This window comes from Acinetobacter sp. Root1280, assembly GCF_001425285.1.
Taxonomy (GTDB): Bacteria; Pseudomonadota; Gammaproteobacteria; order Pseudomonadales; family Moraxellaceae; genus Acinetobacter; species Acinetobacter guillouiae.
On the sequence record NZ_LMED01000014.1, the window covers coordinates 1 to 57,671 of the forward strand.

General features: G+C 38.0%; 53 protein-coding genes (1 of these 53 running past the window's edge). 24 read left to right on the plus strand and 29 right to left on the minus strand.

What is annotated here, in order from left to right:
* Positions 1 to 282: 282 nt before the first annotated feature.
* The 6 genes from ASC84_RS13240 to tauA all read right to left on the minus strand — a co-directional run bounded on the left by ASC84_RS13240 (position 283) and on the right by tauA (position 8,781).
* Positions 283 to 2,406 carry an AAA family ATPase gene (locus ASC84_RS13240; RefSeq protein ID WP_056515450.1) on the minus strand — a complete coding sequence of 708 codons (2,124 nt, stop codon included), beginning with the start codon at positions 2,404 to 2,406 and terminating at the stop codon, positions 283 to 285.
* Between the two features lie 535 nt (positions 2,407 to 2,941).
* A complete protein-coding gene (locus ASC84_RS13245; RefSeq protein WP_056515453.1) occupies positions 2,942 to 4,843 on the minus strand; it encodes a 5'-nucleotidase C-terminal domain-containing protein in 1,902 nt (633 codons plus the stop codon).
* Positions 4,844 to 5,141: 298 nt separating this feature from the next.
* The gene (tauD, locus tag ASC84_RS13250; protein ID WP_056515455.1) at positions 5,142 to 6,005 is read right to left on the minus strand and encodes a taurine dioxygenase; all 864 of its coding nucleotides are present in this window, start codon (positions 6,003 to 6,005) and stop codon (positions 5,142 to 5,144) included.
* A gap of 101 nt (positions 6,006 to 6,106) precedes the next feature.
* Positions 6,107 to 6,949, minus strand: a complete 843-nt coding sequence (tauC, locus tag ASC84_RS13255) for a taurine ABC transporter permease TauC (protein WP_056515459.1) — start codon at positions 6,947 to 6,949, stop codon at positions 6,107 to 6,109.
* Positions 6,949 to 7,773: a taurine ABC transporter ATP-binding subunit gene (gene tauB, locus ASC84_RS13260; RefSeq protein WP_056515461.1), complete on the minus strand. Its 825-nt coding sequence runs from the start codon at positions 7,771 to 7,773 to the stop codon at positions 6,949 to 6,951. Before tauB ends, tauC begins: the two co-directional genes overlap by 1 nt.
* Before the next feature lie 18 nt (positions 7,774 to 7,791).
* Positions 7,792 to 8,781: a taurine ABC transporter substrate-binding protein gene (tauA, locus tag ASC84_RS13265; RefSeq protein ID WP_056515465.1), complete on the minus strand. Its 990-nt coding sequence runs from the start codon at positions 8,779 to 8,781 to the stop codon at positions 7,792 to 7,794.
* 367 nt (positions 8,782 to 9,148) lie between these two features.
* Here tauA and ASC84_RS13270 point away from each other — a divergent pair, with 367 nt between their 5' ends.
* The gene (locus ASC84_RS13270; RefSeq protein ID WP_004719019.1) at positions 9,149 to 10,156 is read left to right on the plus strand and encodes a putative solute-binding protein; all 1,008 of its coding nucleotides are present in this window, start codon (positions 9,149 to 9,151) and stop codon (positions 10,154 to 10,156) included.
* Between the two features lie 76 nt (positions 10,157 to 10,232).
* Here the strand turns inward: ASC84_RS13270 and ASC84_RS13275 are convergent, their stop codons facing one another.
* Positions 10,233 to 10,499: a hypothetical protein gene (locus ASC84_RS13275; protein WP_004719017.1), complete on the minus strand. Its 267-nt coding sequence runs from the start codon at positions 10,497 to 10,499 to the stop codon at positions 10,233 to 10,235.
* Positions 10,500 to 11,324: 825 nt separating this feature from the next.
* On the opposite strand from ASC84_RS13275, the gene grpE reads away from it, so the two are divergent.
* From grpE to ASC84_RS13305, 6 genes are all read left to right on the plus strand, one after another.
* Positions 11,325 to 11,864 carry a nucleotide exchange factor GrpE gene (gene grpE, locus ASC84_RS13280; RefSeq protein ID WP_004719014.1) on the plus strand — a complete coding sequence of 180 codons (540 nt, stop codon included), beginning with the start codon at positions 11,325 to 11,327 and terminating at the stop codon, positions 11,862 to 11,864.
* 166 nt (positions 11,865 to 12,030) lie between these two features.
* Positions 12,031 to 13,974 carry a molecular chaperone DnaK gene (dnaK, locus tag ASC84_RS13285; protein ID WP_004719012.1) on the plus strand — a complete coding sequence of 648 codons (1,944 nt, stop codon included), beginning with the start codon at positions 12,031 to 12,033 and terminating at the stop codon, positions 13,972 to 13,974.
* 89 nt (positions 13,975 to 14,063) lie between these two features.
* Complete coding sequence (locus ASC84_RS13290) at positions 14,064 to 14,426, plus strand: MerR family transcriptional regulator (RefSeq protein ID WP_056515467.1); 363 nt, start codon at positions 14,064 to 14,066, stop codon at positions 14,424 to 14,426.
* A 49-nt stretch (positions 14,427 to 14,475) separates the two neighbouring features.
* Positions 14,476 to 14,772 carry a putative quinol monooxygenase gene (locus tag ASC84_RS13295; RefSeq protein WP_056515471.1) on the plus strand — a complete coding sequence of 99 codons (297 nt, stop codon included), beginning with the start codon at positions 14,476 to 14,478 and terminating at the stop codon, positions 14,770 to 14,772.
* 108 nt (positions 14,773 to 14,880) lie between these two features.
* Positions 14,881 to 15,297, plus strand: a complete 417-nt coding sequence (locus ASC84_RS13300; protein ID WP_004719005.1) for a hypothetical protein — start codon at positions 14,881 to 14,883, stop codon at positions 15,295 to 15,297.
* 2 nt (positions 15,298 to 15,299) lie between these two features.
* Positions 15,300 to 15,815 (plus strand): hypothetical protein, encoded by a 516-nt coding sequence (locus ASC84_RS13305; protein ID WP_056515474.1) that lies wholly within the window; start codon positions 15,300 to 15,302, stop codon positions 15,813 to 15,815.
* Between the two features lie 9 nt (positions 15,816 to 15,824).
* Here ASC84_RS13305 and ASC84_RS13310 read toward each other — a convergent pair whose 3' ends face one another.
* Positions 15,825 to 16,424 (minus strand): hypothetical protein, encoded by a 600-nt coding sequence (locus ASC84_RS13310; RefSeq protein WP_056515478.1) that lies wholly within the window; start codon positions 16,422 to 16,424, stop codon positions 15,825 to 15,827.
* A 152-nt stretch (positions 16,425 to 16,576) separates the two neighbouring features.
* On the opposite strand from ASC84_RS13310, the gene ASC84_RS13315 reads away from it, so the two are divergent.
* Positions 16,577 to 17,497, plus strand: coding sequence for a matrixin family metalloprotease (locus ASC84_RS13315; RefSeq protein ID WP_056515481.1), 921 nt, complete (start codon positions 16,577 to 16,579; stop codon positions 17,495 to 17,497).
* A 111-nt stretch (positions 17,498 to 17,608) separates the two neighbouring features.
* Complete coding sequence (locus ASC84_RS13320; RefSeq protein ID WP_154130490.1) at positions 17,609 to 17,992, plus strand: hypothetical protein; 384 nt, start codon at positions 17,609 to 17,611, stop codon at positions 17,990 to 17,992.
* Positions 17,993 to 18,100: 108 nt separating this feature from the next.
* On the opposite strand, the gene ASC84_RS13325 is transcribed toward ASC84_RS13320, so the two are convergent.
* From ASC84_RS13325 to ASC84_RS13355, 6 genes are all read right to left on the minus strand, one after another.
* Positions 18,101 to 20,179: a TerD family protein gene (locus ASC84_RS13325; RefSeq protein ID WP_056515484.1), complete on the minus strand. Its 2,079-nt coding sequence runs from the start codon at positions 20,177 to 20,179 to the stop codon at positions 18,101 to 18,103.
* A gap of 93 nt (positions 20,180 to 20,272) precedes the next feature.
* Positions 20,273 to 21,562, minus strand: coding sequence for a lytic murein transglycosylase (locus tag ASC84_RS13330; protein WP_056515487.1), 1,290 nt, complete (start codon positions 21,560 to 21,562; stop codon positions 20,273 to 20,275).
* Between the two features lie 695 nt (positions 21,563 to 22,257).
* Entirely contained in the window at positions 22,258 to 23,379 is a 1,122-nt protein-coding gene (locus ASC84_RS13340) for a 5-(carboxyamino)imidazole ribonucleotide synthase (protein WP_056515497.1), read from the minus strand.
* Positions 23,380 to 23,395: 16 nt separating this feature from the next.
* The gene (gene purE, locus ASC84_RS13345) at positions 23,396 to 23,908 is read right to left on the minus strand and encodes a 5-(carboxyamino)imidazole ribonucleotide mutase (RefSeq protein WP_004718991.1); all 513 of its coding nucleotides are present in this window, start codon (positions 23,906 to 23,908) and stop codon (positions 23,396 to 23,398) included.
* Positions 23,909 to 24,190: 282 nt separating this feature from the next.
* Complete coding sequence (locus tag ASC84_RS13350) at positions 24,191 to 24,535, minus strand: DMT family protein (protein ID WP_034613299.1); 345 nt, start codon at positions 24,533 to 24,535, stop codon at positions 24,191 to 24,193.
* Positions 24,536 to 24,589: 54 nt separating this feature from the next.
* Positions 24,590 to 24,976 (minus strand): hypothetical protein, encoded by a 387-nt coding sequence (locus ASC84_RS13355; RefSeq protein ID WP_056515500.1) that lies wholly within the window; start codon positions 24,974 to 24,976, stop codon positions 24,590 to 24,592.
* Between the two features lie 224 nt (positions 24,977 to 25,200).
* Here ASC84_RS13355 and mpl point away from each other — a divergent pair, with 224 nt between their 5' ends.
* A complete protein-coding gene (gene mpl, locus ASC84_RS13360) occupies positions 25,201 to 26,568 on the plus strand; it encodes a UDP-N-acetylmuramate:L-alanyl-gamma-D-glutamyl-meso-diaminopimelate ligase (RefSeq protein WP_056515502.1) in 1,368 nt (455 codons plus the stop codon).
* Between the two features lie 43 nt (positions 26,569 to 26,611).
* Here mpl and ASC84_RS13365 read toward each other — a convergent pair whose 3' ends face one another.
* Genes ASC84_RS13365 through ASC84_RS13375 form a run of 3 tightly spaced genes read right to left on the minus strand, consistent with a single transcriptional unit; the run spans position 26,612 to position 27,671 of the window.
* Positions 26,612 to 26,989 (minus strand): hypothetical protein, encoded by a 378-nt coding sequence (locus ASC84_RS13365; RefSeq protein ID WP_056515505.1) that lies wholly within the window; start codon positions 26,987 to 26,989, stop codon positions 26,612 to 26,614.
* Positions 26,990 to 27,045: 56 nt separating this feature from the next.
* Complete coding sequence (locus ASC84_RS13370; protein WP_004718976.1) at positions 27,046 to 27,330, minus strand: GNAT family N-acetyltransferase; 285 nt, start codon at positions 27,328 to 27,330, stop codon at positions 27,046 to 27,048.
* Between the two features lie 53 nt (positions 27,331 to 27,383).
* Positions 27,384 to 27,671 (minus strand): GNAT family N-acetyltransferase, encoded by a 288-nt coding sequence (locus ASC84_RS13375; RefSeq protein ID WP_004718974.1) that lies wholly within the window; start codon positions 27,669 to 27,671, stop codon positions 27,384 to 27,386.
* A 172-nt stretch (positions 27,672 to 27,843) separates the two neighbouring features.
* Between ASC84_RS13375 and ASC84_RS13380 the strand changes: the two genes are divergently transcribed.
* The 3 genes from ASC84_RS13380 (at position 27,844) to ASC84_RS13390 (ending at position 31,410) form a co-directional block, all read left to right on the plus strand.
* Positions 27,844 to 29,061, plus strand: coding sequence for a sugar transporter (locus ASC84_RS13380; protein ID WP_056515506.1), 1,218 nt, complete (start codon positions 27,844 to 27,846; stop codon positions 29,059 to 29,061).
* 552 nt (positions 29,062 to 29,613) lie between these two features.
* Positions 29,614 to 30,153, plus strand: a complete 540-nt coding sequence (locus tag ASC84_RS13385) for a cysteine hydrolase family protein (protein WP_056515512.1) — start codon at positions 29,614 to 29,616, stop codon at positions 30,151 to 30,153.
* 291 nt (positions 30,154 to 30,444) lie between these two features.
* Entirely contained in the window at positions 30,445 to 31,410 is a 966-nt protein-coding gene (locus tag ASC84_RS13390; RefSeq protein ID WP_004718969.1) for a TerC family protein, read from the plus strand.
* Positions 31,411 to 31,591: 181 nt separating this feature from the next.
* Here ASC84_RS13390 and ASC84_RS13395 read toward each other — a convergent pair whose 3' ends face one another.
* On the minus strand, positions 31,592 to 32,158 hold the full coding sequence (locus tag ASC84_RS13395) for a nucleotidyltransferase family protein (protein ID WP_056515515.1): 567 nt from the start codon (positions 32,156 to 32,158) through the stop codon (positions 31,592 to 31,594).
* A 243-nt stretch (positions 32,159 to 32,401) separates the two neighbouring features.
* On the opposite strand from ASC84_RS13395, the gene guaD reads away from it, so the two are divergent.
* The 3 genes from guaD (at position 32,402) to ASC84_RS13410 (ending at position 34,943) form a co-directional block, all read left to right on the plus strand.
* Positions 32,402 to 33,733 (plus strand): guanine deaminase, encoded by a 1,332-nt coding sequence (gene guaD / locus ASC84_RS13400; RefSeq protein ID WP_056515518.1) that lies wholly within the window; start codon positions 32,402 to 32,404, stop codon positions 33,731 to 33,733.
* A 232-nt stretch (positions 33,734 to 33,965) separates the two neighbouring features.
* Positions 33,966 to 34,493 (plus strand): hypoxanthine phosphoribosyltransferase, encoded by a 528-nt coding sequence (gene hpt / locus ASC84_RS13405; protein WP_004718958.1) that lies wholly within the window; start codon positions 33,966 to 33,968, stop codon positions 34,491 to 34,493.
* Positions 34,494 to 34,691: 198 nt separating this feature from the next.
* Positions 34,692 to 34,943 (plus strand): GlsB/YeaQ/YmgE family stress response membrane protein, encoded by a 252-nt coding sequence (locus ASC84_RS13410; protein ID WP_004718955.1) that lies wholly within the window; start codon positions 34,692 to 34,694, stop codon positions 34,941 to 34,943.
* A gap of 68 nt (positions 34,944 to 35,011) precedes the next feature.
* Here the strand turns inward: ASC84_RS13410 and ASC84_RS13415 are convergent, their stop codons facing one another.
* Together ASC84_RS13415 and dmeF are read right to left on the minus strand one after the other, a co-directional pair.
* The gene (locus ASC84_RS13415) at positions 35,012 to 35,713 is read right to left on the minus strand and encodes a DsbC family protein (protein ID WP_056515522.1); all 702 of its coding nucleotides are present in this window, start codon (positions 35,711 to 35,713) and stop codon (positions 35,012 to 35,014) included.
* Positions 35,714 to 35,869: 156 nt separating this feature from the next.
* Positions 35,870 to 36,844: a CDF family Co(II)/Ni(II) efflux transporter DmeF gene (dmeF, locus tag ASC84_RS13420; RefSeq protein ID WP_056515525.1), complete on the minus strand. Its 975-nt coding sequence runs from the start codon at positions 36,842 to 36,844 to the stop codon at positions 35,870 to 35,872.
* Positions 36,845 to 36,931: 87 nt separating this feature from the next.
* On the opposite strand from dmeF, the gene ASC84_RS13425 reads away from it, so the two are divergent.
* Both ASC84_RS13425 and ASC84_RS13430 read left to right on the plus strand, forming a co-directional pair.
* Complete coding sequence (locus ASC84_RS13425; RefSeq protein ID WP_004718949.1) at positions 36,932 to 37,198, plus strand: metal/formaldehyde-sensitive transcriptional repressor; 267 nt, start codon at positions 36,932 to 36,934, stop codon at positions 37,196 to 37,198.
* A gap of 161 nt (positions 37,199 to 37,359) precedes the next feature.
* Positions 37,360 to 38,541, plus strand: a complete 1,182-nt coding sequence (locus tag ASC84_RS13430) for an MFS transporter (protein WP_056515528.1) — start codon at positions 37,360 to 37,362, stop codon at positions 38,539 to 38,541.
* A 32-nt stretch (positions 38,542 to 38,573) separates the two neighbouring features.
* Here ASC84_RS13430 and ASC84_RS13435 read toward each other — a convergent pair whose 3' ends face one another.
* The 6 genes from ASC84_RS13435 to rpmH all read right to left on the minus strand — a co-directional run bounded on the left by ASC84_RS13435 (position 38,574) and on the right by rpmH (position 43,165).
* A complete protein-coding gene (locus tag ASC84_RS13435; protein WP_004818181.1) occupies positions 38,574 to 38,936 on the minus strand; it encodes a NirD/YgiW/YdeI family stress tolerance protein in 363 nt (120 codons plus the stop codon).
* A gap of 139 nt (positions 38,937 to 39,075) precedes the next feature.
* Positions 39,076 to 40,440, minus strand: coding sequence for a tRNA uridine-5-carboxymethylaminomethyl(34) synthesis GTPase MnmE (gene mnmE, locus ASC84_RS13440; protein ID WP_056515531.1), 1,365 nt, complete (start codon positions 40,438 to 40,440; stop codon positions 39,076 to 39,078).
* Positions 40,441 to 40,529: 89 nt separating this feature from the next.
* Complete coding sequence (gene yidC / locus ASC84_RS13445) at positions 40,530 to 42,269, minus strand: membrane protein insertase YidC (RefSeq protein ID WP_004718941.1); 1,740 nt, start codon at positions 42,267 to 42,269, stop codon at positions 40,530 to 40,532.
* Between the two features lie 5 nt (positions 42,270 to 42,274).
* Entirely contained in the window at positions 42,275 to 42,595 is a 321-nt protein-coding gene (yidD, locus tag ASC84_RS13450) for a membrane protein insertion efficiency factor YidD (RefSeq protein WP_004718939.1), read from the minus strand.
* Positions 42,596 to 42,604: 9 nt separating this feature from the next.
* Positions 42,605 to 42,997, minus strand: coding sequence for a ribonuclease P protein component (gene rnpA, locus ASC84_RS13455; protein WP_004718937.1), 393 nt, complete (start codon positions 42,995 to 42,997; stop codon positions 42,605 to 42,607).
* 33 nt (positions 42,998 to 43,030) lie between these two features.
* The gene (gene rpmH / locus ASC84_RS13460; protein ID WP_000831329.1) at positions 43,031 to 43,165 is read right to left on the minus strand and encodes a 50S ribosomal protein L34; all 135 of its coding nucleotides are present in this window, start codon (positions 43,163 to 43,165) and stop codon (positions 43,031 to 43,033) included.
* A 692-nt stretch (positions 43,166 to 43,857) separates the two neighbouring features.
* Here rpmH and dnaA point away from each other — a divergent pair.
* The 4 genes from dnaA to gyrB all read left to right on the plus strand — a co-directional run bounded on the left by dnaA (position 43,858) and on the right by gyrB (position 50,136).
* Positions 43,858 to 45,249: a chromosomal replication initiator protein DnaA gene (dnaA, locus tag ASC84_RS13465; RefSeq protein WP_004818188.1), complete on the plus strand. Its 1,392-nt coding sequence runs from the start codon at positions 43,858 to 43,860 to the stop codon at positions 45,247 to 45,249.
* A gap of 110 nt (positions 45,250 to 45,359) precedes the next feature.
* Positions 45,360 to 46,508, plus strand: a complete 1,149-nt coding sequence (gene dnaN, locus ASC84_RS13470; RefSeq protein WP_004718933.1) for a DNA polymerase III subunit beta — start codon at positions 45,360 to 45,362, stop codon at positions 46,506 to 46,508.
* 24 nt (positions 46,509 to 46,532) lie between these two features.
* Positions 46,533 to 47,615, plus strand: coding sequence for a DNA replication/repair protein RecF (gene recF, locus ASC84_RS13475; RefSeq protein WP_004718931.1), 1,083 nt, complete (start codon positions 46,533 to 46,535; stop codon positions 47,613 to 47,615).
* A 52-nt stretch (positions 47,616 to 47,667) separates the two neighbouring features.
* Positions 47,668 to 50,136: a DNA topoisomerase (ATP-hydrolyzing) subunit B gene (gyrB, locus tag ASC84_RS13480; RefSeq protein WP_056515533.1), complete on the plus strand. Its 2,469-nt coding sequence runs from the start codon at positions 47,668 to 47,670 to the stop codon at positions 50,134 to 50,136.
* 163 nt (positions 50,137 to 50,299) lie between these two features.
* Here gyrB and ASC84_RS13485 read toward each other — a convergent pair whose 3' ends face one another.
* Together ASC84_RS13485 and ASC84_RS13490 are read right to left on the minus strand one after the other, a co-directional pair.
* Positions 50,300 to 51,307, minus strand: a complete 1,008-nt coding sequence (locus ASC84_RS13485; RefSeq protein WP_056515535.1) for a putative solute-binding protein — start codon at positions 51,305 to 51,307, stop codon at positions 50,300 to 50,302.
* 1,003 nt (positions 51,308 to 52,310) lie between these two features.
* On the minus strand, positions 52,311 to 54,245 hold the full coding sequence (locus tag ASC84_RS13490; RefSeq protein ID WP_056515538.1) for an ATP-binding cassette domain-containing protein: 1,935 nt from the start codon (positions 54,243 to 54,245) through the stop codon (positions 52,311 to 52,313).
* A 454-nt stretch (positions 54,246 to 54,699) separates the two neighbouring features.
* On the opposite strand from ASC84_RS13490, the gene ASC84_RS13495 reads away from it, so the two are divergent.
* Positions 54,700 to 55,704, plus strand: coding sequence for a putative solute-binding protein (locus tag ASC84_RS13495; RefSeq protein WP_004718922.1), 1,005 nt, complete (start codon positions 54,700 to 54,702; stop codon positions 55,702 to 55,704).
* A 63-nt stretch (positions 55,705 to 55,767) separates the two neighbouring features.
* On the opposite strand, the gene tyrS is transcribed toward ASC84_RS13495, so the two are convergent.
* Positions 55,768 to 56,982 (minus strand): tyrosine--tRNA ligase, encoded by a 1,215-nt coding sequence (tyrS, locus tag ASC84_RS13500; RefSeq protein ID WP_004718921.1) that lies wholly within the window; start codon positions 56,980 to 56,982, stop codon positions 55,768 to 55,770.
* Positions 56,983 to 57,064: 82 nt separating this feature from the next.
* Here tyrS and ASC84_RS13505 point away from each other — a divergent pair, with 82 nt between their 5' ends.
* Positions 57,065 to 57,671, plus strand: partial view of an anhydro-N-acetylmuramic acid kinase gene (locus ASC84_RS13505; protein ID WP_035370790.1) — the 5' portion only. 521 nt of this gene lie beyond the right edge of the window; the window shows 607 of its 1,128 coding nt (coding positions 1–607); it begins with the start codon at positions 57,065 to 57,067; the stop codon falls past the right edge of the window.

Sequence of the window (57,671 nt, forward strand, 5' to 3'; positions counted from 1 at the left end):
TAATCAAGTACCTGATTTATCAGAAGTTTTATTTAACATCACCGCCGATGGATGTGCATTCTACAGCATTCCCAACCCAACACAACCCCTTTTTTTAAACTTTCTTATCGGATGTGCGTTTTTTCCTCAAAATCAGTGATTTTTTATGCTTTTTATCTATTTTTTAAGCATTTTTCATTATTTTTTTCATATTAAAGTTATTTTTATGCTTTGTTTTCCACTCTCGAATCACAAAATCTGAGCATTATTCAACTGAATCAGGATTCAAAAAGAAAAACCGCATCAATTTGATGCGGTAAATCCTATACTTTGTGCACTTTTATATTTTGCAGTCATTTCATCTGTTAAATGCTGCAGAATAGAATCCACATTTTCAAAAGGATGAAAACAGGACTGTCGTACAATCACAGCAAAGTCTCCTGCACTTAAACGATCTAAAGATTGCAGCTTTACTTTTATATCGGCTTCATGAACAACAAGTTTGAGTTGTGTGCAGACATTTTCCAGTAAAGCCAAACGCTGTGCATAATTTAGAAAATCAAAATGCATTTTAAAATCGAAACGGCGTAATGCAGCTTGATCAAGTTCATCAAAGCGATTGGTTGTCGCCACCACGATGCCATTAAAGCTTTCCATTTGAACCAAAAACTCATTTACCTGAGAAACTTCCCAAGAGCGGGTTGCTTGGCGGCGATCTTGTAATAAACCATCTACTTCATCCAGCAATAAAATTGCCTGTAAGTCTTCGGCTTCATGAAACGCTTTAGCAAGGTTCTGTTCTGTTTCACCGACCCAAGCAGAAATTAAGTCTGAACCACGCTTAATCAGTAAAGGTCGATTGATGGTTTCAGATAACCATCGTGCAAATGCAGTTTTACCTGTTCCTGATGCTCCGTATAGACATAACCGGCCAAAACCATGTTGCTGGATACCTGATGCGATCTCCGCAAGATTCACCTTACAGTTGATATAGTTCAAATCATAGAACTTGGGCAAAGCATTACTATCTTGCAATTTAATACCTTGGTAACCCTGTGCTTTTAATGTATTGGACACCAATTTGGTCATGCTTTCCTGTATCACTAAATGCTCATTGTGCATTTGAGCCGCTTTGGCAACATGATAACTACGGCGTAAAATTGCTGGAGATAATTGTTCAACATTGGCCAAGGCTTCCTGATACAAAGGATTAAGTTCTTGACCACAATGTTGCTCGATAAAACTTCTGCGTTGCTTTTTAGGTGGCACTTTAATTTCAAGCACCATATCAAAACGGCGTATAAACGCAGGATCAAGCTGATCGGAATTAGACACCCAAATCGTTGGTGTACGATTTTGCTCTAAAATACGATTGACCCAAGCCTTACGACTTTGCGCAGTGCTTTTCATCCCCACACCATTTTCGGTGTCATTAAACACATCCTCGACTTCATCAAACATCAATAAAGCAGATTGACTGTCGAAAATGCATTGTGCTGCACGATACGCACATAAACGCCCTGTGGCTGAAATTGCATCACCATCTTCATCTTCACAGGAGATTTCAAAAAGTTGCACCGCCATTTCATCTGCAAGGCTCTTACACAGTTGTGTCTTTCCTGTACCTGAACTGCCATAAAGGAAAATATTTACCCCCTGTTGCTTACTCATTTTGACTTGCTTTAAATAAGCTAGGAGTAAAGTCAATTCAGTGTGCAAATGAGGATAATCCTCTAAGGTTAATTCAGCAGGCTGACTTTTATTAATGGTTCCAACAAACAGATCCATCACATCATTGGTTTTCACCAATAACTTATCGGCCAATTGGTTTGACACCAGATTCAATTTGCCACGTAAATAATTACGATAGTGTTGTTGAACACTGATTAAACCACTGCGATGTAAACGCCCTTGTACAGACAAAGCCTGACGAATTGCTTCATAAGGCAAATCTAAAACTACAGCCAAAGCACGTATGGTTTTAGACGCAGTCAATTCACCGATGGTATCCGCAATATCATCTAAAAGTTGTTCACTGTTTAACATCACGATAAAGCCTAAAATCGTGCTTTCAACAGCATTTAAATCCAGTAATTGCTGTATTAACTTTAGGTTATATTGCAACTCAGCATTGAACTGAAAATTATCTAATAAATTTTGCTGTTGGCTATTTTTATGCAAATGGTTGAGTTCCTGATAAGCAGCTTGCTCATCGAACTTATCTGCAAGTAATGCTTCAGAAAAACCTAACTTTTTTGCAATCCATTGATGACTAAAGCAATGATCAGAAATAAATTCTTTTGCACCACCTAACTCGACCAAAAATCGAAAAGCCCAAAGTTTTACAATCGGAGAAATTTCAGCAAAATCCTCTACGTCAACCTGATGCATATTTTGTGCAAAAGGTTGATTAATATATTCGTTCATATATTCACTTTTTTCTTTTCATGCCGAAGGCTAAACTTTTTCCAATTTGCATTTTCTGCAAGCAAAGTCATCCCTCAGAACATGTATATTCTTTAAAATAAGGTTTATTTTCGTTTAATTTAAACGATTAAAAATGTATAGGGTCTATTTAAAGCCCAAAATGAGAAATACGTTAAACAACATGATTTTTCTCCCGAATATTGAATTTAACAGCTGATTCAAATCACATTTTAAGCACCCTGCTTAAAACGATGGGTTCAACCAAGATATTATGGTTATCCTGCAACCAGTCAGTGGTTGTAAACAATCTTGTCAAAAGGCAACGTTACAAGATCAAATTGAGGCAAGTGAAAAGAAAATTAGGTTTGTCATTGTGATTATTTAAGCCATCGTGGCTAAATTTTGGCTCATTTTAAAGTTAAGCATGGTTTTTTGCAATTATTTATTCATCACCAACATAGGATTTTGTCAGTTTTCATTAACGACCCAACGAAAAAAATCCCGCCGAAGCGGGATTTTGATTGTTTGTTTCAGTTTATTTTGCTTTATCGATAAATATCTGGGTACTGTATTCAGCCGTTGCTAATTTATTAATTTTCTTTTGACCTGTCTGACCAGCCAAACCTTGGGCATATTTGAGGAAAGCCTCAGCATAGTCTAAGCCAACATTCACACGGCGCTCACCAGTAATGGTTTTCAGGGTAGTATAGTAGTCACCACCATTGGCAAGAAAATCAATCGTGATCGCTTTGTAAGTCTTATTGAGATCTAGATTTTCATATTGCCCAGATGCATTACGTACTTGTATTTGGTTAAGACGCTGGCCTTTGTCTTTGGTAAAGTCAACATTCCAACGCATACCACCAGTATATGGGTAGCTACCCGTATTATTCTGGGCAATCACACCATCTATTGCATCCTCTAAGGTGGCTTTAACTTCAGCACCCGTCAGATCTAAACGCAACAATGTATTCTTGAACGGTAAGACATTATAAATTTTACCAACTGTCACATCCCCTAAAGCAACATCTTCACGGACACCACCACCATTTTGGAATGAGATATCAGCGCCAAAGAAGGTCTTTCCTTGTTGTAAAAACGCTTCAGCAATAATTTGTTGAATATCTCCACCATGTTGATCGACATGGGTATTCTTATTACAGATATCGCCGAGTGTTGAACGATTTACATCCCGTTGTGTACCAGGGACTCGACGTGAACAGAGATTATCTGTCGCTTGACCTACGATTTCCTGAGCAAATTTTTTCTTTTGTTCCTGATACGGTTTTAAAACATCCAAAGTCTTTTGTAGTGGCATTACAACAGTAAATGGGGCCTGATCTGTTTTAAATTGCGTCAGAATTGCTTGTTTTTCAGTTTCGGTGACTGCTTTTGCGTCTTTGGCGGTACGGGTAAAGTTATTGCCAATGAGTACATGTGGTGTTCCACTACAGCTTTCGACATTCCCGTTTTTGTCAAACTTCACATTTAAATCGCCCACGATATAACTGTACTGCCAAGCTTGCGCGACGCAGACCAATTGACCATCTTTGTTTCTCAGCTGTGTTGGATAAGCACCTTCAGGTGTCATGCCATATTTTTTAAGACTGTCAGGGCCCAACAAGGTATGTGAATCACCCCCAATAATCACATCAACATCGGTAAGTGATTTTGCCAGCTGTTGGTCTAAGTCATATCCCACATGGGTTTGAAGAATAATATTTTTAATACCTTGTGCTTTATATTGATTTATTTCTTTTTGTGCTGTTTCAATTTCATCTGCAAACAATGTATCAGCATTTGGTTGAGAAGAGTTTTTGGTTTTCTTAGCAACCGTTAAACCAATGATTGCAAATTTAACCCCCTCTTTTTCAAACACTTGTGACTTCAAAATGCGATTGGTTTTATACAACGGTGAAGATGCACCAAAACTGACATTGGCCGTTAAAATTTGGGTTTTGTCTTTACAAGAACTTTGATCCAAGAAACCAATAAATTTCTTTAATCCATCATCTTTAGAATCAAACTCATGGTTACCAGGCGTAAATGTATCAAAACAAACGGTGTTCATTGCATCTGCGTCTGCTTTACCATCCGTTAAGTTATAGTACAAATCGCCAGTGATCGCATCACCAGCATGTATTTTTAAAGCATTTTTCTTTTCTACTGCAAGTTGGTTAATTAAGCTTGCAACACGTGCAAATCCACCACTTGCAACACTAAACTCTTCATCCCCTGTCCCCACATTGCTTTTAAATTTAATGCTTTCTTCATCTAAATGTGAATGATGGTCATTAATATGCAAGATATTCAGTTCTAAAGCTTTTGCCTCTACTGGTTTTTCAGTATTTGAATGATCATTATCATCATTACAAGCAACCAACAGCGTAGACAGTACACTCAGCAAAATGATTTGCTTTTTATTATTAATCAACATGATATTTCCAACAAGCAATAAATATTTATGGCCTAGTATGTTGATCATTTGTTTAATTTTGATGAATAATTAAACATTATTGCTCAGCAACAAGGTTTCATCAGAGCTTGAATATTCAAATTGTTTTGTGAACACCGACAAACACAGCATACCGATACTTTTACCAACAGCTCATTTTATGATTTTTTCTTTAATGTATTTTTTAAATATTGAAGTTTCAAAAAGTTGTATTCAAATTCAGTTGTTTCAAAAATAAAAAACCAATCAAATTTGATTGGTTTTTATAACAAGTTAAACCTTAATCTGCTTGATAAAAAGGTTTATCACCCATCAAAGTGGCTCGATTCATAACACGGTGCTGAGGACGGTAATCATCAACAGCATAGTGGAAGGTACAACGATTATCCCAAAATGCCACATCATTGGCCTGCCATGACCAACGCACTACAAACTCTGGTTTCTGAATATGTTCAAACAACATTTTCAAGACAGCATCGCTTTCTTTGGCTTCGAGTTCATTAATTCGTGTGGTAAAACCCTCACTCACAAATAAAGCTTTACGACCTGTGACAGGATGAGTACGAATCACAGGATGGCTAATCGGAGGATGTTTTTTCTTAGCCTGTTCTAGCTTTTCTAATTCAGCAGGATCACCACCAAAACGATCTACTGGAAATGAACGCGCAATATCATGTGTTGCAGTTAAACCAGACAACATCGCTTGCATCGGTTTGGATAATGCTTCAAACGCCGCTGTTCCACTTGACCAAAGCGTATCTCCACCCCATGCAGGGACTTTTTTTGCACTTAAAATTGCGCCCATTGCTGGTGTTTCAAGAAAAGTCACATCGGTATGCCACAGTGCATTATCCCGTAAATCATTTAATTCCGTATCTAAAACCATGATTTCTGGTTGTTCTGGAATATTGGGGTAAATTGGGTGGATGTGTAACTGACCAAATTGACGCGCCAAAGCTGCATGTTGCTGTGCAGTCATCGGCTGATTTCTGAAAAAGATCACCTGATGTTTCAATAAAGCTGCTTCAATCAAAGCCTTTTGTTCAGGTGTTAAAGGCTGATTGAAATTCACACCTTCAATCAGCGCACCAATCGTTGGATTTAATGGGGTAACTTTAAAAATATTTGAAACAACAGCGTTCATTTCTTCCTCGATCATCTCACGATGTATTAAAGGCAATGCATCATTAAAACATTAAAACTAAATATGGCGATATGCTATCGAAAAATGTAGCGAAAAATAACTTACTGAGATTGCTTATCCCAAGGGACTAATTTCTTTTGCAAACGACGTAAACCAATTTCCAGAATAAAGGCAATCACAGCGATAATTAAAATCCCGACAATCACCACATCCGTAGCCAAAAGCTGTGAAGATGATTGCACCATAAAGCCTAAACCTTCAGAAGCACCAACCAACTCTGCTGCCACCAAAGTCGACCATCCCACCCCAAGACCAATACGGATACCGGTTAAAATGCTCGGTAAAGAACTTGGTAAAACCACATGTTTAATAATTTGCATTGGGCTTGCACCCAAAGACTGTGCAGCACGAATTTTGGCTTGGTCGACTGAACGGACACCGGTTGCTGTTGCGATAACAATCGGTGCAAAAATTGCCAGATAAATCAGTAGCACCTTGGACAATTCACCAATACCACACCAAATTACAATCAAAGGTAAATACGCCAGTGGTGGAATCGGACGATAAAACTCAATGATAGGATCTAAAATACCCCGCACAATTTTATTGCGACCAATCGCAATCCCCACTGGAATCGCAGTGATAACCGCAGCAATCAACGCCGTGCCGATACGACCCAAACTTGCGCCAATATGACTCCACAAGCTAATACTCATATAGCCATTGCTGAACAAATCATTGAAACGCTGCAACACGGCGGTTGGTGATGGTAAGAATAAAGCATCAATCCAGCCTAAAGTGGTGACCAGCCACCAAATTGCAATCAAAGTAATGATCGTGATACTACTGATCAAAGTAATATTGACTTCACGTGGAACCTTCACCTCCACAGTCTGAGATTCAACTGTACGAGGGATCAATTTAGGGTCTAATTGTGCTGTCATTACTCCACCTTTTCCACTTGAGCTTGGTCGCTCTGAGCAACATGGTATTGATCCTGATTATTTTGAATGAATACACAACTCAACACATGCTCTCGCATTTCAATAAACTTGGGATCTGATTTAATACTTCGTGCTGGCTCGCCATTGGCATAGCGTTTAGCAAAATCCAACTCCAGCTTTTCCACAATTCGCCCAGGATTTGGTGCAAGAATAATCAGATCTGTAGCCAGAAAAACAGCTTCTTCAATGTCATGGGTAATTAAGAAAGTAGGTTTGGACGTGCTCTTCCAAACATCTAATAATAAGCACTGCATTTGTTCACGAATAAACGCATCCAAAGCACCAAAAGGTTCATCCATCAATAATATTTTAGGGTCAGAAGCCAAAGCACGCGCTAAACCAACCCGTTGACGTTGCCCGCCTGAAAGTTCCCAGATATGGCGTTGACCAAAGCCTTCTAAATTCACCAATTTGAGTAATGCTTGTGCACGGTTTTGACGTGTTTTTTTATCAACCCCTGCAAGCTCTAAACCAAAAGCAATATTGTCTTCTACATTTTGCCAAGGCAATAAAACATCATCTTGGAACACCACACCACGGTCTCGGCTAGGTGCAACGATTGCTTCACCATCCAGTTTTAAAGTGCCTGCTTGTGGTTGAGTAAATCCAGCAATCAGATTTAATAAGGATGTTTTACCACTGCCTGAAGCACCTAATGCAACCATCAGTTGCTCAGAACCCAGTTGAAATGACACATCTTTCAAAACCGGTTGTTCAGCACCCGGATACTGTGCTTGTACATGTTCTACAGTCAATACAGCCATGATGAATACTTCCGATCTCTATTTCGATGTTTGAATAAAACGCGTGTTAATAAACTGTTGATAATTTGGAGAAACCTTTCTCACCAGACCTTGTGCTTTTAAAAAGTTCACTGAGTTGACAATATTTTGTGTGGTCCGCCCACCAAGGTATTGAGTGCTTAATTGCGCCTGACGATCTGGATAGGCGGCGCCAGCAAGAAGCGCTGGCACATCTTGAGCATCTACGCCGGTAATTTTGGCAATTTTTTGCACTTCAGCCGAGTTGGCAGTCCAACGACTTTTATTCTGGTTATAAGATTGGTAATAGTTCAGTGTCACTGTTGAAAACTTTGCTAAGACTTCAGGATGCTTCTGTGCAAAATCTTTACGTGCTACCCAAACTTCAAATGTAGGAGATCCCCATTGCCCAACCTGCCCTGCATCTGTGATGACCTTGCCGGTTTTCTTAATATTGGCAAGTGCAGGTGACCAGACAAAAGCTGCATCTATATCGCCTCTGCGCCATGCTGCATTAATTTCAGCTGGTTTTAGGTTCAACAACCGTATTTGATTGGTTTTAATATTCCAATGCTGCAAAGCCCCCAATAAACTGTAATGGGAAGTCGAAGCAAATGGCGTGGCCACCTTTTTCCCAATCAAGTCCTGAGGACTATTAATTCCTGAGCCATTTCTCACCACTAAGGCTTCCGCACTTTTCAGATCGGTAGAAATTAAAAACACCTCTATGGGCAAATTATTGGCAACAGCTGCCCCTAACGGACTTGAACCAATCAGTGCGATATCTACAGAACCAGAAGCCAATGCAGTTAAAACCTCTGCACCACTATTAAATAAGCGCCAATCCAGTTTTTCCCCAATCACTTTGTCATACACACCATCAGCCTGTGCAACTTTTGCAGGTTCTATGTTGGTTTGATAACCAATGACGATAGGGCGAGCATTTGCCAAACCACTATAGCTATATAAACTTATAGCTGAGCAAAGCAAAATCAGTTGCTGAAATTTCATGATCAATGTATGGACTAGAATAAATAAAAAGAGATGGGAATCAGCCTCATGGTACGGTTTTTTTGTATATTATTAAAAATACGTTTTTTAGATTTACTTATATGTTTTATTGATTAACAAAACTTGAAATCTATTTTATTTTTCTAGATCGATCAAAATTAACAAGATTTTAATTAAGCCACTAAACCCACACCAACAAACAAAACAAAACAACATCACAATAATATTTTTTTAAGATAAATAAATCACATTAAGTAAGCTATTCAATGGTTTATTCATCGGAAATAGAGTAAAAACTCTATTTTTATTCAAATAAAATTACTATATTTAGTATAAATAAAACGCGTTTTAAGTATAAGGATATAACATGAAAAAGGAATTTCTTGCCCTTACTACAATCGTATTATTAGGAATATCAAGCACCTCTCAAGCAAAACAAGAAATCTGTGTTTTTGATTTATTAGGGAAAGCTGGTGAATCCTATAAAATGATGGAAGAGTGGGCACTCGCTGCAAAAACATGGAATACCGATGTCCAGCTCATTGCTTACCAAAATGAAGAGCTTGCTGATAAAGATTTTAAAAATGGTAAATGTGATGCTGCCTATATCACCACAATGCGTGCACGCCAATACAATAAATTCGCAGGATCTATTGATGCGTTGGGTGGTGTTCCAACCAATGCCATTGCGCTCAAAGCGATTACCTTTGTCTTGGATAAACGTAATGTAAAACGCTTAAAAACCAAGATAGACAATGAAGAAATAGAAATTGGTGGAATCGGTCAAATTGGCCCTGCCTATATCTTTGTGAATGATCGAGCCATCAATACCATTGAAAAAGGTAAAGGTAAAAAATTTGCGGTATTGGCGTATGACAAAGCACAGATTGCAATGGTTGAACGTGTCGGAGCAATTCCTGTTCCATCCGATATTTCCAATTTTATTAAGAAGTTTAATACAGGTGAAGTACCAATGGTGGGAGCACCAGCCTATGCATTTAAACCTTTAGAAATGGAAAAAGGGCTTGGCTCTAAAGGTGCATTGATCAATTTTCCAGTGCTTAATGTTACTGCTGATCTGGTGTTTAGATCTCAAAAATTCCCAGCTACTTTTGGCAATGATTCTAGAACCTGGTTTATCAAGCAACTTCCGCGTCAATTCAGTATGGTCAAACGTTTAGAAGAAGGCATTCCTGCTAAATATCGTTTGAATTTAAGTAAAGTAGATACTGAAAAATATCAAAAGCTGTTACGAGATGGACGTATGGATTTAACCCGACAAGGTATTTACGATCCGACCATGATGTCAGTGCTTAAACGGGCGCGTTGTACTGTAGATCGAACCAATTTTGAATGTTCTTTGGCGGGTGAATAACATCTCTTCAAAAGTTATTGATAAAAAATCAGGCAATGGAGGCATCCATAAATTGCCTGATTTTTTATTTTAAAATTTACTGAGCTGAAGGTTGTTCAACTAAACTTGGGTCATTGGTTGCTTGAGCAGGTTGTGATTGCTGAATCGTCGCATCGCCCTCAACAGCAGTACCTTGTTGAGTCGGATCTACCGTCGAAGTTTGTGCCGATTGTTGTTGATCTGCAGAACTCATTGGTGCTGATTGGGTCGTTTCAGGTGCTTGTGTTGTTTCACTTGATGTACACGCCGTACTCATGACCGCAACACCAGCCAATAGCATAAAAATAAGACCTGATTTTTTCATCATAAATTCCTTTATCACTCTATCAAAAAACGGCAACACAGGACTGCGTTGTCGTGCTGACTATGATTGCTATTTTTTCTGCAAACTTCGTTGAAGCTTGGTTAGACTTTTAAGGTATTGCCGTATAAGTTATGCAAAGTTTATTAAATCAATGATTTAGATTGACCGATTTTATTTTTCATTATACTTGTTTCATTTCGCTGGATTTTTTGATGGGATTGAATGCGATTAGGCAAAAGTCTATCTAATAAAAGATATACTTTTACCATAAAAGTTTCGCATTACTTACATTGTTAATGGTTTTTACAAGACAAAAAAAAGCTTACCCAAGAAGATTGGATAAGCGATGAAAACATTGTTCAAACTAAAAAAAGAAACTACAGCCATAGAATCTATGAAGCATGATAATTAAATTATTGCTTTTTCGCAAAGCCTTATTTTCAATAAGTTTAATCGGTTTTACATGTGAGTTAAGTATTTTGATCTATTCATTCAATTTTAATTTTTGAATTTACTCATCATTTTTAAGCAATAACCGCATCAATTCCTCATAAATTTAAATTTTTAATCTAAAAAAATAATCATTGATTTGATGATTATTCCTACAAAAATATCTTTAAATTTTAAGATTTCTCTCTTAGATCCGCTTTTTTCACTGAATTTCATTAAATAATGTCTAAAACTGCTTGAATTTTAGCGGCTCGCCCACATTTCTTATTCATTAATGAATTAAACGATCATGGCAGTTCAAAAATGAACACAGTGCAAAACTGCTGCCGATAAGGACTGTACATGTTTAAGAACCCATTTAAACGGAGTAAATCAATGGCAACTGAGCAGAATCAAGAAGCCCAAGATATTCAAAACGAGCAAGCCGAACAGCAAACTCAGGCTGAAAATGAACAGGTTGAAGTTACCGTTGAAGCTTTACAGGCTCAAATCAGTCATCTTGAAGAGAGCTTAAAACTCGAAAAAGCACGTACTGCAAATGCAGTTTATGAAGCACAAAAAAGTGTAGAACGTATTCAACGTGATGCTGAAAAGCATAAAGACATCGTGTTAGAAAAGTTTGCGAAAGAATTATTAAATTCTGTCGACAACCTTGAACGTGCAATTCTTGCGGGTGGTGATGAAGAAACACCTGTACTCGAAGGCGTAAAACTGACATTGAAATCACTTCTCACCACTTTAGAAAAATTCGGTGTTGTTGAAGCAGACACAACCAATGGTTTTAATGCTGACTTACATCAAGCTGTCGGGATCGACCCAAATGCACAAGCCAACCAAATTGGCACAGTTTTGCAAAAAGGCTACACCTTAAATGGTCGACTACTTCGCCCTGCAATGGTGATGGTTGGTCAATAAGCGTAATAAATAGGAGCTTTTTAAAAATATTTTCATGAATTTTCACAAATCATGACTTGAAAATTTTTGAATGGCTCTCATATCGGATAACAAGAAAATCCCTTTTAACTCCCCTTTGCAAAAAGAGGAAATCAGGGATTCAAAAGAATTTAGAGGAATTTGATTTATGGCTAAAATTATTGGTATTGACTTAGGTACAACGAATTCATGTGTTGCTGTACTTGAAGGCGATAAAGTTAAAGTGATTGAAAATGCTGAAGGTACCCGTACAACACCTTCTATCGTTGCATATAAAGATGGCGAAATTCTTGTGGGTCAATCTGCTAAACGTCAAGCAGTGACTAACCCTAAGAATACATTATTCGCAATCAAGCGTTTAATTGGTCGTAAGTATCAAGACCAAGCAGTACAAAAAGATATCGGCATTGCACCATTCAAAATCATCAAAGCTGATAATGGTGATGCTTGGGTTGAAGTAAACGACAAAAAACTTGCACCGCAACAGATCTCTGCAGAAATTTTGAAAAAAATGAAAAAAACTGCAGAAGATTATTTAGGTGAAACAGTAACAGAAGCTGTTATTACTGTTCCTGCTTACTTCAATGATGCGCAACGTCAAGCAACAAAAGATGCTGGTCGTATTGCTGGTCTAGAAGTTAAACGTATCATTAACGAACCAACTGCTGCTGCACTTGCGTTCGGTATGGACAAAAAAGAAGGCGACCGTAAAGTTGCTGTATATGACTTAGGTGGTGGTACATTTGACGTATCAATCATTGAAATCGCTGACTTAGATGGCGACCAACAAATCGAAGTATTGTCAACCAATGGTGATACATTCCTTGGTGGTGAAGACTTTGATAATGCATTGATCGACTATTTGGTTGAAGAGTTCAAGAAAGAGCAAAACTTCAACTTGAAACAAGATCCACTTGCATTACAACGTTTAAAAGAAGCAGCTGAAAAAGCTAAAATTGAGCTTTCTTCATCTAATTCGACTGAAATTAACTTGCCATACATCACTGCGGATGCAACTGGTCCTAAACACTTAGTGATGAATGTAACACGTGCCAAACTAGAAGGTTTAGTTGCTGATTTAGTTGCGCGTACAATTGAGCCTTGCCGTATCGCACTTAAAGATGCAGGTCTTTCGACTTCTGACATCTCTGACGTGATCTTGGTTGGTGGTCAATCACGTATGCCAATGGTTCAACAAAAAGTACAAGAGTTCTTCGGTAAAGAACCTCGTAAAGATGTGAACCCGGATGAAGCTGTTGCGATTGGTGCGGCAATTCAAGGTGCGGTATTGTCTGGTGACAAAACTGACGTACTTTTACTTGACGTAACACCTTTAACACTTGGTATCGAAACCATGGGTGGCGTATTAACTGCTATTATTGAGAAAAACACCACAATTCCTGCGAAGAAATCTCAAGTGTTCTCTACAGCAGCAGATAACCAACCAGCGGTAGATATTTCAGTTTACCAAGGTGAACGTAAAATGGCTCAACAAAACAAATTGTTGGGTAACTTCCAATTAGGCGACATTCCACCTGCACCACGTGGTGTACCACAAATTGAAGTATCATTCGACATCAATGCTGATGGTATTTTAAAAGTATCAGCAAAAGACAAGAGCACTGGTAAAGAACAATCGATCCAGATCAAAGCAAACTCTGGTTTGTCTGATGCTGAAATCGAAGCAATGATCAAAGATGCTGAAGCAAATGCTGAAGAAGATCGTAAGTTTGAAGAGCTTGCAAAAGCACGTAACGAAGCTGATGCTTTAGTTGCTTCTGCAAACAAAGCTGTGAAAGATCTTGGCGAACAAGTCACTGCTGATGAAAAAACTGCAATTGAAGCAGCAGTTTCTGAGTTAGAAGTGACTGCAAAAGAAAATGATGTTGATGCGATTAAAGCAAAAACTGAAGCTTTACAAAACATCATTATGCCGATCACTCAACGTGCTTATGAAGCAGCTCAAGGTCAAGGCGGCGCTGAAGGCTTCGATCCTAACCAATTCGGTGGTGATGCAGGCCAACAACAGCAAAAAGCTGATGATGGCGTTGTAGATGCTGAATTCACTGAAGTTAAAGATGACAAAAAATAATTTGTCACTTTAATCTTAGAAAACCGCTCAAGAGATTGAGCGGTTTTTTTATATGATCTATTTTTATCCGTAAAGCTGTGGGGTCACTTTTGTTTATCTCTGATATCTCTAAAAAAACTGGACTCTCTATCCATACCCTGCGTTATTATGAACAAATAGGCTTACTGAAAAATATCCATCGTAATCAATCTGGGCGACGTGTATATACTAAACTTGATCTGGAATGGCTTGAATGGGTAAAACGTTTAAAATCAACAGGCATGCCTCTAGAAAAAATGCAAGATTTTGCCCAATTTCGACTACAAGGAGATCAAACCTTAAAACAAAGACAAGCTCTTCTTATTGCTCATTCCGTTCAATTAAAACAAGAAATTCAAAGACTCAAGCAAGAACAAAGCATTGTCGACTATAAAATTGAAGTATATGCACAAAAAATGCTTGAGCTAGAGTGAACTCGAGCAGTTAATATTTTTGACTCACAATTTGAGTTAGGAGTAGACAATGTTAAGTTCAGGTTTTTACATCACCGCAGAATTAAAAATTAAAGATAAAGACAGAATCTTAGAAACCCGTGAAGCCTTACAAGCATTATGTAAGCTCACTCTTCAACAAGAACCGGGATGTAGCTTATTTCAACTGCATCAATGCCAACAAGAGCCAACTCGTTTACTACTTTGGGAACGCTTCGACTCGGAACAGGCTTACCATGCCCATTTTAAACAGCCCTATACACAACACTACCTTTCCAAAGATTTAACCGAAGTGGTGCAACATTTCGTCAGTGATATTGTGCTATAAAAAAGCTCGAAAAATCACTCAAGTCATTGAGTGGTTTTTCTTATTGATCAATTGCCAATCTTCACTAAATCTTTTATCTTAATTATCACAATAATAATGAGTCAAATGATGAAAAACTCTCCTGCTGTATCCAATACTGTGTATTACAGCTTGATCATAGCGCAATTTATATTGCCTATCATTGCAGCAGTCATCGATATATACAGTACTGAACCCGAGTTAGAACTTCTGGATAAAACACTTTACCAAGACCCGCAAGCTTGGGAATTGGGAGTTATGTCGATTGCAGGTTTAATCATCCTCATCATCACTTTTGGTTTATGTTTAAAAAAAGAATGGGCAAGAAAAGCTTATCTCTATACATTTTTCCCAATATTTCTGATTTATTTTATGCCCTTTATGCACTGGATTTACATGACCAGTTATGCAGCGATTTTTAACGATCTGGCCTTTGTTTGTTCTGGAATTTTATTGATGATTTTAGTGACTCCATCACTATATCGACCTATTTTTGAACACGATTAATCATGTATAAAACGCTTGCCATCAGCATTGGCTTATATCTCTTTTTAGAAATTCTATGTCATGGTTTTGCATTTTTTGCAGGGAAAATCGTGAGTAAAGCGGATAAACAAAAGCTCAATCATCCTCTGCACCTTGAATTTACACGGCAAACTTTTTATCGCACCATGTTACTGGTCAGTATTGTACTGATGAGCCATTTCTATACTGAAATTGCCTATTTTGAACAGAATGTTTGGATTCGTTTGACATTGAGTATCAGCATTATTTTACTCATTCTATTTATACTCTGGTGGCTAAATGCTTTTATTCTGCGCCAAGTGGTTTTAAAGCAACAACAACAATCCGTCACTCCAGTATTTAAACAGAAAATCAGCTATATCATGTTGCATCCTTTACAATTCAAAGCTTTATATATCAGCCCTGAATATTTAAAAAGATCTGTTTGGATGAATCGATTACTCAGTGTTTTTGCTTTTATTCTCTTATTTATTGATATCCAAGTCCTGTTTAACGTTTAAATCAACTGATTATGTGAATGAACCTTCCATCGCGATGCCCAAACTCAGCGTTATGATGGTAAATAATCCTTTCATCAACAAAAATAATCCTGCAAATATGCAAATGATCATGATGATTCTTTGCTTTTTGCTCAGGCTTTCACGTATCTGTAAATTGTATAGACTGTCAGGTTGTTTTTGAATGGATAAATGATCGGTGATCGCCTGAGAAATTTTATCTTCGATAGGATTTAATGACGAACCCTCGAGTACCTCTAAACAATAGTGTCCAACATCCAACTCACAATAAAACATTAGCATTGAAGCACGAGAAAAACCATTTTTACTTGCTCTTGCAATACTTGGTGATAGCTTCACAATCTGCTGAAGATCTGTGTTGGTGATTTGTGGATGAATCAATAGCATAGGTGCAAGTTTAAATAATGGACCCTCTTGCCAAATTGCATAGCCACCCTTTTTGCTGATTTTAAAATTTTTAATTTTTTGATTTAAGGCTAAGTCCAGCACTAAACGTGATCGAAATATAAGAAATAGACTGTAGAAAGCCCTTATCAAAAAAGCGATACCAAGGATTAGAGAAATCCAGCCTAAAATCAGCGTTCCATTCATATTACTGTTTTCCACCTAAAGCTGACTGCTAAAAACATCATCAATTGAAATCAATATTTGTATTGATCACGCAAGCTTTACTTGCTTAAGCATTTGCGATTCTTATATTTTCAGATAAATTATCCACTACAACAATTATTTTTAAATCAATCATGCGTTTTTGGATTCTACTCTGTGTAATTGCCTTTACTGCTTATTTTGCGATACAACGCATGATGTATCCGCAATTGAATCATAATTCTGCCATTGATCGTATCACGCATCCTTTAGATACCCGTTTACGTTATCGTATTGGCGAAATAGATCCGCGTTTTCATGTCAGTAAACAGCAAGTACAAAATTTGGCACAACAAGCTACCGATATTTGGCATTTAGGAACCATGAAAAGTCTCTTTGTTTATGATGATCATGCCAAACTGACGATTAACTTAATTTATGATGAACGCCAAGCGGAATCTAGCGCCAGAAACCAAGAGTTGCGTATTTTGCAAAATACTCAACAATATACACAAAGTGAAAAACAAAAAATTCAGCAACTTCACGCTGAATTAGATCGTACCAATGATGAATTGGATCTGCAAAAAACCAATTATCAAAGTAAAGTTGACCAGTATAATCAGTTGATCAACACCCTTAATCAATCCCATCAAAATTTAGATGCCACAGCAAGATTGCAGTTAGATCAGCAGAAAAATCAACTGATCATCGAGCAGAATCAACTCAAACAACAGTTAGATATTTATAATCAAAAAGTCTATGAATTAAATCGTCAAGTTGGACAGCTCAACGCTGTCAATCAACAATACAATCAATCTGTGGATCACTTTAATAGCCGTTTCCAACCACGCCAATTTGATAAAGGCGTATTCGATGGTAAAACCATTAATATCTATGAATTTGCTTCGGACGAAGATTTACGTGTCACGATTGCACATGAACTTGGGCATGCTTTGGGCTTAGCACACAATAATGATCCTAAAGCACTCATGTACCCAATGATGAAAGAACAAGATTTGAAAAATTTTAGATTAACCACAGCGGATTTAGCCATGCTAAACTCAAGACAACGATAAGCAAAATTTAGCGATGATTATCAATTTTAAATCCATAATTTATTTATGTATTTAAATCAGTTTTATGCAAAATCATGTTATTGTGAATCCCTGAAGCAATAAATTGAGGAGATGACTGTGAGCTATTATCATATTATTTTAGAAGTAAATGATCATATCAGCACGATTGAGCAAACTCGTGATATTGAAATTTTTGATATTACTGAACTTCAACCTTATCTCCATTCGATTCTGCTGCCTTATTTCAACGAACAAATCATTGAACTAGAAGACGACAATGTCGAGTTTAAAGATGTTCTACACCTTGAAATTAAACAGACCTTATTGCCAATTCAACATTTAATTGAAGAAGAACAAAAACAGTTACCTAGCGATACCGATGTGACCATTACAGCCTATGAAATCTTTAATGATCGTGATCATACGCAGGATGTTACCGCCGTCATTTTAGATGTCCTAGAAGCGGTCAAAATTGATCCTTTCGCAATTGAATAATCCACATAAAAAAAGGTCTGCTTATGCAGACCTTTTAACATTTGGTGAGGGAAAGCTTTGTCACTAATTTCAGAGTAGAAGGAAGCAACGAAATAGCCCTCAGCAACACTATAAATAATTGGCTAAAATATTGTCAATATCTACAGGACGAATTCCTTCATCTACACTAAAAATATGTTCTGCTCGAACTCGTTCAGTGACACGTTGCCCTCTAGCTCGAATATGTAAATCAAATAGATCATAGAGGTTCGGGAAAGTTTTTTCTGTCATGGCATACTGCATCAGCGACATACTGGATAAATGACCAAAAACGGTGTTATCGATACTTGGCGTAGCTGTCATTGCCAAATCTGTCCAAATCACTTCACGCTTTTCTAGGTCAATGATGAGTGGAATGGTAAAACTGCTTTTTGAAGTCACATCAAATTTATGCTGAACCGTGGTTGGTTCATAAATCTGACCTTGTTGTGCATCCTCTCGCATCATAAAACCAGCAAAACAAATAGGTAAATCACAATAATTTTGCTGGGTATAACTATTGATACTCATCATCACATAGCGAACTCCCAGAGATAATGCCTTTGAAATATCAATGTCAATAAATTCAGATGCACCTTGTGGTGCTGAAGTAATATCACCGCTATGCACTGCAAAACTTTCTTTTAAATTATAAAAAGCAATAGTTGCTTTTACTGTATGTTCTGCATCAAAAACCAATGCGGATAAGTCTATATCCACCCTTTCTGAGTCAGTATCTTTCCAATAAATAAAAAACCGAACAGTATTGCCAATATCCAAAGCTAAACGGCTCCCTGCTGCAATGGTTTTCAATGCTTTACTTGCTGCTCGTTGCGCAAAAGGTACACTATAATTTTTCAACTGATCATCCAGATAGCAAGCACCTAATGGTGAGAGTTTACTGAAACGCTGAATAATACTTTGCTCACATAGGGTTGTTATTTGTGTCGTTATGACTGCAGACAAAGGCGCTAAATTATTTTTGATTGCAAATACTTTGGCAGACTGACCTTTTGGGAAAAAGGTTCGATATTTTAAAGTTCGATTTTGCAGAAAATAGTGCTTGATCTGAAACAGCAAAGCGATCGGCACTGCATCTATAACTGTTTTAAATGCATCAAGCAATTGTTGCTGTTGTACAGGAAATTGCTTTAAACAGTGCTGCAACCTACGCGCAAACTCTCCTGGTCTTTGTTTTAAAAGTTTCACCACATCTTCAAATTGATGGCTTTGTAATGCAATTTCTATCTTTTGGCTGAACCGTTCAGGCTTTTTATTTTCAAGAATATGCTGAAATGCTATACAGGTTTTAGGAAAATGCTTTTGATAACTAAACGGATGTATCCGCTCAATCACACGTTTCCACGGTTCTGGATAACGAAATAAATCTTCCTGAATATGTAGGCAGTTTTCCAACAAAGTTAGTAATATTCGTCGTTGAGACTTTTTCAAAGAAATCAATTTACAAGGTTCTGCTAAACTGACATCACCATCTGACAATGCAACATAAATCCGTAAGACATCAGTTGAAGTCTGTACATGAAGCTGTAACTGTTGCACAGCCCATAATTGCAAACTCAAATATTGAGCGCTGACGATCGCCTGTACTTCTTTATGTTGAAATTTTTCAGGCAAATATTGCAACCCTTTAGATCCAAAATCTCTTATTAAGTAGATAAGATCTGCATGATCCTGCTGATTTAACGATTTTTTTGTATTTAACAGGTTTGAAAATAATGTGGTTAATTCAGTGCCATCCGCAAGATCCAATACATTGAGAATCCTTTTGTTTAATGCTTTTCTAGGCTCAATTTGATATTCAGGTAAGAGGCGTATTCCCAAAAAATCACCAAGATAATGGGCAAATGCATTTTGATATAATTCTGACTCCGACATTTCATATACTTGTTGCGGAAAATTTGGATACATGGGTTTATATTTCACATGTGCCCCATACATCTTTTTCATACAACCCAAAGTATTTTTATAAAATTCATCAAATTGCGTATCAGACAATTTTAATATTTCAGTGCAGAGCTGTTCAGAGCAACTAAAACCAATTCTTTCAAAGTTTGCCAATAAATTGATTAATTTATGAATAGACTGACTCGACTGTCCCTGTGGAAGCTTGATTTTGTTAAATCTTCTGATTAAAAGTTCATTATTCATTGTTATGACTTTCTAAAATTTATAAATTACATCATAAAAGAAAAACCTGATTATTCATCAGGTTTTTCGCAAAAATCATGCAAAACTGTTTGATTAACGCATCATATTCTTTGCAGCTTCATTTCTAAAAGCTTTTAAAATCTGTTGCCCTGCTCGACCTGTTGGACTCAATCCTAACTTCACTTGTTCTTGCTGAATGGCCTGACGCGTTTTATCGCCAATCAAGCCATCTGCATCGCCAATCGCATAGCCTTTTTTCAATAAATAATTTTGAATTTCTCGGCGTTCTGTACGAGATGTTCCTGCATCGTCAGTTGGCCATGCAGTTTGAAAACTGCCCTTGCCTTGTAAACGATCAGACAAATGCGCAATTGCCAATGCATAACTTTCCGCTGCATTGTACGAATAAATTGCATCAAAGTTTTTAAACACCAAGAATGCTGGACCATTTTCACCCGCAGGCATCATTAAACCCGCCTGAGAGCCCTCCGATAAATTGCCTTGAATGATTGGAGTACCATCAACACGAGTAAAACCACGATTTACCCAAGTGCTCAACGATTTTTTATTACGACGACTTTCTCCACCTACAGAGGCACCAGTTGGGATTTTTACTTCAAAGCCCCACGGCATTCCCGTTTGCCAGCCACGTTTTTTCAAAAAGTTTGCTGTTGATGCCAAAGCATCCGAAGTACTTGAAACCAAGTCACGTCGACCATCACCATCAAAATCTACGGCCAACTCTTCATACGTTGAAGGCATAAATTGAGTATGACCAAATGCCCCTGCCCATGAACCTTTTAACTGCTCTTCGCGTAAATCACCTCGCTGTAAAATACGCATTGTGGCAAAGAATTCACCTCGAAAATAACCTTGTCGACGCCCTTCACAACTTAAAGTTCCCAACGCTTGCAATAAAGGATATTTTCCTGAAATGTCACCAAAATTACTTTCCACACCCCAAACAGCAACAACCGTTTCTGCTGGAACACCGTACGCCGCTGACACACGGTTTAAAACTTCACGATGCTGAGCCAGCATTTGACGGCCTTTCTCTACCCGCTCTTCATCGACCAAACCTGAAAGATAATCCCAAATCGGTGTTGAAAACTCAGGTTGATAATCCAGTTTACTGATGACCGAATAATCAGGCGTTAGATTTTGCGTATAACGATCAAAGGTTGTGCCACTAACACCTGAACTGATCGCTTGCGAACGTAAATTTGCAATACAGCTTTGAAAATTAGAATTGGGTGTATAGCTTGTATTCGGTGTTGTTGTGATTGGTGAGCTAGATACAGCCTGACCGTTAATGATTAATTCAGCATTGGCATGCGATGCTGCCAACAAAACAGATCCACAAATCAAAGTTAAATGACGCATAATATCCACAAAATGGTTTTAAATTTAAATTATGTGAATACCATAGCAGTCTGTGAATAAAATGACAGATGTAAAAACGTAAATTTTGAATTCATTTTTCGATTTTAAATTCATAACCCACAGTTCACTGTTTTGAATTTAAATATAGTTATCCACACCCCAGTAAACTTATCATTTTTTAAATTCAAAACTTTCACACAAATTTGAATTCAAAAACATCATTATTTTAGCAACCTTAGATTTAAATTTAAAATTCCACTCAATCCCATCAAAACTCGCTTAAGTGTTTATTTTTATCCACAATTTGGATTTTGGATTGGTGAGTCAAAACTTATCCACAGTCGTTATTTTCACTTCGAGCAAGCAAAAGTTTAAATTTAAAGTTTTAAATTCAAAAAACACCCTCAAGTTAATTTAAATTCAAAGTGGATAACTTTTTGGGTTTTGCTGTTAATACTTTTGAATTCAAATGTTCTAAACCCTTTAAATTTGAACTTTGAATTTAAAAATAGATGCTTGTTTTTCTGTTTATTTAAGCTGTTTTTTTCATCATTCTTGTTTTTATAGCCCCAGAAAATGATCCATTTTTGGGTCATTGCTTAGCGATAAAATAGGGGGAGCATCATGATACAGAACAGCAGAGTAGAAAAAAGCGGGCAATAGTTTGACCGCTTTTTTTACATACAAAATCGAGCTTAAATGTTCATATCTTCGCTTAATGACAATGGATTCGGTAAAATCTTCGCCAATTGACGACATAAAGTCGTTAATTCAGCAGCATCATTTGGCATCAGGGTGATATGACCAATTTTACGACCTTCACGTTCTGTTTTATTGTAAAGGTGTAAATGTGCACCTTTTAACGCTAAAACATCTTCGGATTTAGGGTGTTGCCCAATGATATTTACCATCACTGTTGGTCGAACCACTTCGGTTGAACCGAGTGGTAAACCTGCCACTGCGCGAATGTGATTTTCAAATTGCGAACATACTGCGCCTTCAATTGACCAATGCCCAGAGTTATGCACACGTGGTGCCATCTCATTGGCATATAAGCCTTTTTCAGTCACAAACAATTCAAGTGTTAACACACCAACATAGTTCAAATGGTTTAACAAACGGGTGATGTATTCCTGCGCAACGGGCTGTAAATTAGCACTGTTTGGAGCAGGAACAATTGAATGCGAGAGAATACCATTGTGATGATGATTTTCAGCCAAAGGCCAAGTTTTTACATCACCATCAATACCACGCACCGCAATAATTGAGACTTCACGAGAAAAAATCACAAAACTTTCAGCGATTAATGATCCTGCTGGCCCCAACTCAGCCCATGCCTGATCAATTTGATTGACTGAACGCAGTACAAATTGACCTTTACCATCATAACCACCTGTCGCAGTTTTAAGTACGATCGGTAAGCCTAATTCGCTTACTGCAAGCTTAAGCGTCTCCAATGAATCGACTGCTTTATACGGCGCAACAGGAATTTCCAGCTCATCAAATAAAGCTTTTTCAGAAAGGCGATGTTGTGCGATTGCTAAAGCTTGGCGTGGCGGATACAGATCTTTTTGCTTGGTTAATACATCAACATCAATCAATGGCGTATTTTCAAATTCCAGACTAAAAACATCTGCACTGGCAATAAAATCTTGTAACCCATTTTCAGCTTTGGTGCTAAAAACTTGTCCCAATATTGCAGATGGACAATCAGCATCAGCTTCAAAAAATGTGCATTGGATATTTAATGGGAGCGCAGCTTGCGCCATCATACGGCCGAGTTGACCACCACCAAAGATACCGATGGTTTTATTCATAACCTGTGTCCCGTTTTTAAGCTTGACCCGGAATATTTTTACTTGCCACTTTATCGGTTTGAGCGGCACGGAAATCTGCAACATTTTTTGCAATTTCAGGGCGAGTTAAACCTAAAATTTGAGCAGCCATGATTGCTGCATTGGTTGCACCCGCAGGGCCAATTGCCAAAGTGCCAACTGCAATACCTGCAGGCATTTGTACAATAGACAACAAAGAATCAACGCCATTTAAAATTGAAGATTTCACAGGAACACCCAATACAGGCAAATCTGTTTTTGCTGCGCACATTCCTGGTAAATGTGCTGCACCACCAGCACCAGCAATAATCACCTGAATACCACGTTCACGTGCTGTTTCAGCATATTCAAATAAGCGGTCTGGCGTACGATGCGCAGAAACTACTTCGGCTTCAAAAGGAACACCAAGCTGTTTCAGCATATTGGCAGTGTTTTCGAGAGTTGCCCAGTCTGATTGAGAACCCATAATAATTCCAACGAGAGGAGCGTCTTGTACAGCGGCCGCATTCATTGCATATATTCCATAAACGAATGTAAGGAAGTTTAAATACTGGTGATCAGTGTTTAAATGAATATCAAGAAGCTCGCTATTATAGACTGATTTTTCATCTCACGAAAATTTAACAGACGTAGGAAGTCAATTTTTTTTAAGGGAACAACCTAAAAGCCGTTTGATTTGAGAATAAATATGATCTCGAACTCATAAGCAGCAGGAAAATTGCTGAAGATTGGGACATGAGATGAATATGCTGTCTGAGTGAAATCCGTTTTAATTCACATCATCACAGCTCATCTACTGGCTTCTAAACACAAAAAACACGCAGCCCATCAAACATAAACCCGCCCATAAATAATCTAATTTAAATGGTTGTTTAAACAAGAAAATCATAAACGGAACAAAAACCAACAGTGTGACCACTTCTTGGGTGATTTTCATTTGCCCCAACGACCAACCATGTTGTGCCAATAAACGTGTTGCGGGAATCATAAAGCTGTATTCAAGTAAGGCAATGATCCAACCAAACAAGATCGCTTGCCACAGAGGTGCATCATGTAAGAATTTTAAATGCCCATACCAAGCCAAGGTCATAAAACAGTTGGAGATAATTAGTAATAAAAGGGGGAGAGATAAAGCCATATTGATACCAATTAAATTATCAAGATATATTTTTGAACATTCAATGTCTGAACATTAAAGCGCTAAGGCAATTTTTTTACGTTTTTTGAAATAATAAATGAGCGAACCTATTTCCAAAGTACCAAACAACAATACAGTATCGAATACTTGTTTCAATAGCGATTGCTCATCATAAAATGAGCTTAATAGACCAATTAAAGCAACCCAAATGAGATGAAAAATTAATCCATTTTTTAATTTGTGATCTTTTGAGTCTTTTGTATTGAGGTATCCCATCCAAATGAACGCAAAATATTGGAAGAAGATTAAAATTACAGCTGCGACCATTAAGGGTATGGATATTATTTTTGCAATGCCTGCTATCAAAGCAGAAACAATAATCAAAAAAATAAAATAAGCGATATTTTTAATCAGCAGAAAGATAAAATCATGTATATCCATTTTTAATAGATAATTCAGAGTGTTCAATCGATATTAGCATTGATAGAAGAATAAAAACACCAAGTGAGAGTTCATTATTTTCAATAAAAACCCACCTTTAAAATCGTAACAAGAAAAACTATCTTTTCGCCTTAACCCTTGCTATCGTTGCTTTCAAATCAAATGAAACGGCTACACCACAACAACAAAGTGATGTGTCTATAAAAGCACTGGAGTTAACACGAATGCATCTGCATATTTTGGGTATTTGCGGCACCTTTATGGGTTCATTGGCGCTATTGGCGCGTGATTTAGGACATAAGGTCACCGGTTCAGATGCGAATGTTTATCCACCGATGTCGACCCAACTCGAAAATGCTGGCATTACCTTAATGCAAGGCTATGACCGTAGCCATTTACAGCCACATCCAGATCTTGTCATTGTAGGCAATGCAATGAAGCGTGGTATAGATGCAGTGGAATATATGCTCAATGAAGGTTTAGCATATATTTCAGGTCCACAATTCCTTGCTGACCATGTTTTACAAGGCAAACATGTACTTGGTGTTGCCGGTACCCATGGTAAAACTACCACAACAACAATGCTGGCTTGGGTACTGGATCAAGCAGGTTTAAATCCTGGCTTTTTAATTGGTGGTGTACCTTTAGGCTTTAGTGAAAGCGCACGTTTAGGTGGTGGAAAATATTTCTGTGTAGAAGCAGATGAATATGACTCTGCTTTTTTTGATAAACGCTCTAAGTTCGTACATTACCATCCAAAAACTGCGATTTTAAATAATCTTGAATTTGACCATGCCGATATTTTTGATGATCTAGCAGCGATTCAAAAACAGTTCCATCATTTGGTTCGTACTATTCCAAGTGAAGGTCGTATCATTGCCCCAATCACTGAAACCAATATTGATGAAGTGTTGCAAATGGGTTGTTGGACACCTGTCGTAAGGACTTCACTTGACGCCAATAACAATGCTGAAGTTTATGCTGAACAGCTTTCTACGGATGGTTCACATTTTAAAGTGCTTCAACACGGCGTAGTAAAGGGTGAAGTGAAATGGAATATGACAGGACAACACAGTGTTGCCAATGCTTTAGCAACCATTGCAGCAGCTGAACATGTCGGTGTTTCAATTGAAACAGCATGTGAAGCCTTATCGAATTTTGGTGGGGTGAAACGCCGAATGGAATTACTTGATACCGTAAATGGTATTGAGATATATGATGACTTTGCCCACCACCCAACTGCGATTGATACCACGCTTGAAGGTGCACGTAAACGTTTAGGTGAGCGTAAGCTTTGGGCGATTATTGAACCTCGTTCAAACACCATGCGTATGGGCAGTCATAAAGATGGCTTGGCACATTCTGCACGTCTTGCAGATGAAGTGATGTGGTATCAACCTGAAGGTCTGGACTGGGATTTACAGCCGGTCATTGACGCTGCAAGCAATAAAGCCGTTGTGGCTCGTACACTGGATGACATTATCAGTACCGTTGTTACACAAGCAGGTGAGGGCGATGCTGTGGTGATTATGTCCAATGGTGGTTTTGGTGGATTACATCAAAAATTGATTGCAGCATTAAAAGCAAAATAAGCCAAAATAAAGTGTAAAAAACCCACAAATTTTTGTGGGTTTTTTATTGATTTACTGTAGGTGTCTTTTCAATAAATTTAAAATCCTTAAGCTTGACCCAGCCTTCGACTAGATCATCTTCTATATTTTGATTTGGATCATTAAATATCACATAAACCCAGTCTTGTTTTTTTCTGTCTTTATAGATTGAATAAGCCGTGACATTATCATTTTGAAGCACAAAAGTATCATTCATCTTACAGATGTTTTTGGGTGCTGAATAAAAATAAATACGATGTTTAGATTTGCCTAACAACTCCCAACGTGGCTGTATTTCTTGCTCTTTTTTATAGGTGTGTATATTTAATTCAAAACAACTCATTGCTAAACTGAACGATGAACTGCTCAATAACAATACAGTGATTATCATTTTTTTAAACATGTTTAATCTTCTAACCGAATCTGAATGACCCAATGAGCATTGGGCACACAATAAAGCTAAGCTTTCACATCAACAAAACTTTTATCCCGTCTAAACATGACTTCGACATAGGAACAAGTTGGTACAATTTTAAGCTGCTTTTCACGCGCAAATTCAACCAAAGTATCTAACAACTGACGCGCAATTCCTTGACCACGTAAGGAGTCATCTACCCAAGTATGGTTCGCAATGATCTGATGCTCACCATGCCATAAATAACTGATCTCAGCAATTCGCTTACCTTGCTCATTATCGAAGTAAAATTCACCTTTTTGTTGATTATCTACATGTTGGAATTGCATATATTCTTTCTCATGGATGTTCTATAACACAATTCCACTGTAGCAAAGCAACCTTAAGATTTCAAAACATCATGAATCGATTGATCTTTATCAAACACTGATTTTGAAAAAGGGCAGAGTGGAATAATTTTCACATTCTTTGAGCGAGCCATCTCTACAACTTGATCTAATAATTTTCGACCTACACTTTGACCACGCAATTCATCTTCTACAACTGTATGGTCAATAATCAACATATTTTCACCCGCCCATGTGTACGCCATTTCAGCCAAATGGTGACCTTCTTCACCAATATAAAATTCACCTTTTTTACCATCATCTTTATGTCTGATTTCTAACATTTTATTTACTCTTATATACGTTTAAATTTATAGGCCTATTCAAAATGCCATAACTATATTTGAATTATTGTTAAATTTTGTCTGACAGTTCTATTTTTTATACAACAAACTTAGCTTAACTTTATCCACAATTCAGCCTAAAATTTAGTGCTAACCTCTTTTAATATTGACCATGTCTGCCTTATCTCCCCAAACTCCAGCACCACAATCTGCCCCCAGTGAATCCCAGCAATGGATCAGTGTGATTAGCCTTGCTTTTGCAGCATTTATTTTCAATACCACAGAATTCGTTCCTGTTGCTTTACTGAGTGACATTGGAAAAAGCTTTGCGATGCCTGCAACTGATGTTGGTATCATGATTACTCTATATGCATGGGTCGTTGCACCCATTTCATTGCCGATCATGTTATTGACCAAAAATATTGAACGACGGTTTTTACTGATCATCTTGTTTATGGTCTTTGTGGCCAGTCATGCATTATCTTATTTTGCATGGAGTTTCGATGTACTCCTGATCAGTCGAATTGGTATCGCATTTTCTCATGCTTTATTTTGGTCAATCACTGCATCACTGGCAGTACGAGTCGCACCCAAAGGTAAGGAATTTCAAGCTTTGGGGTTATTGGCCACAGGTACAGCATTGGCGATGGTTTTAGGTATTCCATTTGGACGAATGATTGGTGAATCTTATGGTTGGCGTAATACTTTCGCTTTGATTGCAATTGGTGCGGCTATAGTTTGCGTCATCTTAGCCAAAACATTGCCACGCTTACCAAGCGTCAATTCAGGTTCTCTGAGTAGTTTAAAGGTATTTTTAAAACGCCCAAGCCTAATGATTGTTTTTGCTCTGACCATTATTGTGATTACCGCGCAATTTACCGCATACAGTTATATCGAACCTTTTGCTCTGAATGTTGCACATTTTAGCTCGACACAGACCACAACCTTATTATTAATCTATGGCGCAGCGGGTTTCTTTGGCTCTTATTTATTTGGTAAATTTGCCAAAAAATATCCCAAACTCCCAATACCGTTAAGTAGTGCTGTACTGGCTGTTTCGATGTTATTGCTGACTTCACTGAGCACTGATTTTACCAGCTTTAGTCTACTGAGTTTATTTTGGGGTATGGCGATTATTTGCTTTAGCTTAGCTCAACAAGCCAAAACCTTGGCTTTAGCTTCTGATGCCACTGATGTCGCGATGGCAATTTATTCAGGACTTTACAATGTAGGTATTGGTGGTGGTGCTTTGCTTGGCGGGCTAGTAACCACCAGTTATGGGCTCAACCATATTGGCATCGTTGGCGGTATAATCGCTGTTCTTGGGACACTATTAGCTTTAGTGCTTGTACAACGTAAAGATTTTATTCAAAAAAATAGGGTCTGTTGACAATTCGTCTACGTTTGCGACTACGTGTGTTTTTTAGGCGATACTAGGCGCGAAATACGAAATTTAGTCATTCTAAATAATGAGAAACATCGTTTCGCAAGGTAACAACGTAGCGGCAAAAAAAAAACACTAGTCCCCCGCTGCGCCTTGCGCTGCAAACAAAGCAGTGCTTTGTTCTTGCTCAGGGTTGTGGTTAAAATTATCTCAGCCTTCGTTATGAAACTCGAAAATAGACCCACTATTCTCTTCGTTTAATGCCTTGCCTGCTCAATTTTAACCTACAACGCAAGCCATTTATGAAATGCCAACAGACCCTAAATATCTTTTTACAAGTTTTAAAGTGACATGCTGAGTTAAAAACTTTAACTTAATTAAATTACTTTGATAAAACAATGATCATCAATGCAACCAATCATTTTATTTAAATTATTAACCACCACACTGCATCGGCAGTGTGGACGTATACATTAAAATAAAATGTAGAAACCAACCCTGCCAATGAGCGGGGTTATTTTTTGCTCCGCGATTTGGTCAATATTTACGGAGAAACTCATGTCTGAGTATCACAATAAACAAGCCTTACTCGTTATTGATCTACAAAATGGCCTATTTCATGCACAGCATCCTCCATTTCAAGCTAATCAATTGTTGAAAAACGTCAATCAGCTCATTGAATATGCGCGTGTTAAACACATTCCGATTTTTGCGATACGTCATGTTGGTTTAGCTGGCACAGGACTCGCACCAAATAGTCCAATGACTCAACTCATTGCTGAATTAAATATTGATCCCAATACAGATTACATCTTAGAAAAAACACGGCCAAATTGCTTTTTCCAAACAGATTTATCACAACAATTAGAATCTTTAAATGTTGAAGAAGTGATCATCTGTGGTTTAAAAACTGAATTTTGTATCGATAGCACAAGCCGTGCAGCAAAAGACTTAAATTATAAAGTGACATTAATTTCAGATGCGCACAGCACAATAGATTCAAAGGTTCTCAATGCTGACCGTATTATTCAGCATCATAATTCAACGCTCAATCAAGCTTTTGTTGTGCTAAAAACCAGCGCTGAATTTTGTACATAAAATAAACTACATAAAAATACATTCAAAATTTGCACATTTTTAATAAATATGCGATTCTCACTAGATATTAAGAAATGAAAGATTTCTTACACAGTATATTGAACAAGGGGAGTAGCCTCCTTTATCAGAATATCGTCATTACGCTTTGAAAAAAGCCGGTATCTGAGCATTTGAGATTGATGTACATAACTCAAATGTAGGCAAGACCTTGATCATGTTGACACAGATGTTTAATCATCTGGCAACAGGTCAAGGTTTTTTTATGCCTGATTGCCAGATTTGGAGAGTTTTATGGAAACTATTGGCAATCCATGGCTGTATCTAGCGTTCTTCGCTATTGTTATTGTCATGCTACTGATCGACTTTTTAGGCTTTAAACAAAAAGAAGGGCAAGAAGTCAAAATTAAAACTGCTGCCTACTGGAGCATTGCATGGGTCAGTGTTGCAGCGTTATTTGGTGGTGGTTTATGGCTATATCTACAACAAACCGCGGGTGTTTCAATTGCCAATAGCAAAGTCATGGAATACTTTGCAGGTTATCTACTTGAAAAATCATTAGCGATCGACAATGTCTTTGTCTGGTTGATGATCTTTGCTGCATTTGCGATTCCACAAGGCTTACAACGTAAAATTCTGCTCTATGGTGTATTAGGTGCAATTATTTTACGTACCATCTTTATTTTTATTGGCGCATGGTTCGTTCAAGAATTCTCTTGGGTGCTTTATCTCTTTGGTGCTTTCTTGGTTTATACAGGCTATAAATTCCTTAAAGGACAGGATGAAGAAGAAACCAATATCGAAGATATGGCTATTCTAAAGTGGCTACGTAAACATATGCGAATCACCCCCAAATTAGAAGGTGCTCAATTCTTTGTTCGTCAAAATGGTGTGTTGTGGGCAACCCCGTTATTCCTAGTCTTAATTTTAGTCGAAGCTTCAGATGTAATTTTCGCGGTCGATTCTATTCCAGCGATTTTTGCGGTGACCAGTGATCCATTTATTGTATTAACTGCGAATTTAATGGCGATCTTAGGTCTACGTGCAATGTTTTTCTTATTGTCGGGTGCCGCGTCTAAAATGCATTACTTGCCTTATGGCCTAGGCATCATCTTAGTCTTCATTGGCTTTAAAATGTTAATGCTGGATGTCTTCCATATGCCGATTTGGATTTCGTTAGGTTTTATTGTGATTGTCTTGGCAATTACCGCTTGGCTTTCTATTCGCCATAGCAAAAAACATCATGAAACAACTTTATAAACACTAGATCGAGCCTTCCAATTGGAAGGCTTTTTTATGATCAATAATACTCAACGATTTAAATTGTATGGACAGTATTGAAATGAAATCTTTATCCATCAGCCTAGTCATCTGTTGTAATAGCCATCTGTTGTCTTGGAGTATGATCTTCTATGGCTTGATTGATTTAAATCCAGATCCCCTAATCATCCACAACAACCAGCTTTTCCCATCTGGTCAAAAACTGTTTAGCCTGAATTCGTGCTAAAAAAACTGGATAACTGACCAAACGTTTATTCCATCTCAATTTTAATTCAAACAAATCATTTAGCCCAAACGGCGCAATAATTTCGATATCATCATTTTCAAGTAAACGTACTGCAATTGCGGTTGCCGTTTCAACCCATACGGATAAAGCATCGAATAAGGATTGGTATTGAGAGATAGAGCGTCCATCATCTGTTTTATACCACAAATGCACATAGGCTTGATTGACCACATCCCATTCATTATTGGGAAATTTTTGCTTTAACAATTCAGTCAAATGTTGTTCTTTAAGGCCTTGTTGATCATTTAAATCATAGAAAATGACATCGATTTCAATCTGATCAAATCCATAACTCTGATGATGTAAAATAGACCATACCAAGTTACGAATTACACCTGCACTCAAGTATGCATGTGCATGAATATCTCGCAAATACTGTAACCGAAGCATCAATTCAGGATATAAATAGATGATCTGTTTTAACTGTTTAGTATTGTCCATTGTTGTCTTATTTCACCATTTTCCAAGACTGTAGCGATTGTTGCTATAAAGATAAACTCACAATATAGAATATGCCTTTAGCCACTAATTTTAGTTATATTTCGATAAAAATTTCCCTGCGCTAAAACAATAAAAAATAACGTTATTCAATTTTTTAGAATGCTTTCACGCAAAACTGCATACAGCACCTGATACAAATTTCAGGTACAATCAATCGAAAAAAGGATAAATTGCAGGTTCTACATGTCTTGTGTTGTACAGAAAACAGCGGTTCGTGGGCGTTTTCTTGATATTAAAAATACCGTTTCTCAAGCAACTCAAATATTAGATCAAGTTCGTTATATCGAAGATGGTTTACTGATCACAGAGCAAGGCAAAATCACATGGTTTGGCCCTTGGGAAGATGCACAGTCTCACCTGACAGATGATATTCAAATTGATCACTACCCAGAACAACTGATTGTGCCTGGTTTTATTGACACCCATATTCATTTTCCACAAACAGAAATGGTGGGTGCATATGGTGAACAACTTTTAGAATGGTTAAATACCTATACTTTTCCAACAGAAATTCAGTTTGCAGATAAAACCTATGCCGACAAAATCGCACAGTTTTTTGTCCAAGAATTACTTAAAAATGGCACCACGACAGCACTGGTTTTTTGTACAGTACATCCCCAATCAGTCGATGCCTTATTTGAAGCCGCAGAACAGCATCAGATGCGTTTAATTGCAGGTAAAGTGATGATGGATCGTCATGCACCTGAAGCACTGACAGACACTGCTGAAAGCGCATATATTGACTCTAAAGCACTGATTGAAAAATGGCATGGTAAAGGTCGTAACCTATATGCCATTACCCCACGTTTTGCACCAACCTCTACACCTGCGCAATTGGCAAAAGCAGGGCAGTTAAAAGCCGAGTATCCAACGGTATATGTGCATACCCATCTTAGTGAAAATAAAAATGAAATTGCATGGGTCAAAGACTTATTCCCAGAGCAGAAAGGTTATCTGGATGTCTATCACCACTATGGTTTAACAGGAGAACGTTCTGTTTTCGCACATTGTGTTCATTTAGAAGAGCATGAGTGGGATTGCATGCATGCAACTGATTCAGCGATTGCATTTTGCCCGACATCAAACTTATTTTTGGGAAGTGGTTTATTCCCATTAAAAAAATCCTGGGAAAAACAGGTCAAAGTCGGCTTAGGAACAGATATTGGTGCAGGAACAGCCTTTTGCCAATTACAAACCCTCAATGAAGCCTACAAAGTGCAACAACTCCAAGGTGATAAACTTTCGGCAATGGAATCACTTTATCATGCAACGCTTGGTGGAGCGAAAGCGTTACATTTGGATACGCAATTGGGCAATTTCAATATCGGTAAAGAAGCCGATTTTGTTGTGCTAGATTTAAAAGCAACGGCGCTACAAAAACTGCGTCAGGAACGTGCTAAAAACATAGACGATGCATTATTTGCCTTATTTACCATGGGGGATGATCGCAATATTCAAGCCACCTATATTTATGGACAAAAAGCCTATGAGCAAAACCAAACAAAAACCGCGTAAATCAAAGAAAAAACTGATTTTGATTGGTACAGTTTTTGTGATCTGTGCATTCGTTTTAAAACGTGATGCACATTGATCATTTCGGTTTAAATTAGGACATTTACATTTTCAAATGTCAAAAAAGATGCATCTTGATCTGATATGTTTTAAAATTATGTCATCTTTTAGGGTGTTGCTAGTCAACACCTTTTTTAATTTTAGAATTTGATGTTTAGGTTTTTAGGTATTTCCCATGACTATTGAAATGAAAGTGATGATTTCTGCTGAAGAAATTCATGCAAAAGTTCAGGAACTTGGTAAAAAAATTGATGCGCATTATGCCAATAGCGATAAAGAGCTTGTCTTAATTGGTTTATTGCGTGGTTCAGTGATTTTTATGGCTGATTTATGTCGTGCAATCAGTAAGACTCATGAACTCGATTTTATGACCGTTTCAAGCTATGGTGGCAGTACAACATCTTCTCGTGATGTCAGAATCCTCAAAGATTTAGACGGCGAAATTCGCGGTAAAGATATCTTAGTCGTAGAAGATATTATTGACTCTGGCAATACCTTAAGCAAAGTATTGGAAATTTTAAGTACACGTCACCCCAACTCGATCGAGCTGTGTACTTTAGTCAGCAAACCGTCTCGCCGTGAAATCGACTTAGATGTGAAATTTCTTGGCTTTGAAGTTGAAGATAAATTCATTGTGGGCTATGGCTTAGACTATGATCAAAAATATCGTCACATTCCATTTATTGGAGAAATTGGTCTTTAATTGAGACCTCATCACATCATTTTAACTAAAATGAGTTAAGCGACTTCGGTCGCTTTTTTTATTTTTTTAGCTGTTGTAGTGAACAAAAAAACAACAACTTGTAGCAAATAAGCGCTTTTACTTCCCTAGAGAATATTTGATTATTAAACTAATTCGATGCAGTAACTCACGACAAAATAAAGAAAAAGGAGAAAGATTATGATGTCACTGATTAGTGCAATTGTGATTGGTTTTATTGCTGGTTTAATTGCACGTGCAATTCACCCAGGTGATGACAAAGCTGGCTTCATTGTAACAACAGCACTCGGTATTGTAGGTTCATTGGTTGCAACCTATGGAGGTCAATTACTCGGCCTATATCCAAAAGGTGCATCAGCTGGATTTATTGCCTCAGTCATTGGTGCAATAGTGGTACTCTTTATCTATAACATGATTGCCAAACGTACTTAAATTTTCTCCTCAATATAAAAAGCACCCTCGATGGGTGCTTTTTTACGCTATCAGTTTCTAAGCGCTGTTTATAATCCAAAATTTTTCCATATTTTCTCAATTTCTTCGGCAGGGTAGGCACCCATCACCTTATAACCATTTGAGAAAATAATTGCAGGTGTTCCATGTAAACCTAATTTTTTACCCAATTCCAAATTACGCTCGATTGGCGTTGCACAATTTGCTGGTGCAGTTGGTTTGATCCCATTTTGAATCAAATTTTTCCATGCATATTCTTTATTTGCAGAACACCATACTTGCTTAGATGGCAAAATCGATTGTGCTTTGATGGAATAGATAAATGTATAAATTGTCACATCATTGAGCTTGGCTAAATTCCCTTCAAGCGTCTTGCAATATGGGCAATTTGGGTCAGAAAAGATTGCAAGCTGACGCTTACCATTCCCTCTGACTGTTTTTACAGCATCATTCAAAGGTAATGCTTTAAAATCTATAGTATTTTCTTTAACTGCTAAATCTTTGGTTAAATTATGCTGATCTTTCAAACGAATCATTGAACCAATAAATAAATGCTGAGCATCCTCATTGACATAAACAATTTGATTATCCAAGGTCCCACTATATAAACCCTGCATTTCTGTTGTTTGCAGATTATTAATTTTTACATTGGGATACTGCTGTGCTAATTTTGCTTTCACAGTCTCGACACTGGCAAAGCCAGCTGTACAAAAAGCCAGACTTAAGCTCAGTGCGATAAATTGCTTTAACATAAATCGATAAAATCAAAATAAATATTGAGATGCATTAAAGCATAATTCATCAGCTGACTTGTTTAAAAACTGTGATTGATCCTTATCTCTATTTGCAATGGTTCTCTACCGATCACAGTACCTTGAACTGTTAAAAAAGCTGTACTTTATTCTTGCTCAGGTTTCACGTGAAACCCAACTAAACATCGCGGTTTTGTTGATTTCAACAGAAATATGCACCAATTGTTTATGAATAGATAAAGCGTGACGTACCTGATCAGCATTTAAATTTTTATCATTGGATTCAAGCGCTAAAATCACTGAAAATTTGGCTTTAGCGACTTTCCATACATGAATATCGGTTATTTTTGCTTCAACATTTAGATGCTCAATCACTTCACGTACTTCATCGACTACAGGATGATCCATTTCCGCATCTAATAATGTTTGCGCCGTTTCTTTGATTAAACCATATGACCAACGTCCGACTAAAATTGCCCCAACAATACCCAATACAGCATCCAAAAAATCCCAACCCAAATACTTTGCAGCAAAAAGTGCAATAATCGCCAAGACAGAGGTCAGTGCATCTGCAACCACATGTAAAAACGCAGCTTTTTGATTTAAATCATGTCCATGATGGTCATTATGCGTATGTGAATGATGGTGATGGTGATGGTGATGGTGATGGTGATGGTCAGCATGATCGTGTAATAACCATGCACAAACTAAATTGACCAATAAGCCTAAAATAGCAATCAAAATCGCTTCATTATAATGAATCTGTACAGGATGAAATAAACGCACTAACGACTGGAAGGCCATGAATAAGGCCACCACCATCAATAGAATTGCACTGCTATAGCCAGCAAGAATTTCAATTTTCCATGTACCAAAACTAAAACGAGAATCCTGCGCATAATAACGAGCAGCTCGATAAGCAGCATAAGCCAAACCTAATGCCAGCATATGCGAACTCATATGCCAACCATCTGCGAGTAAGGCCATGGAATTAAAAATCCAGCCTCCCGCAATCTCAAAAATCATCATCAATCCAGTCAAAATGGTCGCCCATAAGATTTTCTTTTGTGCTAAAGGATTACCTTGATCAAATTGATGGCTATGCTTTCGCTGAATGGTCTTGAATTGCATGAGGCGTGATCCTATATACTCCCCATGAGTATATAATTTCAATTTAAAATATACTATAAGGGAGTATGTTAAATAGCGGATTAATTTATGAGTCATTTACATCAAGATAAAAAAGTCCTCAATCGAGTGAAACGACTAAAAGGGCAAATTCATGCGATTGAAGAAGCTTTGGTTGATCAGAGCAGCTCATGTATCAGCGTTTTACAGCAAGTTGCAGCAATTAAAGGTGCCGTGAATGGCTTAATGAATGAATTGATTGAGCAGCATTTAACCGAGCATGTGATTAAAGACACTCAAGCCGTAGACGAAGCTGAATTACAAGAATTTTTAAAGCTGCTAAAACGCTACTCATAACTCAATTCACAGTCATCTATGCTTGAATGTTCAAGTTTCCATTGACCCTTTACTGATTAAGTTTTAATCTTTCCATACTCAATTCCTTCCATGCCGAACTTTGTATTGAACAGGTTTGGCATTTTTATCTGCAAAACATTTGCATTTGAAGTCCTATATTTATGAATCAACAATCATGGCGTTCATTTTTAATGATCAGCCTAGCCTTATGTATTGGTACGATTGGTACGGCGCTCGCTAGCCCCTTATATCCAATTTATCAACAACTTTGGCAATTACTCCCAAGCCAGATCACCTATATTTTCGTGGCCTATATGTTTGGTTGTTTAACCACATTATTATTTTTAGGACGTAGCAGTAATAGTTTTGGTTTTATTCGTACCTTACAAATCGGGCTATTGTTTGCTGTGATTGGCCTAACACTGTCGGTGTTTGCATCAACCACCTATTTGCTTGGATTTGGCCGCTTTATCATTGGCATTGCCTCTGGGTTGATCAGCACCTCTGCAATGTTAGGTTTGATTTATACCATTCCTGACTCACATAAGCAGAATGCCGCACAGTTAAGTTCAATTATTACCGTGATTGGCTTTGGACTGGGCCCGTTTATTGGTGGCGCAATCGCACAATTTTCTGATCGCCCACTTGTCACACCTTATTTACCCGTAATTGTTGCAGCAATCATCAGTTTGCTGAGTTTATTTACGATTAAAACCATGAGGTTTGAAAGGCAGCCATTTTCTATTGCACCCCACTTACAACTGCCAGAAGCTCAATTTAAAAAATTGTTTTATATCGCCAGTTTTACCGCATTCTGTGCTTTTGGCTCATTTAGTTTATTTGCTTCATTAGCACCTTCCTTTATTCGAGATGTGATTCCTTGGCATGGACCATTGGTCAGTGGTGCAACCATTGCCAGTATCTTAATGGTTTCTGCGATCGTCCAATTTATCGCAAAGTCTTTTGATATGCATAAAGCATTGAATACAGGCTTAGTCTTATTGATTTCCAGCTATATTATTTTATCGATCTGTATGACCATGCATTGGAGTTTCTTATTCTTTTTGAGTGTGGTTTTGGTCGGAATGGGGCATGGTTTAACGTTACTGAGTGCTTTTGCATTGATTCACCACATGACCAATGTTGAAAATCGGGCAGCTGTGGTTTCTACTTATTTGTTTATTGCCTATTTTGGCACCATTGTGCCGATCATTAGCGCAGGCTTTTTATCTGATCATTTTGGTTTAATGGTTGGTGTTTTAGGCTTTTGTGCAGGAATTGGTATCTTATGTATTTATTTATTGATCAGTCATTTAAAAATTAAAGTTGGATCAAACATCTAGGCGCACAGCGCCTAGATATTGGTTAAAAGCAATTATTGAATAATTTCAATTTTAACCACTTCTATATCAGTGGGTTTATAACGATGGGTATCGACTTCCCCCACAACTTTAACTTTGGTACCCGGTTTTAACTTTTTTAAATCGATAAGATCGTCATCCACTTCGATCCCAATAGTGCCCGTGCTGTCTTTTAGCTCATAATGTTCATGTTTTATTTGACGAACAATTGTCCCCGTCAAGGTGACAGCTGTTTCATCATTGGCACGTATTGCTTGTCCAATGGTGATCTTGTTTTTGGCAGCTTCTTGAATAATCACATGATCATCTTTACCCGCCCAAACATTTGACGTCATCACTAAAACAGCAATCGCAAGCAATAAAGGAGTTTTTTTCATGAAAAGAAGCCTTTGTTGAATATGTAATTGATCTTACAGTAAACAATTCTAAGATTGATGTAAATTCAGCTTACAAAAGCACAACTTTTCATCAAAAAAAGCGGACTAATGTCCGCTTTTAAGCTGTTAGAGTAAAGGATTATTTTCCAATACAGAACGAGCCAAAAATTACCCCTAATAGATCATCTGCACTAAAATCGCCTGTGATCTCAGCTAAGGCATTCTGTGCTAAACGTAACGATTCAGCGACCAGTTCACCCGCATGATAGACCTCAAGTTGCTCATGTGCTTCTGCAAGATAGTGCTGAGTACGCTTCATTGCGTCTAAATGGCGTGTCCGTGCAATAAAGGTATCTTCTTCAGGATGGAAGCCAGCATGCGCTGTAATCGCATCTATAAGCGCTTGTACGCCCATTTCCTGTTTGGCCGACACGCTAACATGGCGAAAACCTTGAAAATCACTTAATTCAGGTGATTGCGCAGTTAAATCACACTTGTTACCAATCAACATCAAGCGTTTAGTTTCTAAATGATCTTCAAAATAGCGCTGAGCCAATGCTAAAGGATTTTCGCCTTGGCTGAGGTCATAGACCAAAAGTAATAAATCCGCTTGCTCAATTTCTTTGATTGCTCGGCGAATGCCTTCTTTTTCGACCACATCACCTGTTTCACGTAAGCCCGCAGTATCGGTCAGTGTGATAGGCAAGCCATTTAAAGTAATTTTCTCATGCAGTACATCACGCGTCGTTCCTGCGATATCCGTAACAATGGCACGGTCATTGCCCGCCAAGGCATTCAATAACGAAGATTTACCCGCATTTGGCTTACCTGCGATCACCACTTGCAGACCTTCACGTAATAATTGCCCTTGACGCGCAGAGTGTTGTACAGCAGAGACTGAAGCCTGCACATCTTCAAGCAGATGAAGAATTTTTCCATCTGCCAAAAAGTCGATTTCCTCTTCAGGAAAATCAATCGCCGCTTCAACATGCAAACGTAAATGAATCAGTTTTTCCAAGACAGTATTCACTTTATTGGAAAATGCACCTTGCAAAGAACGTACTGCAGAACGCGCAGCGGCTTGTGAAGTCGCATCAATTAAATCTGCAATCGCTTCAGCTTGAACCAAGTCCATTTTGCCATTTTCAAAGGCTCGCATGGAAAACTCGCCTGCTTTGGCGGCAATAGCACCCAGCTCGAACAATCGTGCAAGAAGTGCATTTTGAATTACAGGACCACCATGTCCCTGCAATTCCACCACATCTTCACCCGTAAACGAGTTTGGATTTGGAAAGCAAATTGCTAGCCCCTCATCCATCACTTCACCTTTTTCATCAAAAAACTGACGAAAACCAGCAAAGCGCGCTTGGGGAAGCGCTTTTTGAGTTAAAGCTTGTGCAATCGCATAAGCCTTAGGACCAGATAGACGAATCACACCTACACCACCACGTCCAGGTGGAGTCGCAATTGCTGCAATTGTGGTTTGGCTTAAAGGGTTGCTCATCTAAATTACTCAAACTTTGACAATAAAAAAATCCGCCTAAGATTACCATCTTAAGCGGATTTTTTCAGCTATTGCTTAATCTATGAAGATTAAACCACTTCGCTTGCGACTTTGGCTTTAGCAACATTTTTGTTGATAAACCATTGTTGCAGAATCGTGATCGAGTTGTTCACAATCCAGTATAAAACCAAGCCAGAAGGGAAGAACAGCATAAATACTGTAAACATGATCGGCATGATTTTGAAGACTTTAGCTTGCATTGGATCAGTAGGTTGTGGGTTCAACATTTGTTGAACAAACATCGTTACACCCATGATCAACGGCAAAATAAACCAAGGATCCATTGCAGATAAATCTTGAATCCAAAGCATCCATGGTGCATGACGAAGCTCTACAGATTCCATCAATACCCAATACAATGCTAAGAAGATTGGCATTTGCAACAACAATGGTAAACAACCCGCAAGTGGATTGACTTGCTCACGTTTGTAAAGCGCCATCATTTCTTGTGAGAAACGCATGCGGTCTTCACCAAACTCTTCTTTCATGCGTTGCATTTCAGGTGCAATCACACGCATTTTCGCCATAGAACGATAGCTCTTAGACGACAATGGCCAAAGAATAAGCTTAACCAATACAGTCAATAAGATAATTGACCAGCCCCAGTTACCTACAAGATTATGGAAGAACTGTAAGCCAGCAAATAATAATTTTGCAATTGGCCATAACCAACCATAGTCTACAGTTTGGTTTAAACCAACAGCCAAGTCTTTTAATTCAGATTGAATTTTTGGACCTGAGTAGAACGTTGCATCAATGCTCATTGCTTTTCCAGCTGGAACATTGATGGTTGGAGAAGTAAATCCGATGATATTCATACCATCTGCAGATTTACGAGATTCCAATTTTGCTGTGTATTCTTGACCGCCAAAATGACCAGGCATCCAAGCACTTACAAAATAATGCTGAACAATCGCAACCCATCCGCCTTTTGCTTCAGTGTTGAGTTTTTCATCAGTAAAATTTGCAAATTTTAGCTTGTTATAATGCTCATCAGGTGTACCCCAAGCGCCACCCAAATATGTTCCAAGTGTAAAAATCCCTTGAGAGGTTTTTCCTGGATCATCTGAGTTATCACGCTTAATTTGACCAAACATTTGTCCTTGCCAATTTTGCGCACTACGGTTGACAACCTGATAGCTCACATCGATTGGATATTGACCTTGTTTAAAGGTAAATGTTTTGATGATTTCAACGCCATCTGCTGTTTTAAATACCATTGGTACAGCTAAAACTTGAGATGTTTTGCCATCTTTGTCTTTGGCTGCTTTGGCATCTGCAATAGTATAAGCAGTTTTTTCAAACGCATAGTTTGGACGATCTGGCTTACTGTCCGGACCATTCAATCCAATTAACCCAGATTGCGCAACATAGGTACGTTTTGCATCACTTTCAAGCATAACAAAAGGCTGATCACTGTCTTTGCTCTTGTCATGATTCAGTAATTCAATACGAACAATATCACCACCTTTAGGACTAATCCAAAGATGATAAAGGTCAGTTTGTACTGAAATCAATTGTTGATTTGCTGTGGCTGGTGCAGCTGTATTCTGTTGTGCAGCAGCTATATTTGCTTGTGGAACATCGCTAGTGGCCGCAGTTGCTTGACCTTTTGGCAGATCGGCAGACACATCATGCGCTACAACAGCCTGCGGTGTCGCAGCCTTCGATGTATTGTCATGACCATAGTCTTTTTGCCAAGCCAAAATGAGCAAATATGCGGTGACTAACATGGCCCCAAGGATTGCAAACCTGGCCCATTGTTGCATATCTATTACCCCAAGTGGTTAGAGTGATTTTGGTTCAATAAACGTTCACGCAAGGGTACAGGAACATGAAGCGTTTGAGAATCTATTTGCTGAAATGAAATAAAACGAATTGTTTTTTTTGGCACAGGATCATAACCATACCCACCCCAAGGATGACAACGACACACGCGTTTGGTCGCTAACCAGCTACCTTTTAATGCGCCGTGCGTATGGATCGCTTCTAACGAATATTGAGAACAAGTCGGAATATAACGACAACGAGGTCCAATGAGAGGACTAATCGCAATTTGATAGAAACGAATCAACCAATGCAATAAACGAATCATTGGTATCCTCTATTTTTGAGGGGAAGATTGAGCTATTTTATGGTGCTTTTTAACAATGCGCTGCAATTTCAACCAAGCAAATTGTAATTGCTGAAAAAGCTCAGCATTTGGAACTGCTTCTATACCAACTTTAGGCATCACCACAATATCCAATAAATCTATATTTTGCTGGTTTAAGCGAAAACTTTCACGCGTTAAACGTTTTATTCGATTTCTTTCATGCGCACGGCGCACTTTCTTCTTTGCAACAACAATACCCAAACGGCTTTTAGGCTGTTCGGTGACTTTTGCTAAGAATATAAAATGGGGTTGATGCACTTTAAAAAGCGCACCATCAAATACATCTTTGTAATCAGCAGCGCAGTGGATTCTCACCTCTGGACTGAAACTATAAAGAGACATAACACCCAAGTCGTCTATCAACTGTCTAAAAAATTAAACAGTTAAACTATGACGGCCTTTTGCACGACGGCGAGCTAATACTTGACGACCAGCCTTAGTAGCCATACGAGCACGGAAACCATGAACACGCTTGCGCTTTAATTCAGATGGTTGGAATGTACGTTTCATATCGAAACTCCAAAATTGATCTTTTCTAAAGGTTCGCGATTGTATTGTGCATTCTTTATTCTGTCAATAAATATACACATTTCTTTTATATAGACGCTTTATTTTTACCCAGACAACAACTTTATATAGATTAAATTGAATAAATTATCAAAAATATATATTCACAGCATAACTTATTCTTTTATAATGCAAATAAGAGTTACGCACAGATATATCCTCAAAGTTATCCATAGGCTGATTCACAATTTAAATTTAATTTCTCAATTTTAAATTTAAAAATCGTATTGTTTTGAATTTAAATTCATAACTGAAGCTTTATCCACAGAAATCCTGATCCTTATAAATAAATTCAAATTTAAAATTTATATTTATTATTATTAGGGAGCATTTTTTCTGTGGAAAACCGCTTTTTTAAGATAAATAATAATAACTTACCCTGTGAGTATCCATGTTTCTATTAATTTGATGGATTGTGGATAACTTTCTGTGATAATTTATCCACAGCTTGTGGAAAACCTTATCCACAACTGCTTTGAATTTGAATTTATTTACAGAAGGTTGCTTTTTTGAGCGAATTAGATTGAATTAACCATGACAGATGTGGATAACTTGGTTAGAATGGCGACCCCTTCACCTACAGGGTAGGGGTAAATAGTCTTTTTTGAATTTAAAATTGAATGAAGGGGTTTCACATGCTTTGGACGGACTGCTTAACTCGCTTGCGACAAGAGCTCTCTGATAATGTCTTTGCCATGTGGATTCGTCCTTTGGTTGCAGAAGAAGTCGAAGATACTTTAAAACTGTATGCACCCAATCCATATTGGACTCGCTACATTCAAGAACATCATTTAGAACTGATTTCTATTTTGGCAGAACAATTATCTGAAGGTCGTATTCGTAAAGTCGAAATTTTAGTCGACTCGCGTCCTGGTGCAATTCTTTCTGCTGCTGAACAGCCTGCTACCACAACGGCAGCGCTTGAAAGTTCTCCAATGCCTACACAGCATGTCAAAGCCAAAAAAGACAAAGAATATGAAGTTGTTTCTGCAAAAAATGTGAAGAAACGACAACTTAACCCATTATTTAACTTTGCTTTATTTGTTGAAGGTCGTTCAAACCAAATGGCGGCTGAAACTTGCCGCAAAGTTTTAACACAACTGGGTGAATCTCAACATAATCCACTCTTTTTATACGGCCCTACAGGCTTAGGTAAAACGCATTTAATGCAAGCCGTTGGTAATGCATTATTACAAGCAAAGCCAAATGCGCGTGTGATGTATATGACTGCGGAAAGCTTTGTCCAAGACTTTGTCAGCTCTCTGCAAAAAGGCAAGGTTGAAGAATTTAAAAAGAATTGCCGTTCTTTAGATTTATTGTTGGTTGATGATATTCATTTGTTGGCGGGTAAAGAAGCCAGTCTTGTTGAATTTTTCTATACATTCAATGCTTTATTGGATGAATCTAAACAAATTATTTTAACCTCTGACCGTTATCCAAAAGAATTAACCGAATTGGATCCGCGTTTAGTCTCGCGCTTTTCATGGGGATTATCGGTTGGGGTTGAACCACCAGATATTGAAACACGTATCGAAATTTTGCTGAAAAAAGCCGAAAGCAGTGGCATCGATCTGCCTCGAAATTGCGCTTTATTTATTGCACAACAGGTAGTTGCCAATGTGCGAGAGCTTGAAGGCGCTTTAAACAAAGTTGTGGCAATCTCACGCTTTAAGGGTTCTGCAATTGATCTAGAAGTGGTTCGTGAATCATTGAAAGATGTTTTGGCGATTCGTGCCCGTACCATCAGTACTGAAAATATTCAACGCGTAGTGAGCGAATACTTCCGTATACCATTGAAAGAGTTGGTGGGGCCAAAACGCACACGTATTTACGCACGACCACGTCAGTTGGCGATGGGGCTTGCGCGTGAGCTTACTGGAGACAGTTTCCCTGAAATTGGGATGGCTTTTGGCGGTCGTGACCACAGTACGGTCATGCATGCCTGTGAAAAAGTGCAAAGTTTACGCGATGAAGATCCAATTTTTAATGAGGATTATAAAAACCTCATGCGCCTGTTACAAAGTTAAAATTTGTACAAATTATGCGCTTGCAATGCGGCATAAACTGCCGCATAGTACGTCATTAAAAAAAATTTATTACCCACATTTTTGTCATATTTAGTTAGAGGAATTCCACCGTGCGTTTGAAAATCGCGAAAGAGAGCTTACTTAATGTTTTGTCCCATGTGGTTGGAGCAGTTGAACGTCGCCATACTTTAAACATTCTTTCAAACGTGAAAATTCAAGCTACAAATCAAGCCCTTACGATTACAGGATCAGATTTGGAAGTGGAGCTTGTGGCAAGTACAACTCTAGCTGAAGGTGCATGTTTACAAGCAGGGGAAACCACAGTTCCTGCACGTAAGTTGGTTGATATTTGTAAATCTTTACCAGCAGCAGCTTTGATTGATTTGCAGATCACTGAAGATCAACGCTGTATTTTAAAATCTGGAAACAGCCGCTTTGTTTTAGGAACCTTACCTGCTGAAGATTATCCATTGTTAACCAATGAAAATAGCCAAGGCACTCAAGTTCAAGTCACTGAGCGTGAATTAAAACGTTTATTTGAAAAAACTTCATTTGCCATGGCTGTGCAAGATGTACGTTTTTACCTGACAGGTACATTATTGGAAATTGATGAAAATCAATTACGCGCAGTCACTACCGATGGGCACCGTTTAGCATTGTGTGAAACATTAGCGTCTTCAACCGCTGCACAATTGGTTCAAGCCATTGTTCCACGTAAAGCAGTCGGTGAGTTACAACGCCTTTTAAGTATTGAAGATGAGCAACTGACCTTGTTAATTGGTCGTGAATTGTTAAATGTTACCATTCAAACCTCTAGCCGCGACAAAGAACAAGGCGATATTACAGTACGTTTCACAACAAAATTGATTGATGGTAAATTCCCTGATTATCGTCGTGTGATTCCACGTGGTGGTGACAAAGTTGTAAATATTCCACATGATGTATTTAAGCAATCCTTACAACGTGTTGCGATTTTAAGTAATGAAAAATTACGTGGTGTATTCTTAAACTTTAATGCTGATTCTTTGCAATTACGTGCCAATAACCCTGAGCAAGATGAAGCGATTGAAGATTTAGCTATTCAATATGCCAATGCACCGATGGAAATGTCGTTTAATGCGCAATATATTTTAGATGTATTAAGCGTTTTAGATGGTGATGATGTCGCAATGACCATGTCGGAAGCGAATCAGTCGGTATTGGTACAAGATCCAACCCAATCTAATCAAACTTATGTTGTGATGCCGATGCGTGTTTAATTGATTTATTTTTAAATCATAGCCATGCATATTACGCGTTTAAATATACAACGTGTTCGAAACCTCAAGACGGTTGCTCTGCATGAGTTGCAACCGTTTAATGTTTTTTATGGACAAAATGGTTCAGGTAAAACCTCGATTTTAGAAGCCATTCATTTATTGGCAACAGGTCGCTCTTTTCGAACACATATCCCGAAAAATTACATTCAAAATAATCAATCAGACGCCATTGTTTTTGCCCAATCTTTGACTGAAAAGATTGGTATGCAAAAGCTGCAAAGTGGTGAGCAGTTAATTAAAGTCAATGGTGATACTGTTGCAACCCAAGGGCAGCTTGCCAAAATCTTGCCATTGCAACTGATTGACCCATTAAGTACTGATATTATTGATCATGGGGCAAAACCACGTCGCCAATTGTTGGATTGGCTCATGTTTCACGTGGAACCAGACTTCTATCATGCATGGCAATATTATTCTCGCGCTTTAAAGCAAAGAAATAGCTTACTTAAAACCAAACGTAATCTGACTTTGCTTGATTTAGAGCCGTGGAACAAAATGCTCAGTGATTATGGTGAAATGTTACATTCTCAACGGGTCGAGATTGTTGAGCAATGGAAGTTATATTTGCAAGAAGATTTGGCGCAGTTGCTACCCGATTTAAAGATTGAAATGGAATACAGTGCAGGGTTCCATGTGGAACATGGTTTGGCCAATGACCTGATTCAATATCACCAAAAAGATGTTGATCGACGTTATACCGAGTATGGACCGCATCGTGCAGATATCCGATTAAAAACCCCTTTAGGCGAAGCGGATGTGGTACTGTCTAGAGGGCAGAAAAAGTTGTTGATAATGGCTTTAAAACTATCACAAATTGCCATGTTACATGCCTGTAATAAAGAAACTGTGGTATTATTAGATGATGTGACAGCAGAATTAGATTTAAGCGCACAACAACGTTTAATTGAGCGATTGAGCCAACTTGGTAGTCAAGTTTTTATTACCACACTAGACCATGAATCAGTAAAAAAACATTTACATGATTTGTCTATTTCCTACCAGTTATTCAATGTTGACCAAGGTCAGGTAAGTGTTGTTGCAACATGATTTTAGATTTTAGCCAATTTTGGAAAGACCTATTTTTCACTAGGGAGAAACCATGAGTTCAGCAGATCAAATAGCTTCTCAAACAGAACCAACCATTGAAAAGGCTTATGATTCCTCTAGTATCAAAGTATTACGTGGTCTAGATGCAGTTCGTAAACGCCCAGGTATGTATATTGGTGATACTGATGATGGTTCAGGCTTACACCATATGGTATTTGAGGTCGTCGATAACGCGATTGATGAAGCTTTAGCTGGTCATTGTGATGAAATTTTAGTGACTATTCATGAAGATGAGTCAGTCAGCGTTGCAGATAATGGACGTGGTATTCCAACTGATATTCACCCAGAAGAAGGTGTCTCTGCTGCAGAAGTAATTCTTACGATTCTGCACGCAGGTGGTAAGTTTGATGATAATAGCTATAAAGTTTCAGGCGGTTTGCACGGCGTAGGTGTATCTGTAGTTAATGCACTTTCAAGCAAACTTGAACTTACGATTCATCGTGCTGGTCATATTCATCAACAAGAATATAAACATGGTGATCCGGTTTATCCGTTAAAAATTGTGGGTGATGTCGAAACCACAGGGACCATTGTTCGTTTCTGGCCAAGTACTGAAACGTTTAGCCAAACGATTTTTAATGTCGATATTTTGGCACGTCGCTTACGTGAACTTTCATTCTTGAATGCGGGTGTTCGTATTGTCCTACGTGATGAACGTGTTGCCTTAGAACATGTCTTCGATTACGAAGGTGGTTTATCTGAGTTTGTAAAATATATTAACCAAGGTAAAACCCATCTCAATGAAATCTTCCATTTCACCACTCAAGCTGAAAATGGCATAGGTGTTGAAGTTGCTTTGCAATGGAATGATACCTATCAAGAGAATGTTCGTTGCTTTACCAACAATATTCCACAAAAAGATGGTGGAACGCATTTAGCTGGTTTCCGTGCAGCGTTGACACGTGGCTTAAACAGCTACATGGAAAATGAAAACTTACTCAAAAAAGAGAAAGTTGCAGTTACTGGTGATGATGCGCGTGAAGGCTTAACAGCAATTGTTTCAGTTAAAGTACCTGATCCTAAATTCTCATCTCAAACCAAAGAAAAATTGGTGTCGAGTGAAGTTAAACCTGCTGTCGAGCAGGCAATGAACAAAGCCTTTTCTGAGTATTTATTAGAAAATCCTCAGGCTGCAAAATCTATTGCAGGCAAAATCATTGATGCTGCACGTGCGCGTGATGCTGCGCGTAAAGCACGTGAAATGACACGTCGTAAGAGTGCGCTTGATATTGCCGGTCTTCCAGGTAAGTTGGCAGACTGTCAGGAAAAAGATCCAGCACTTTCAGAATTATACTTGGTCGAGGGTGACTCTGCGGGCGGTTCTGCAAAACAAGGCCGTAACCGTAAAATGCAAGCCATTCTTCCGCTCAAAGGTAAAATCCTGAATGTGGAACGTGCACGTTTCGATAAGATGATTTCATCACAGGAAGTGGGTACGCTGATTACTGCATTAGGATGTGGTATTGGCCGTGAAGAATATAACCCAGACAAGTTGCGTTATCATAAAATCATTATCATGACCGATGCTGACGTGGATGGTTCACACATTCGTACCCTGCTTTTGACTTTCTTCTTCCGTCAAATGCCAGAACTTGTGGAACGTGGTTATATTTATATTGCACAACCACCACTGTATAAACTGAAAAAAGGTAAGCAAGAGCAGTACATTAAAGACAATGATGCTTTAGAAACTTATTTGATTTCAAATGCGATTGATGAACTTGAATTACGTGTCAATGCTGAAGCGCCTGCAATTCGTGGCGTAGCATTAGAGAAAGTGATTGCTGATTATCAAACCTCTCAAAAGAGTTTGCAGCGTTTAACTGTGCGTTATCCTGCGACCTTGCTGGATGGTTTATTGAGTCTTGAGCATTTTAAACTTGATCAAAATCATGACCAAGATTATGTACAACAATGGGGTGAAAAACTTCGTACTGCGATTGAAACAACGCAACCGAGTTTACGTCCAGTGTTGAGCTTGGAACCCTTTGATAAAGAAACTGCTGATGGGCTTAAAACGACGATTTATTTCCCGCGTATAACGATTTATGTGCACAATTTACCGCATAGCTATTTATTAGACGCGGGTTTATTGGCATCGGGCGAATATAAACGTTTATTGCAAAACTCGAAGAGCTGGTTCACCTTGTTAGAAGAAGGTGCTTATCTGCAAAAAGGCGAACGTAAAATCAACGTTTCGACTTTCCATCAGGTTTGGCAACACATTTTGACAGACTCACGTCGCGGCATGATGATCCAACGCTATAAAGGTTTGGGTGAGATGAATGCTGAACAGCTTTGGGAAACCACAATGGATCCTGAAAACCGTAATATGCTGCAAGTGACCATTGATGATGCGATTGAAGCCGATCGTATGTTTGCATGTTTAATGGGCGATGATGTAGAACCACGTCGTGCTTTCATTGAAGAAAATGCATTAAATGCAGATATTGATGCTTAATTAAACTTATTTTAATCAATAAAAGGGAATAAACCTCGGTTTATTCCCTTTTTTATAGCCCTTATTTTAATTTTGATAGTGCTACTGCTTCTATTTAAAACAAAAAAACCAGCTTCTCAAAGCTGGTTTTTTTTGTAGACTTTAGCTTATTTCATCTAAAGTATTATTCACCACCTAGCGTACATTCAAAGTTGGCTTTATCTACTGAACAACGTGCTTTTTTCAACACAGACATCATGCCTGAATCATAAATACCTTGTTTAGTCAGTTCTAAACGGCCATCACGCATTAACTTTTGATATTTCAGCTTATCTTCAGCGGTTAAATTCATTTTGTATTTTGCTGGAATAGTCGCTTCTAGGCGATTAATCATAGCAAAGCTTTTTGGCAAGTTTTTCACAAAATAATCACGAGATTTTTGACCAAAACCTGCAGGGAATTTTTCAGGACGGATGACAAAGTCAGCAGTTACTTGTAATACAGGGAAGTTAAACATTGCCCCATTTGCACCTAAACCTTTTTGAATTTCAAGCGGTTTGTAGGCATAAGCAGGCGCACCGACCATATCAACTTGACCATTGTTGAATTTTGCAACAAAGTTGGTGATATCTGAAGGAACTGCTTGTGCACCAACACGTTGTACTAGAATTTTTTGAGCGCTGTCATAGCTTAATACAGCAAACTTTTTACCAGCGGCTTTTTCAATCGAGTTGATATTTTTATCACGTACAAAAATAAATGCTGAACCAAGTGGTGCAATACCAGCAACTTCGTATTTTTTACCACCCAAGGTTGTGGTCATTTTTGCAGCATTACGCGCATCTAAGGCAAAAGTAATGGCTTTTTGTGCAATCGCGTTACTTGGCACACCACCAATAGAGTCGATTGAACCCACAAATTTATTGTATTGACGCGCGCGCATTGCAGTCATAAATACGCCATCGCATTTGCCTGCTTTAAAGTCGTTATCTGCAACAGCTTCATCTTGTTTTGGAATGAGATTGATATCAGCGCCCCAACTTTTTGCTGATAATGCCCATTCTTGCGCCATTTGAAATGACTCACCTGACTTACCTAATAAGTCAAATACGCAGACATCTGTCGCAGCTTGAGATGCTGAACTAAATCCAACGATTGAAGTTGCAGCAATAGCGAATGCAATTTTTTTCATATTTTCGTCCTTATCTATTTATCCATCTTTAGGAACTTTTCCATAAGCGCAATATTAATCAGCTTTGTTTGAAAAAAATAGAGCATTTACTCCATTTATTATTTTTTTTTTGACAATTATTGTGAATTAGCGACTTAACTCTCATTTCATCGACAATCTTTTTATAAGTAAATCAGTTTTTTAAGCCCGAGTTATGCTTTTTCATTACAACTTGTTCGAAATTCATGATCTATGTAATTTTAAATAATTTTGCTGAAATCAAAAAAATTAGATGAATGTTCATTATAAAAAGCGACGAACGGTTAAATTTTGCACTTGAATTTTGTTCTATTATTAACCAAAATGATGTTGATAAGTATGTGGGTAACTTTTTAATCAAGCCTAAATTCGATCAATACAGACTGATTTATTTGCATATAAAACTTCAAAATCGTTAAAAAATGCTGTCAAAGAATGAGTCAAAAGAACTGTTTTAAAATTTTAACTTATCCACATGTAATTGATAAAAAACATTTTTAAATTCAAATGAACTGTCCCTTTTAAAGCCTTTTTAGTTATTATTTAGTTGAGCTAATATGTTCCACGGTGGAAATTGCCTATTATAAATAAAAGTTATGATTGTATTTTATCGATTTGAAGATGCTTTTAGGCTTGGACGTGGCTGTTGGATGTGGTTTGGATGTTAAATAAAATAAGCTTATGATTTTTATTCGATTATTGTGTTAAAAAGCCTTCTTTTTGATCTGGGGAAATCTAGAGTAATGAGAAACAATACCTGAGCGTGTTTGCATAGCGTGGCTATGTATTGAATTACTGATGATTTATGAGAAGAGGTATAGAACTTTAAATTTTGTTGAGGCAATGAAGTTACGGTTAAAACTTTAAATAAAATATCTTTTATTAATTAACTTATTGATTTTTAATTATATTTTATTAAAAAGCTAGAAAGGCATTTGCCTATTTCTAGCTAATTTGAGGGGCTTGCTGTATTTAAAAGCACTTTTTAATCAAAAGAGCTTTCTAATGTTTCTAGTTCCATCATCAGTTCAAGCATTTTTTCTTCAGCTTGTTCTAATTTTACTTTTAACTCTGTCTGTTCATTCATGAGTTTGAGTAAATCATCTTTACGGTTTGCCTCATAAAGGGCTGAGTCTGCAAGTAATGCTTCAATGTCTACGAGTCTAGGTTGAATTTTTCCAATTTGACTTTCAATTTTCTCGATATTTTTACGAATAGGACGGCTCAGTTCACGTTGACGAGCTGCTTCTTTACGTTGTGCTTCTTTATCGAGTTTTGAAATACTTGGCTTTTCAACCACCTGAGATTGAACAGGTGCACTAGGCTGTTGTCCATTCTTGATCATATCGATACGTGCTTGACGTAACCACGTTGCATAATCTTGTAAATCCCCGTCAAATTCCTTGCTTTGACCTGCATGAACCAAAATAAGTTCATCACAGACTGAAGCGATCAGCTGACGTTCATGGGAAACTAAAACCACAGCACCTTCAAAATCCTGTAAAGCCATCGTAAGTGCATGGCGCATATCTAAATCTAAATGGTTAGTCGGTTCGTCGAGAATTAAAACATTTGGACGCAGCCAGACGATTAAAGCCAAAGCCAAACGCGCACGTTCACCGCCAGAGAAGCTTTCGCTTGGGGTGTCCATACGTTCACCACTAAAGCCAAAACTTCCTAAAAAGGAGCGTAATGCTGCTTCACTGATCTTTGGGTCAGCAATGCGAGAAAGTTGTAACATCGGGCTGGCATTGCCATCTAAAGCATCCATTTGGTGCTGGGCAAAATAACCAATGTTGAGTAACTCAGAATCTTTACGTAAACCTTGAATCAGCGGTAAATCACCGACTAAAGATTTAATTAGGGTCGATTTACCTGCACCATTCATTCCCAGTAAACCGATACGACTGCTTGGTGTAATTTGTAAATTTACATTGGTGACAATTAATTTATCGCCATAGCCAATATCTGCATGTTCGAGTGTGAGCAGCGGTGAACTCATTTTGCTTGGTTCACGGAAACTAAAGGTAAATGGATTATCTACATGCGCAGGGGCAAGCTCTTGCATACGTTCAAGTTGTTTAATACGGCTTTGCGCTTGTCGTGCTTTAGTCGCTTTGGCTTTAAAACGGTCAATAAATTTTTGTAAGTGTGCTTTAGCTTCTTGTTGCTTTTCAAACGCTTGTTGTTGTTGTGCTAATCGCTCAGCACGTGTGGTTTCAAAAGTAGAATAGTTACCAGTATATAAAGTCAGTACTTGATTTTCGATATGTAAAATATGATCTGTGATTGCATCTAAGAAATCGCGGTCATGTGAAATTAAAATGAGCGTGCCTTCATATGCCTTGAGCCAATCTTCTAACCATAAAATTGCATCTAAGTCTAAATGGTTGGTCGGTTCATCGAGTAATAGTAAGTCTGAGCGACTCATCAGGGTGCGAGCAAGATTTAAACGCATCCGCCACCCACCAGAGAAACTTGAAACCAAGAGTTCTGATTGATGCTCAAAAAAACCTAAACCGGCCATCAGTTGAGATGCTTTAGATGCAGCTGTATAGCCATGAATTTCTTCAAAACGGCTATATAAATGCGCTAACTCATCATTACTCAAATCTTCAGAATGGTTTAGTTTGTCTTGGATGAGCCAATATTCTTCATCGCCAGATAACACAAAATCAATAGCTTTCATATCTAAGGCTTTGATTTCCTGAGCCATATGGGCGACGGTCCATATATTTGGACGAGTTAAGCTACCGCTGTCTGACTCCATTCCACCCAAAAGTGCTGAGAACAATGTGGATTTACCCGCACCATTTACACCTGTTAAACCAATTTTCCAACCAGGATGAAGTTGCATAGACGCTTTTTGGAATAAAATGCGTCCACCACGGCGAATTGAAAGTTGGTCTAACTGAATCATAGGAAACTGACTATTGAATATCGGATGCGGTATAGTAAAGGATAAATGGTAGAGTTCAAAAAATGTATTTGATAAAAGAAGTGACAAAATGTCTTTTCTTGAGTGAAATGCACAATAAATTGGGTAAATAGGATCAATTCAAAAAAACAAACAATGCTTTATTGTGAATGCTTCAATAAAAAAAATGCGTATATCTTCCAAACCAACAGCAATCATTAGAATATTTTAATTTTAAAACCACTCAATAAAATCAGCTCAGCCGCTTATTTTTATCAGAATTTTGCTCTAAATTTTTTATTTCATCTAAAAGTTGGTTAAAAAACTAACACAAAATATCCAGTTTATGTAGAATTAATCACAGTATCACTTAAAAATGTGTAGTTAAAGTAAAAGACTCGGATTGCTTTTACATCTACAAGGATAAATCTATTTATAAAAATATGGACGTTAGATGATGAATAAAATAGGATATTTACCGATTGTTTTTTCAGTTTTTTTTTCACCTCTACTACAGGCAAAACAAAATGTGTGTGTGTTTGATTTACTGGGTAAAGCGGGTGAATCTTATAAACTCATGGAAGAATGGGCTTTAGCAGCCAAAGCATGGGGTGCTGATATTAATTTAACCGTGTATCAGTCAGAAGAAGCCGTGGATAAAAATTTTAAAACCAATAAATGTGATGCCGCGGCAATGACCACGATGCGCTCACGTGAATACAATAAATTTGGTGGATCTATTGATGCTTTGGGAGGAATTCCCAACAATGAAATTGCCAGAAGAGCGATCAACTATGCCTTGGATAAACGCAATGCAAAAAGATTGGTTTCTGAAAAAAATGGGGTCAAATATGAATTGGCAATGATTACCCCGATTGGTATTGCTTATATCTTTGTTAAAGATCGCGCAATGAATACTTTGGAGAAGGGCAAAGGTAAAAAGTTTGCCTATCTGCATTATGATCTTGCACAAAAGGTTGCCGTTGAGCGTGTAGGCGCAATCGGGGTTCCTTCTGATATTTTTAATTTTGTGAAAAAATTTAATGATGGTGAGGTGGATGCGATTGCTTCGCCAGCCTATGCCTATAAACCATTGGAAATTTATAAAGGTTTAGGTAGCAATGGTGCAATGTTTACTTATCCCGTAGTGAATGTGACTGCTGATTTAATTATTAAACCTGAGCAATTTCCAGAAGGTTTTGGTATTAAGTCACGTGAGTGGGCTGTGAAGCAGTTACCAAGTTCATTTAAGAAAATAGAAAAAATGGAAGCTGAGATCCCAGCAAAATATAAATTAAATGTGTCCAAGGATGATGCACTCCGTTATCAGAAATTATTGCGAGAAGGGCGGATTGAGTTAACAAAAAGAGGGGTGTACGATCCTGTAATGATGTCGGTACTGAAAAAAGCACGCTGTACGGTAGATCGCACCAACTTTGAATGTTCACTTGCAGGTGAATAAATTTATTCAATAAAAAAGCCATCAATGTTGATGGCTTTTCTGGTTTTATTGGCTTAGACGGGATTAATCGGTAAAGGTCACTTTTGCAATGGCTTTTTTACTTGCCTGAATAACCAAAGTAACATTTTCTTTCACAGTGAAGTTTGCATCCACAACTTCCCAATCTACTTTTACGGCTCCACGTGAAACAGCATCTTTAGATTGTGCTGAATTCTTGGTTAAGCCTGCGGCACGTAAAATAGACACAATCGAGATTTCTCCATTGTATTCACCACGAGAAATAGTCACTTCAGGCGTACCTTCAGGTAGCTCACCTTCTGTGATTAAGTTACCCGCACCTTTATGTGCATGTTCAGCAGCTTCTGCGCCATGGAAGCGTTCAACCAACTCAAGTGCAAGAATTTTCTTAATGTCTTGCGGATTACGACCTTCAGCCATTTCTTTGAGAAGAACGTCAATTTCGTCCATAGACTTAAAGCTGAGTAATTCAAAATAGCGTTCAATCAAGCTGTCAGGCATAGACAATACTTTTTGGTACATTGCGCCAGGGGCATCAAATACACCAATATAGTTGCCTAAAGACTTCGACATTTTATTAACGCCATCCAATCCTTCTAGGATTGGTACGGTAATACATACTTGAGCTTCTTGATCATAACGACCTTGAAGAGTACGTCCCATAAGTAAGTTAAAGGTCTGGTCTGTACCACCGAGCTCAACATCGGCTTCAAGCGCGATAGAGTCGTAACCTTGAACTAAAGGATATAAAAACTCATGAATAGCAATCGGTTGATGGCTATTATAGCGTTTAGTAAAGTCATCACGTTCTAGCATACGCGCAACAGTTTGCTGCGAAGCCAATTGAATCAAATCAGCAGCGGTTTTTGTTGCAAACCACTCAGAGTTAAAACGAACTTTGGTTTTATTTGGATCAAGAATTTTAAACACTTGTTCTTGATATGTTTTGGCATTTTCTAAAACTTGTTCACGCGATAGTGGTGGACGAGTCGCACTCTTACCTGTTGGGTCACCAATCATGGCGGTATAATCACCAATCAAGAATGTGACATCATGACCAAGATCTTGAAACGCTTTTAATTTGTTAATTAAAACAGTATGACCCAAATGTAAATCTGGGGCAGTTGGATCAAATCCTGCTTTAATTTTTAAAGGACGATTTTCTTTTAGTTTCTTCAGAAGATCTTCTTCAGAAATAATTTCGTGAGTGCCTCGGCGAATGAGGGCAAGTTGTTCTTCAGCCGGCAGGAAATTTGACATTACAAAAACCCAAATACTTCAGTTAGACTATTTGTGCGATATACTAACATTTTTTCAGCATAATGCAGGCGAAGAATATCTCATGACAACAATCTATATTGGCGTAATGACTGGAACCAGCATGGATGGCGTCGATTTTGTTGCTGCTTCATTTGATCCTTTACATATCCATGCCACGCTTACAGTCGCTTTTGATCCTCATTTACGCGATGAATTGATGGCATTGACCTTACCTGATGATAATGAAATCGATCGAATGGGTAAGGCTGATGTCGCTCTTGCAACCATGATTGGCAATGGCATTAACCAACTTATACAAGAAAATAATTTAGATAAAAGCCAAATTAAAGCGATTGGTTGTCATGGACAAACTATTCGTCATCGCCCAGAACACGGGTTTACTTTACAAATTGGTGATCCAAATATTATTACGGAAATTACTCAAATTCCTGTGATTTCAGATTTTCGTCGTCGTGATATGGCGGCAGGTGGGCAGGGTGCTCCTCTAGTTCCAGCGTTTCATCAAGCTTTATTCCAACATTCAACCATTCATCGAGTGATTCTCAATTTAGGGGGGATTGCCAATGTCAGCATGCTGCCTGCTGGTGATGAGCAGAATGTTTATGGTTTTGATACAGGTCCTGCCAATATTCTTATGGATGCGTGGTGTCATCGTTATACTGGGCAAC

Bases quoted from the DNA above. Each gene is read 5' to 3' on its own strand.
- guaD (WP_056515518.1), top strand. From the start codon at position 32,402: ATGTCTTGTGTTGTACAGAAAACAGCGGTTCGTGGGCGTTTTCTTGAT.
- tauD (WP_056515455.1), bottom strand. From the start codon at position 6,005: ATGAACGCTGTTGTTTCAAATATTTTTAAAGTTACCCCATTAAATCCA.
- ASC84_RS13305 (WP_056515474.1), top strand. From the start codon at position 15,300: ATGTATAAAACGCTTGCCATCAGCATTGGCTTATATCTCTTTTTAGAA.
- ASC84_RS13300 (WP_004719005.1), top strand. From the start codon at position 14,881: ATGAAAAACTCTCCTGCTGTATCCAATACTGTGTATTACAGCTTGATC.
- gyrB (WP_056515533.1), top strand. From the start codon at position 47,668: ATGAGTTCAGCAGATCAAATAGCTTCTCAAACAGAACCAACCATTGAA.
- dnaK (WP_004719012.1), top strand. From the start codon at position 12,031: ATGGCTAAAATTATTGGTATTGACTTAGGTACAACGAATTCATGTGTT.
- yidD (WP_004718939.1), bottom strand. From the start codon at position 42,595: ATGATTCGTTTATTGCATTGGTTGATTCGTTTCTATCAAATTGCGATT.
- ASC84_RS13485 (WP_056515535.1), bottom strand. From the start codon at position 51,307: ATGAAAAAAATTGCATTCGCTATTGCTGCAACTTCAATCGTTGGATTT.
- ASC84_RS13430 (WP_056515528.1), top strand. From the start codon at position 37,360: ATGAATCAACAATCATGGCGTTCATTTTTAATGATCAGCCTAGCCTTA.
- ASC84_RS13340 (WP_056515497.1), bottom strand. From the start codon at position 23,379: ATGAATAAAACCATCGGTATCTTTGGTGGTGGTCAACTCGGCCGTATG.
- hpt (WP_004718958.1), top strand. From the start codon at position 33,966: ATGACTATTGAAATGAAAGTGATGATTTCTGCTGAAGAAATTCATGCA.
- mpl (WP_056515502.1), top strand. From the start codon at position 25,201: ATGCATCTGCATATTTTGGGTATTTGCGGCACCTTTATGGGTTCATTG.
- ASC84_RS13365 (WP_056515505.1), bottom strand. From the start codon at position 26,989: ATGTTTAAAAAAATGATAATCACTGTATTGTTATTGAGCAGTTCATCG.
- dnaA (WP_004818188.1), top strand. From the start codon at position 43,858: ATGCTTTGGACGGACTGCTTAACTCGCTTGCGACAAGAGCTCTCTGAT.
- ASC84_RS13410 (WP_004718955.1), top strand. From the start codon at position 34,692: ATGATGTCACTGATTAGTGCAATTGTGATTGGTTTTATTGCTGGTTTA.
- ASC84_RS13240 (WP_056515450.1), bottom strand. From the start codon at position 2,406: ATGAACGAATATATTAATCAACCTTTTGCACAAAATATGCATCAGGTT.
- ASC84_RS13270 (WP_004719019.1), top strand. From the start codon at position 9,149: ATGAAAAAGGAATTTCTTGCCCTTACTACAATCGTATTATTAGGAATA.
- ASC84_RS13320 (WP_154130490.1), top strand. From the start codon at position 17,609: ATGACTGTGAGCTATTATCATATTATTTTAGAAGTAAATGATCATATC.
- ASC84_RS13435 (WP_004818181.1), bottom strand. From the start codon at position 38,936: ATGAAAAAAACTCCTTTATTGCTTGCGATTGCTGTTTTAGTGATGACG.
- grpE (WP_004719014.1), top strand. From the start codon at position 11,325: ATGGCAACTGAGCAGAATCAAGAAGCCCAAGATATTCAAAACGAGCAA.
- ASC84_RS13325 (WP_056515484.1), bottom strand. From the start codon at position 20,179: ATGAATAATGAACTTTTAATCAGAAGATTTAACAAAATCAAGCTTCCA.
- ASC84_RS13315 (WP_056515481.1), top strand. From the start codon at position 16,577: ATGCGTTTTTGGATTCTACTCTGTGTAATTGCCTTTACTGCTTATTTT.
- ASC84_RS13355 (WP_056515500.1), bottom strand. From the start codon at position 24,976: ATGGATATACATGATTTTATCTTTCTGCTGATTAAAAATATCGCTTAT.
- ASC84_RS13425 (WP_004718949.1), top strand. From the start codon at position 36,932: ATGAGTCATTTACATCAAGATAAAAAAGTCCTCAATCGAGTGAAACGA.
- mnmE (WP_056515531.1), bottom strand. From the start codon at position 40,440: ATGAGCAACCCTTTAAGCCAAACCACAATTGCAGCAATTGCGACTCCA.
- tauC (WP_056515459.1), bottom strand. From the start codon at position 6,949: ATGACAGCACAATTAGACCCTAAATTGATCCCTCGTACAGTTGAATCT.
- ASC84_RS13385 (WP_056515512.1), top strand. From the start codon at position 29,614: ATGTCTGAGTATCACAATAAACAAGCCTTACTCGTTATTGATCTACAA.
- ASC84_RS13275 (WP_004719017.1), bottom strand. From the start codon at position 10,499: ATGAAAAAATCAGGTCTTATTTTTATGCTATTGGCTGGTGTTGCGGTC.
- purE (WP_004718991.1), bottom strand. From the start codon at position 23,908: ATGAATGCGGCCGCTGTACAAGACGCTCCTCTCGTTGGAATTATTATG.
- recF (WP_004718931.1), top strand. From the start codon at position 46,533: ATGCATATTACGCGTTTAAATATACAACGTGTTCGAAACCTCAAGACG.
- ASC84_RS13370 (WP_004718976.1), bottom strand. From the start codon at position 27,330: ATGCAATTCCAACATGTAGATAATCAACAAAAAGGTGAATTTTACTTC.
- dmeF (WP_056515525.1), bottom strand. From the start codon at position 36,844: ATGCAATTCAAGACCATTCAGCGAAAGCATAGCCATCAATTTGATCAA.
- ASC84_RS13295 (WP_056515471.1), top strand. From the start codon at position 14,476: ATGTTAAGTTCAGGTTTTTACATCACCGCAGAATTAAAAATTAAAGAT.
- ASC84_RS13310 (WP_056515478.1), bottom strand. From the start codon at position 16,424: ATGAATGGAACGCTGATTTTAGGCTGGATTTCTCTAATCCTTGGTATC.
- ASC84_RS13245 (WP_056515453.1), bottom strand. From the start codon at position 4,843: ATGTTGATTAATAATAAAAAGCAAATCATTTTGCTGAGTGTACTGTCT.
- ASC84_RS13375 (WP_004718974.1), bottom strand. From the start codon at position 27,671: ATGTTAGAAATCAGACATAAAGATGATGGTAAAAAAGGTGAATTTTAT.
- ASC84_RS13350 (WP_034613299.1), bottom strand. From the start codon at position 24,535: ATGGCTTTATCTCTCCCCCTTTTATTACTAATTATCTCCAACTGTTTT.
- ASC84_RS13415 (WP_056515522.1), bottom strand. From the start codon at position 35,713: ATGTTAAAGCAATTTATCGCACTGAGCTTAAGTCTGGCTTTTTGTACA.
- ASC84_RS13390 (WP_004718969.1), top strand. From the start codon at position 30,445: ATGGAAACTATTGGCAATCCATGGCTGTATCTAGCGTTCTTCGCTATT.
- ASC84_RS13330 (WP_056515487.1), bottom strand. From the start codon at position 21,562: ATGCGTCATTTAACTTTGATTTGTGGATCTGTTTTGTTGGCAGCATCG.
- ASC84_RS13380 (WP_056515506.1), top strand. From the start codon at position 27,844: ATGTCTGCCTTATCTCCCCAAACTCCAGCACCACAATCTGCCCCCAGT.
- tauA (WP_056515465.1), bottom strand. From the start codon at position 8,781: ATGAAATTTCAGCAACTGATTTTGCTTTGCTCAGCTATAAGTTTATAT.
- ASC84_RS13495 (WP_004718922.1), top strand. From the start codon at position 54,700: ATGAATAAAATAGGATATTTACCGATTGTTTTTTCAGTTTTTTTTTCA.
- ASC84_RS13490 (WP_056515538.1), bottom strand. From the start codon at position 54,245: ATGATTCAGTTAGACCAACTTTCAATTCGCCGTGGTGGACGCATTTTA.
- ASC84_RS13395 (WP_056515515.1), bottom strand. From the start codon at position 32,158: ATGGACAATACTAAACAGTTAAAACAGATCATCTATTTATATCCTGAA.
- tauB (WP_056515461.1), bottom strand. From the start codon at position 7,773: ATGGCTGTATTGACTGTAGAACATGTACAAGCACAGTATCCGGGTGCT.
- yidC (WP_004718941.1), bottom strand. From the start codon at position 42,269: ATGCAACAATGGGCCAGGTTTGCAATCCTTGGGGCCATGTTAGTCACC.
- rnpA (WP_004718937.1), bottom strand. From the start codon at position 42,997: ATGTCTCTTTATAGTTTCAGTCCAGAGGTGAGAATCCACTGCGCTGCT.
- tyrS (WP_004718921.1), bottom strand. From the start codon at position 56,982: ATGTCAAATTTCCTGCCGGCTGAAGAACAACTTGCCCTCATTCGCCGA.
- rpmH (WP_000831329.1), bottom strand. From the start codon at position 43,165: ATGAAACGTACATTCCAACCATCTGAATTAAAGCGCAAGCGTGTTCAT.